The following is a 57,267-nucleotide window of genomic DNA, read 5'->3' on the forward strand; positions in this document are numbered from 1 at the left end:
TCAACTCGGGGGCCGGCATCGCGGTGGCAGTGACCGGCATCGCCGGTCCCGGCGGCGGCAGCCCTGGCAAGCCGGTCGGCAGCGTCTGGATCGGCTGGAAGCGGCGCGGCGGCTACGCCCGCGCCGAGCTGTTCCAGTTCGAGGGCGACCGCGAAGCCATCCGCCGGCAAACCGTGGCGGCGGCATTGCGCGGCATCGACGCCCAGCTGTGACATGCTGCTCCGGTAATCGTCCGGAGCACGCATGATGTGGGAAACGCTGGGCACGGTCCGTGACCTGGGCCGACTGCAGGAAATTGCGGTTGTCCTGATCCGCTATGGTTTCGGTGACGTGGTGCGGCGCATCGGCCTGGCCACCACGCTGGAGCGCGCTGGGCGCCTGCTGCACTGGAACGAGGATCGCCAGGAACTGCTGCGGATGACCGCGCCGGTGCGCGTACGCAGCGCGATGCAGGATCTCGGCCCGACCTTCGTCAAGCTCGGTCAGGTGCTGGCGACGCGCGTCGACCTGCTGCCGCCGGAATGGATCGCTGAACTGTCCGAGCTGCAGAACGCGGTACCCGCGCTGCCGTATGCCGATATCCGTGAGCAGCTGGAGGCCGACCTGGGCGCCTCGCCTGCAGACGTGTTCGCCTTCCTCGATGAAACCCCGATGGCCGCCGCCTCGCTGGCGCAGGCCCATCGCGCGCGCCTGCATGACGGCCGCGAGGTGGTGCTGAAGGTACGGCGCCCGGGTATCCGCGACGTGGTCGAGGCCGACCTGCGGTTGCTGGCGCGCCTGGCCGAAATCGTCGAGGCGCGGCTGCCGGACCTGCGCCGCTATCGTCCGGCCGAGGTCGTGCAGCAGTTCACCGTGTCGCTGCGACGCGAGCTGGATTTCGCCGCCGAATGCCGCAACGCCGAACGCATCGCACGCAACTTCAACGGTCGTGACGACATCCTGATCCCCAGCGTGCACTGGCAGTGGACCTGTGAAAGCCTGAATGTGCAGGACTTCGTCGACGGCATTCCCGGGCGTGACCTGGCCGGCGTCGATGCGGCGGGCCTGGACCGGCGCGAACTGGCTCGGCGCGGTGCCGGCATCGTGCTCAAGATGGTGCTGGAGGACGGCTGCTTCCACGCCGACCCGCACCCCGGCAACATCTTCTACCTGCGTGACGGCCGCATCGGCGTGATTGACTTCGGCATGGTCGGCGCGTTGTCCGAAGTGCGCCGCTTCCAGGTCGCGCAGCTGCTGCACGGGCTGGTCGAGCAGGACCCGCAGAGCGTGGCCGATGTGCTGCTGGACTGGGCCGGCGGCGTGGAAGTGGACGAGAACCGCCTGCAGCACGACATCAGCCAGTTCGTCGACCAGTATCGCGGCGTGCCGCTGAAGGACCTGCGCATTGGCCTGATGCTGGGCGATATCACCCAGCTGCTGCGCAGCTACAGCCTGACCCTGCCGGCCGATCTGGCGCTGATGATCAAGGCCTTCCTGACCCTGGAAGGCATGGGGCGCCAGCTGGACCCGGATTTCGACATGGCCAGTGCCGCGCGCCCGTTCCTGGAACGGGTGGTGCTGCAGCGCTATGCGCCCAAGGCGCTGCTCAAGCGTGGCCGACGCAGCCTGCTGGGCCTGGTCGACTTCGCCGGGGAACTGCCGCGCGACCTGCGCAAGCTGGTCCAGGCGGCACGCCGCGGCCGCCTCCAGCTGAAGGTGGAAACCACTGCGCTGCAGGGCTTTGGCGAACAGGTGAATCGGGCAGCGAACCGGCTGGTGATGGGTATCGTCACCGCCGCGCTGATCATCGGGTCCTCGATCGTGATGCACAGCGTTGGCGGGGTCTCCAGTCGCTGGCTGCTGGCACTTGGCGTGTGCGGTTTCATCGGCGCCGGCTTCTGCGGCGTGTGGATCCTGTTCTCCATATGGAGGAGCGGCAAGCACACATAGTGTGCTTGCCGCAGCGGTTCCCCATCGGAACCGTGGAATCGCTGCGCGATCCCTGTAGGGCCGACCGCTGGTCGGCTGCTCTTGCTTTTGCCTTTGCCGCCCGGCCATTGGCCCAACTGCCGAGCATGGCTCGGCACTACAGATCCCATCACCTGTTTGTCGTACCCGGCACTTGCAGTTGTGTGAGTTAGTAGTAATACTACTAACCATGGACCTGACCGACACCCAGCAGGCGATCCTGCAGTTGATCGCCGAGCGTATCGAGAGCGAAGGCGCACCGCCGTCGCAGACTGAAATCGCACGCGCGTTCGGCTTCAAGGGCGTGCGTGCGGCCCAGTACCACCTGGAAGCCCTGGAGCAGGCCGGTGCGATCCGTCGCATCCCGGGCCAGGCTCGCGGCATCCGCCTGGTGCAGGCACCGCCGGTCGGAAAGCTGGCCGAGCCGGGCCTTCCGGACAGCGTGCTGCGCTTGCCGGTGCTGGGCCGGGTCGCTGCCGGCCTGCCGATCGGTGCCGACATCGGCTCCGACGATTTCGTGGTGCTGGACCGGGTGTTCTTCTCGCCGGCGCCGGACTACCTGCTGAAAGTGCAGGGCGACTCGATGATCGATGAGGGCATCTTCGACGGTGACCTGATCGGCGTGCACCGCACCCGCGACGCCCGTTCCGGGCAGATCGTGGTGGCCCGCATCGATGACGAGATCACCGTCAAGCTGCTGAAGATCGCCAAGGACCGCATCCGCCTGCTGCCGCGCAATCCTGATTACAAGCCGATCGAGGTGCTGCCGGACCAGGATTTTGCGATCGAAGGCCTCTATTGCGGCCTGCTTCGGCCCAATCGTTGACCCGCTCCATGGTGCATTACCCCGCGGTCTTTTGTGGCGATTCTCTGGTTCCACTGAGGTTGGTACGGATGTCCGATAATTCTTTTCAGAGCGCCGGGCAGAATCTCAGCCTGTGCGATACGTCCGACTTAAAGTGAACCCATGGCAAAGAAGACCCCCAAAGACAGCACCCCCAACGACATGACCTCTGCAAGGACCAATACGATGGACGAGAACAAGAAGCGCGCCTTGGCTGCTGCTCTGGGCCAGATCGAGAAGCAGTTCGGCAAGGGCTCGGTGATGCGCATGGGCGACCGCGTGGTCGAGCCCGTCGAAGCCATCCCGACCGGTTCGCTGATGCTCGACATCGCACTGGGCATTGGCGGTCTGCCGAAGGGCCGTGTCGTTGAGATCTACGGGCCGGAATCCTCGGGCAAGACCACCCTGACTCTGCAGGCCATCGCCGAATGCCAGAAGATGGGCGGTACCGCGGCCTTCATCGATGCCGAGCACGCGCTTGACCCGATCTACGCCGCGAAGCTGGGCGTGAACGTGGACGACCTGCTGTTGTCGCAGCCGGACACCGGTGAGCAGGCGCTGGAAATCGCCGACATGCTGGTCCGTTCGGGCTCGGTTGACATCCTGGTGGTCGACTCGGTCGCCGCGCTGACCCCGAAGGCCGAAATCGAAGGCGAAATGGGTGACCAGCTGCCGGGTCTGCAGGCCCGCCTGATGAGCCAGGCGCTGCGCAAGCTGACCGGCAACATCAAGCGTTCGAACACCCTGGTGATCTTCATCAACCAGCTGCGCATGAAGATCGGCGTGATGATGCCGGGCCAGAGCCCGGAAACCACCACCGGCGGCAACGCGCTGAAGTTCTACGCCTCGGTCCGCCTGGACATCCGCCGTATCGGTGCGATCAAGAAGGGCGATGAGATCATCGGCAACCAGACCAAGATCAAGGTCGTCAAGAACAAGCTGGCGCCTCCGTTCAAGCAGGTCATCACCGAGATCCTGTACGGCGAAGGCATCAGCCGCGAGGGCGAACTGATCGACATGGGCGTGGATGCCAAGCTGGTCGAGAAGGCCGGCGCCTGGTACAGCTACGGTGAAGAGCGCATTGGCCAGGGCAAGGACAATGCCCGCGGCTACCTGCGCGACAACCCGACCGTCGCCGCCAAGCTCGAGGCCGAGCTGCGTGAGAAATTCCAGCCGGCCGAAGCGGCCCGCGAGGAAGGCGACGACGAAGGCGACGACGAGTAAGGCTTGCTGTGGGGCAGGGCGGCGCCGTCAGTGACGTCGCCCTGTCCCGCAGGTTCGAATCGCCCAGGGATGGGCAGGGCGCCAAGGACGGCGCCACCCTTGGAGCATCGATGTCCGACGCCGAAGACATTCCTACCGGCCGCAAGCGCCGGCAGCGTGAGCAGACTCCCGTACAACGGGCGCTGGGCCTGCTGGTCCGCCGCGAGCACTCGCGCAAGGAACTCACCCGCAAGCTGACCGCCCGTGGCATCGAAGACGAAGCCGCGCAGGCCGCTGTCGCCAAGCTGACCGAAGCGGGCTGGCAGGACGACACCCGTTTTGCCGAGAACCTGGTGCGGATGCGCGCCAATACGGGTTATGGCCCGATCCATGTCCGCGCCGAGCTGGGCACCCATGGCCTGGACAGTGCCGCGATTGCCGCGGCGATGGACAGTTACGATGGCGACTGGCAGGAAAATGCCCGTGATCTGGTCCGCCGGCGCTTTGGCGAGGCCGGTCCGCAGGACCTGACGCAGCGGCGCAAGGCCGCCGATCTGCTGGCCCGACGGGGCTTCGACGGCGACAGCATCCGCCGTGCGACCCGCTACGACCCGGATGACTGAGACTGGCGGCGCCGGGCCTGATACCCTTTAGGTTTTCGGCGCTCCCTCGCGACCCTGGCCAACACGGCCGGTGGTCCGGGTCCGCCGGCCCGCAGACTGCCAGCCCCCAATGAACGCATCCGCCAAATTCACGACATCCCAGATCCGCAGCGACTTCCTTGAATTCTTCAAGGGCAAAGGCCACACCATCGTGCCCTCGGCGCCGCTGGTGCCGGGCAATGATCCGACCCTGCTGTTCACCAACTCCGGCATGGTGCAGTTCAAGGACGTGTTCCTTGGCGCGGAGAAGCGTAGCTACGTGCGCGCGGCCGACGTGCAGCGCTGCCTGCGCGCGGGCGGCAAGCACAACGATCTCGACCAGGTCGGCTACACCGCACGCCACCACACCTTCTTCGAAATGCTGGGCAACTGGTCGTTCGGCGACTACTTCAAGAAGGACGCGATCGCCTGGGCCTGGGAACTGCTGACCCAGGTCTGGAAGCTGCCGGCTGAACGCCTGTTGGTCACCGTCTACCAGACCGATGACGAAGCCTACGAGCTGTGGCGCGACATGGTCGGCGTACCGGAAGAGCGCATCGTGCGCATCGGCGACAACAAGGGCGCACCGTTTGCCTCGGACAACTTCTGGCAGATGGCCGACACCGGCCCGTGCGGCCCGTGCACCGAGATCTTCTACGACCACGGTGACCATATCGCCGGTGGCCCCCCGGGTTCCCCGGATGAAGACGGCGACCGCTTCATCGAAATCTGGAACCTGGTGTTCATGCAGTTCGACCGCCAGCCCGACGGCACCCTGGTGCCACTGCCGGCGCCGTGCGTGGATACCGGCATGGGCCTGGAGCGCCTGGCGGCGATCCTGCAGCACGTGCACACCAACTATGAGATCGACCTGTTCCAGGCACTGATCCGCAAGGCCTCCGAGCTGACCGGCACCGCCGACCTGGAGAACAAGTCGCTGCGCGTGATTGCCGACCACATCCGCGCCTGCTCGTTCCTGATCGTCGACGGCGTGCTGCCGTCCAACGAAGGCCGGGGTTACGTGCTGCGCCGTATCATCCGCCGCGCCCTGCGCCACGGCTGGATGCTGGGCGTGCGCCAGCCGTTCTTCAGCAAGCTGGTGCCGACGCTGGTCGAGCAGATGGGCGAGGCCTATCCGGAACTGCCGGCTGCGGTGGACACTGTCACCCGTGCGCTGCAGGCCGAGGAAGAGCGTTTCGCCGAAACCCTCGATGCCGGCATGAAGATCTTCGAGGACGTGGCCGGCAAGGCCAGCAATGGCGTGATCCCGGGCGTTGACGCCTTCCGCCTGTATGACACCTATGGCTTCCCGCTCGACCTGACCCAGGACATCGCCCGCGAGCGCGACCTGACCGTCGACATCGCCGGCTTCGATGCCGCGATGGAGCAGCAGCGCGAGACCGCGCGCGCGGCCGGCAAGTTCGGTGGCGGCGTGACCCTGCCGGCCGAGCTGGTGGCGACCCTCAGCCCGACCCAGTTCCTGGGCTATGACCGCCTGCAGGCCGACGGCCTGAGCGTGCTGGCCCTGCTCAAGGACGGTCGTCCGGTGCAGTCGGCCGATGCGGGTGACGCAGTCATCGTCATCACCAACCAGACCCCGTTCTACGCCGAGTCCGGCGGCCAGGTCGGCGACACCGGCGTGCTGACCGGCAACGGCGTGCGCCTGGTGGTGGAAGACACCCAGAAGTTCGCCGGCCAGTTCCATGGCCATGTCGGCACCCTGTCCGAAGGCGGCCTGAAGGTCGGCGATGTGCTGTCCGGCCAGGTCGATGGCGAGCGCCGTGGTGCCACCATCCTCAACCACTCGGCCACCCACCTGCTGCACGCCGCGCTGCGCGAAGTGCTGGGCACCCACGTGCAGCAGAAGGGCTCGCTGGTCGCGCCGGACCGCCTGCGCTTCGACTTCTCGCACTTCCAGCCGATCAGTGCCGACGAACTGGCGGTGATCGAGCGCAAGGTCAACCAGCAGGTGCGTGCCAACAACGCCGCCGAAGTGCACACCATGGGCATGCAGGAAGCGCTGGACTTCGGCGCGATGGCCCTGTTCGGTGAGAAGTACGGTGAGCAGGTGCGCGTGCTGAAGATGGGTGACTACTCCACCGAGCTGTGCGGTGGCACCCACGTCAACCGTACCGGCGACATCGGCCTGTTCAAGATCACCTCCGAGGGTGGCGTCTCCGCGGGCGTGCGCCGCATCGAGGCCGTCACCGGCCAGGGCGCGCTGGACTACGTGGACGCCGAAGAGGCCCGCCTGGCCGAGGCCGCTGAGCTGCTCGGTGGCAGCGCTGCCGACGTGGTCGAGAAGATCCGTGCCCTCGGCCAGCGCCAGAAGCAGCTGGAGCGCGAACTGGAAGGCGTGAAGGCCAAGGTTGCTGCGGGTGCCACGGCCGACCTGTCCGGCCAGGCCGTCGAGGTTGCTGGCGTGAAGGTGCTGGCCGCCCGCCTGGAGGGCTTCGACGCCAAGGCCTTGCGTGACGCCATGGACCGCCTCAAGCAGCAGCTGGGCGACGCGGTGATCGTGCTGGCCGGCGCCCAGGACGGCAAGGCCGCCCTGGTCGCAGGCGTGAACGGCAGCGCAATGGGCAAGGTCAAGGCCGGGGAACTGTTGTCCCATATCGCCGGTCAGATCGGGGGCAAGGGCGGCGGACGCCCGGACCTCGCCCAGGGTGGTGGCGAGGACGGGCCCGCCCTTGCCACTGCGCTGGCTGCAGTCGTCGAATGGGTCAGCCCCCGCCTGTGATGAACCTGGCCGTCCCCCTCCTTGTAGGAGCGGGACGGCTGACGGTACCATTGCGAATCTTTTCCCTTTGTCGTGGTAGCGCTTCTTGACGGAGCGTCAAGCCGGTGGGGGATACCCTTCCACACGGTTCCATGGAGACTTACAAAAATGTTGATCCTGACTCGCCGCGTCGGCGAAACCCTGATGATCGGAGACTCGGTGAGCGTCACCGTGCTTGGCGTCAAGGGTAACCAGGTGCGTATCGGCATCACCGCGCCGAAGGACGTCGCTGTGCATCGCGAAGAGATCTATCAGCGCATCCAGCGTGGTGATGAAGCCGGTGGCACCGGTAGCGAAAATTCTGCCGAATAACGCTTTACCTTCGCACTCGATTAACGTTATGATTCACGCCCCGCTGAGGTGCAACGCACCAGACGCGGAGAAAACCCCGGAGTGATGCCCGAGTGGCCGAAGGGGCTCCCCTGCTAAGGGAGTATAGGGTCAAAAGCTCTATCGAGGGTTCGAATCCCTCTCACTCCGCCAGATACAAGGAAGCGCCTGCAGATCATCGATCTGCAGGCGTTTTTCTTTGCACGGATGCAGGTCCCGGCGTGCCATCCAGCGATCATTGATCGCTGGATGGTGGCCGAATCAGGCTCTCCTCAGAGCTTTAGCGTCACACCCACCTGGAAGCCCCGCCCCGGCAGTGGCGCGATGTATTTCAGTGGCGAGTTGTGTGGACGCGCTTCCTCATTGAGCAGGTTGCTGCCGTTGACAAACACTTCCATGCCGGCGATGTAGCTGCTGCGCACCGGCAGTTCGCGGCTGACCTGCAGGTCAACCAGGTTGAACGCATCCAGCGGGATCTCCTCGCTGACGTTGCGGCCGAGGTACTCCTGCGTGTCGTAGTAGGTGCTCGACAGCTGCGCCTTCCAGCCTTCGCGCTGCCATTGCAGGTTGGCGCCGTAGCGGTTGGTCGGCATGTTCGGCAGGTACTCGCCATCGTTGTGGGCGCGCAGCGGATCGGGGTGGTCGGCCTTGTTCTTCACCAGATCGGCGAAGGCAGAGATGTTCAACGTGCCATAGCGGCCCAGGTCAAGTGCCTGCGATGCGTCGATCTCGAAACCCTTCACCGTGGTGTCGGTCTGCTTCCAGTACTTGAGCGGCAGACGGTTGGCGGTCTGCAGGCCGGAATGGCCGAGGTAGAGATAGTTCTCGTACTTCATCCGGTAAGCAGTGGCCGACAGTTCGAAGCCGCCGATGTGGAACAGGCCGGTCAGCTCCAGGTTCTTCGCGCGCTCCGGCTTGAGGTTCTGGTTGCCTTCTTCCTGGGTCATCACCGAATAGTGTGCGTTGCTGGCATACAGCTCGTTGATCTCCGGTGCGCGCTGCGAGGATGCGTAGCGCACCTTGGCGGCGAACAGAGGACCGAGCTCGACACGGGAGCCCACGCTGTAGCTGTTGAGCCGGTAGGAACGGTCCTGCAGCTTGGTATTGGCGGCGTTGCGTGCGGTCCTGAAGCGGCTGGGCTGCAGCTCGTGGTCGATGCGCTCGTGGCGCACACCTGCATCGAAGGTGGCCCAGCCGACGTCCAGTGCCTCTTTCAGGAACACCGCGTTGCTGCGGGTGTCGACGTCGGGCAGGTAGCGCAGTGAACCGCCGCCGGTGACCTGTCGCGACTGGTGGCTGAAGCCGAGCAGGCCGCTGAGCGGCCCGAGCCGCAGGTGACTGAGCAGCAGTTCGACCTGGCTGCTTTCGAAGTCGTAGTCATTGGCCTTGGATGCACCGAGGCGCTCGCCCGACGTGTTGTCCAGCCTGGAAACTCGCAGCTCCGCGCGCTCGAACCACGGCAGCGGATCGCGCAGCAGGGCTTCCAGCGCGTAGCGTTCCTGCTTGATCACCACGCCCACCGGCAGGCCATCGGCATCGTTGGAACCGAACGACAGATTCTGCATCGAGAAGCCCGGCACGCCGTACTCGCTGTCTTTGGCATCGATGCTGACACCCGCGTAGCCACGGTCGAAAAACAGCGTCGACCCGAAGGCCACCTGCGAGTTGCGTGCGTAGCTGTTGCCCAGCCGGTGATGGTAGTCGGGCGTGACATCGTTGTTGATCTGCTTCTGCACGTACGACGGCGTGCCGGGCACGTAGGCCGGGTTGGCCGGATTGATGTAGGTGCGGCGCTGCCAGACCGAGGTCGGATGGTTGGTGTAGAACGAGAAGTCGCCATCGGCCCAGTCCGGATTTTCGCTCATGAACTGGTCGATGTAGGGCTGCGAGGCCTTGTTGTAGATCTGCTGGACGCGCGCCTCTTTCTGGCAGCTGTCGGCCAGCGCCGAGTTGACGCCGCCGGTCGGCGGGAACAGGCGGGTGTTGCAGACGGCGGCCTTGCTGTTGCCCGGGATGTCGTAGTGCGAGATGCGCTGACGCGAGACCTGCAGGTTGGTCGAGAGGTTGCGCTGGTTGTTGAAGTTCATGCGGAAGCCCTGCGCGTCGGCGGCATTGAAGCCCTTGCGCAGGATCAGTTCCATCGACTGCTCCTTGTCTCCCATGCGGCGCGGGATCAGGCCCGAATCGATCTCCACGCTGCCGCCGATCGCATTGCCGCCATAGCGCACGGCGTCCGAGGACTTGTTGACGGTGACGCTGCGCACGAACAGTGGATCGAACGGAATGTTGATGTCGCCGCTGATCGCGTTCATGCCGAGGATGGACTGGCCATCCTGCAGGATCTGCACGCGGTTGCCGCTGAGGCTGCGGATGACCGGGGCGCCCGCGTTCGGCCCGAAGGCGCTGTTCTGCACGCCGGAGACATGTTCGAGCACGCTTCCGAGGGTACGGTTCTGCGCCTGTGGATTATCGACGGTGACCCGGCTGTCGATGCGCGAGAGCGGGGAGGCCTGTACCTGGAGGGTGGGAAGGGTAGGCGCGTCCGCAGCGTGGGCGGTGTGGACGGCGAACAGGATGGCGGCAGCAAGCAGGTGGCAACGCATGGCAGGACTCGTGACATAGAAGTGAAATGTTATAACGTAACTATTTGTATCGACAAGGACGTGATGAGGCCTTGCCGCCAGACCTGAATCGCGGGAGGCGCGAACGAGGTTGCCGCGCGTTCAGCGCCCTGCCTTGTGCGGGGCCCCGATGCTGTGCACGATCCGAAGCGCTGCGCCCCACAACGCGTCACGCAGCACCTTCTTCACTGGAACGGAGCAACGTATGAAGCTGTTGTCCGCTGTGTTGTTGTGTGCGTGTTCGCTGCCGGCCGGGTCGGCGCTGGCCGTGGAAGCGTCCCCGTCGCCGCTGCTGGGGCGCTGGTCGCTGGACACCGCGACCTCGGCACTACCCGAGGCGCAGCGTCCGAAGCAGGTGGTGCTGGAGTTCAAGGACGCCGGCGGTGGCCGCTGGAGCTCACACGTGGATATCGTCCTGCACGACGGCAAGACCATGAAGTCCGACGGCACGTTGGCGCTGGATGGCACGCCGGGTGCCTTGTCCGGCACCTACGGCGCGGACAAGGCAAACCTGAAACTGCCGGCCCCGAATACGCTGGTGATGCAGTTGGTGGATCACGGGACGCCCGCCTCCACCCGCATCTACACCGTGGCGGATGACCGGGCGACGATGACCGAGACCAAGGCGTTCTACGGCCACGACGGCACGCCGATCCTGCAGACCAATCTGTTCAAGCGCATGCCGTAGCGATGCTGCGTTCACCAGGCTCGCACAACGGGCGTGGTGAACGCAGCCGCCTTACACCGCGGCCGGATCGTGCTTGCCAGTGTCGATGCCGTACTTGTCGACGGTGTCCTGCATCCAGCACGCAGCACCATCACCATCGCGTTCCAGCGGATCATCGCGTTCAGGCGGCGCTCGATGGCCAGGTCACCGGGATAGGGCGGCTGGCGTTCGGGCGGGATGGTATTGACGTAGGCCGTCCATGCGCGGGTATGCAGGTCGCCGTGCTGTTGCGCGTCCAGATCGCTCAGCCGGTCGATCAGGTAGTGCGCGCGTGGCCGGCCACCGGCCTGCATCACCGCCTCCAGCGATTCACACCACTCCCGCGTTTCCAGCGGGTCGGTATCGAAGGGGATCAGGGCTTGGTTCATGACTGTCTCCAGAGGGCGCCGTTTGGACGTCTGCCTGAGCGACAACACCATCAGGGCGCACAGCACTGGAGCGGGGTCGCAACGGCAATGCCGTGACGCGAAGGGCGACCGTGGCGGCCACCGAGAAGACAAGCGTAGGCCTGGCCCCGCGGCTTCGATAGGCGGGCCCGGCTTGGGTCTCTGGCAAGCAAGGGTTGGTGCCGGGCGCCGCATCATGTGCGGATGCACTGCGTACCACCGCAGATCAGGCCGGGTACAGTCCAGGCAGGAACATCGGGATGACCGCCACGCCGACGCACAGCAGGCACCAGGCGACGATGGGCAGCCAGCGCGCCAGACGCTGGGCCGGTTCTGGTACGCGACCGCCGCCGATCCACAGCAGCAGCGTGAGCACGCCCAGTGCATAGGCGAGGGCGACGATCACCGGATGCACATGGATGACCCGGCTGGGCGGCCACATCTGCTGCTGGTAGGCGGTGGTGTGGGCGACCAGCAGCAGGAACAGCAGGCTGCTGAAGGTGTGGATGGCGGTGCGTGCGTTCATTGCTGGGCACTCCTTGTGCCGGCTGCCGGGACATTGCAGGGGCGGCATTCTAGCGGCTGCCTGCCGGTCGTTGAAACGCCACTGTCATCGATGGCGGTCACCCTGCTGGGCTTTCCAGCCTCGGGGTGGTTGGCCGGCCGTGAACAGCGTGAGGATCTGGGAGAAGAGCTACGAACTGCGGCGCCGGCTGCTGCGTGGCTTCTTCCTGCGTCGCGGTTCGGCCAGCGAAGATGCCGAAGACCTGGCGCAGGAGGTCTATCTGCGGCTGCTGCGCAGCACCGGCGAGGATGCCGACGCGGTCGAGAACCCGGAAGCCTACCTGTTCACCGTGGCGGCCAACCTGGCGCGCGAGCACGCCCGCGTGCGGTCGTCGCTGCCGCCGCTGGAAGACATCGATCTGCTGGCCGAAGTGCTGAAAAGCGAAGAAGACATCGAGCGCGAATTCGAGCGTGCGCAGCGCTGGAACGATATCCGCAGCACCATCGCGCGGTTGCCGGCGACCACGCGCCGGGTGATGGAGCTGCACTACCGCGACGGGCTGGATTGCCCGGGAATCAGCCAGCAGCTGCAGGTGTCGGTGCACATGGTGCGCAAGCATATCGGCAAGGGGCTTGACGCCTGCAGGAAGGCGCTGGGCGCCAGGGAGCTCACATGAATCGGTATCCATCACGCAGGCCTGACGACGAGGTCGCACGTGAGGCGGCGCACTGGTTCCTGTGCAATCGCGAGGGGGTGCTGGACAAGGCCGGGCGTGTCGCGTTCCTGGACTGGATGAAGCGCTCGCCCGAGCATGTTCGCGCCTACATGCGCGCGCTCGCGTTGCACCGGCAGGTGGGCGAGGCGCTGCAATCGCCGTTGGCTGATGAGGCGCTGGTGCCACCGCGGCAGGTCGCCGCCAAGGTGGTGCCGCTGTTCGGTCGTGCGCACGCGCCGCCCCGCGCCGTGCTGCGTCGCGGTCGCGTGCGCTGGTGGATGGTCTCTGCCGCGGCCTGTGTTGCCCTGATCGGCGTGGGCCTGGTTCCGCAGGTGATGCCCACCCAGCAGCTCTACAGTGCCGGGCATGGTGAACTCCGCGACCTGGTGCTGCCCGACCAGACCCAGGTGCGGCTCAACGCGGACAGCCGACTGCGGGTACGCATGGGCTGGTTCAGCCGAAAGGTGGAGCTGCTGCAGGGGGAGGCCACGTTCGACATCGCCCGCGACCGTCGTCCGTTCGAGGTGGAAGTGAACGGCCTGGAGATCCGGGATATCGGCACGGTGTTCGATGTATCGCGACGGCTGCAGAGCACACGCATCGGCGTCGTCTCCGGCGAGGTCGAGGTCTGGAGCCAGGGCGCGGGTGCCCACCGCCTGGCCCAGCTGGAGCAGGGCCGGGTGGTGCAGGTCGATGCGCGAAGCCATGCCGTCGAGTCAGTGGACATGCCGCTGTCGATGCTGCTGGACTGGCAACAGCGCAAAGTGTCCTTCCTCGATGAGCGGCTCGATGAGGTGGCAGCTGCCTTCAACCGGCACAACCAGGTGCAGGTGCGCGTGCTGGACGAAGGCGCGGCATCGGCACGGTTGTCCGGCAGCCTCGATGCGCATCGCATCGGTGCGCTGCAGGCCTTCCTCGAACGCGACCCACGCTTCGTGGTGAGGCGCGAAGGCGACACAGTGCGGGTCGGCAGTCGCTGAGGCCCGCGCGGTGGTGGGCTGTCAGAAAAAATTCATCGAATCCGCGTTCTCCACTTCGGTGGATGCGGGCTCTTACTTGGAAGAAGCCGCTGCCGAGCCACGCAGCGGCGCCTGCTGCCTTCTCTCTTCCAAGGACCCGTGATGCGCAACACGCTCTACCTGTCGATCATCCTCGCCCTGTCTCCCTGCAGCGTGCCAATGGCGGCCGCGGCCGCGGCCGCTGCCGATGGCCTTGAAGCCCGCGTGTCGGCGCCGATCGCGGCGCAACCGCTGGCCCGTGCACTTGAGCAGTTGTCGCGCAGTTCCGGCGTGCAGTTCCTGTACTCGGGTAGCGGTGAAGCCCACATGGCCGGGGCTGTGCCACGTGGCGCCACCGTCAAGCAGGCGTTGGACGCACTGCTGGCGGGTACCGGCCTGGGCTACACCGTGGTGGATGGCAATGTCATCGCCATCGATCCGGCACCCGCACGCAACGCGCCGAAGCCAGCCGCGCCGATGCCGCGCGAGGCCGGAGCGGTGGTGGCGCCGACCCTGGACACGGTGAAGGTGATTGCCGCGCACGAGGTGATCGACCAGAAGAAGTCGTCGCCGGTGATCAAGGATTCGGTGGTCTACGACGAGATGGACAGCTACGGCGACGAGACCCTGGCCGAGAGCCTGATGGCCGCTCCAGGCCTGAGTGCGGTGGAGGATGCTGGTGAGCCACGTTACGTGACGGTACGCGGCGTGCAGGCCAACCTCAACTACACCACCATCGATGGCATCGCGATTGCCAGCGTGGGTGGCAGTGGCTCCGGGGAGCGCATGAACAACCTGCAGCTGATTCCCAGCGACATCGGCACCCGTACCGACATCTACAAGAGCTTCAGCGCGGAGCAGGCACCGGATGCGATCGGCGGTGTGATCGACATCATCAGCCGCAGTGCCTTCGACCGGTCGGGCAGGTACGTGTTTGCCGACGTGGCAGGCATCTATTCCACAGCCGAGACCAACGTCGAGCGCAGCGCTGGCGGCAACCACGAGACCCTGGGCCATTTCGGCAAGAGCGCCAAGATGGTGTTCTCCAACCAGTTCGGCGCCGACCAGGAGTTCGGCATCGTTGCGGTGGCACGCTATGAGCAGCGTTCACGCAACAGCGTCAAGCGCTGGGTGGAGTCGAACTACTACTACAACGACGCTGGAAAATACCTCACCGACGGCACCACGGGGCCGGACGAGGCCAAGGGCTGGAACGGCCTGCGTGCGCCTGGCAACTTCAGCACCGGCACCTATACCAACTTCATCACCAACTTCGGTGGCTCCGCCAAGCTTGAGTGGAAGCCCTCGGATGATCCGTTCTACGCATCGCTGCTGCTGTACTCGTACCGGTTCTACGAGAACTCAACGATGAACAAGACGGATCTGTACGGCAACGCCAAGTTTCCGATCCGCAACCAGACCGAGGACAGCGGCACCACGCAGATCAACAGCATCTACATCAAGAACCGCCACGACCGCTGGGACCGCAGCAACCGTGGCGCCATCGCCAGCTTCAACTGGGACGTCGGCGACCGTTCGCGCCTGACCCTGCGTGGTGGCCACACCGAAGAGACCTTCCACAACAACCAGGTCTACTGGGGTGTGCGCGCCTATCCAAGCAATCTGTTCGTCGACTACGAGAATGACAGTCACGGGTTCCCAAACGCGGTAGCGGTTTCTGATTCCAGCCTGTTGACCAGCTCCGCGTTCAAACTCAATCCGGCGCAGGCCTATGTCTCCCCGCGCGATGCCAAGGAGAGCATCGACAACCTGCGCGCGGACTTCAGCTACAACATCGACGCCGATGCGCGTGGCTTCGGCCTGGCCACCGGTGCCGAGTACCGCCACCTGAAGATCTGGCAGGACATCGACTTCGACTACTTCAGGAGCAGTGCCACGCTCAACGATTACCTGTATCCGGGTTCGACGCTGCTGGGCAGCGTGCCGGGCTTCCCGCTGATCGACAACCGCAAGTGGAACGAGGAACTGCTGCCGAAGCTGGGCAACAACAATGCGGCGTATCCGAATGCCAACTTCACCAGCGACTACAAGTACGTGGAGGACATCACCAATGCCTATGTGTCCGCTCACTACGCCTGGGACCGGCTGCTGCTGATCGGCGGCCTGCGTTACGACCACACCCGCTTCGATGCCTACAGCCCGTTCAGCGATGATGGCGGCAGTACGTATACCTCCGCCTTCCGCAACACGAGCGGTGGCTACAACAACCTGCTGCCTTCGTTGAATGCGACGTTCAAGCTGAGCGAGGACCAGCGCCTGCGCTTCTCCGCCAGCCGTACGCTGGGCCGGCCGACGCCGAGCAACATCGCCCAGGCCACCAGCACCAGCTGTGGCGATGACGAGGAGGGCAGGGGCTTCTGCACCATCAAGCAGGGCAATGCCAACCTGCAGCCGCGCCGTTCCACCAACGTCGACCTGGCGTGGGACCTGTATTTCAACGGCAACAATGGCCTGGTCTCGGTGGCGCTGTTCGACAAGGTGATCAAGGACGATATCTACACCCTGACCACGTTCGAGAACGTGGGGGACACCCGCTACCGGGTCACCCAGCCGATGAACACCGACGAGTCGAAGCTGCGTGGCGTTGAGTTCGCGGTGGCCAATCGCAATCTGCAGTGGGGCCGCCAGCGCTTCGACATGTACTTCAACGCGACGCGTCTGGAAGGCCAGACCAACTACCGCATCACCGATGGCACCGAGCGGCGCCTGGACCGCCTGCTGTACCAGCCGGACTGGTCGCTCAATGGGTCGGTGATCTGGCGCATGCCGTGGAAGAGCTCGCAACTGCGCCTGTCCGGAACCTACCGCAGCCGGATGCTGGTCGACTTCGGTGACACCGAATGGCTGGATTCGTACTACGACCCATACATGACGTTCAACATGGCTTTCAGCCACAAGGTCGGCAAGCACGTAACGCTGAAGTACGAGGCCAAGAACCTGTTCAACACGCAGCCAACCTACAGCACCGGTCCGAACGGGCGTTTCCGAACCGAGATCGACGACTACGGCCGCTTCTTCTATTTCCACATCATCTACAACTGAGGGGTCATCCGTGGAGACGATCAATCGCAGGCGATTCCTGGCCTTGGCCGGCCTGTCGGCCGCAGGGGCCTGGATGGGCACGGCGCGCGCACTGGCCGCGCAGACCGACGCCACTGCACTGAACCCACGCAACCTGCTGGCGTCGCCACGCTTTGCCAGCACGCCCTTCACCCTGGGCGTGGCCTCGGGTGATCCCTCGGCCGATGGCATGGTGCTGTGGACACGGCTGGCGACCGAGCCACTGGTGTTCGGTGGTGGCATGCCGGCCCGGCCGATGGTGGTCGAGTGGCAGCTGGCAGCAGACGAAGGCATGCGCAGGGTGGTACGCCAGGGCTCGGCAATGGCCCATCCCGAACTGGGCCATGCCGTCCACGTGGAGCTGGAAGGGTTGGCACCGGGCCGACCGTACTGGTATCGCTTCACCGTAGGCGGCCACGCCAGCGCAGTGGGTTGTACGCGCACGCTGCCGGCAGCCACGGCGGCGGTGGATCGCGTGCGCTTTGTGGTGGCTGGTTGCCAGCACTACGAAGAAGGCCACTACACCGCGTGGCGACGCATTGCCGAAGAACCGCTTGATTTCGTCTTCCACTATGGTGACTACATCTACGAAGGCGAAAGCCAGCCGGGTCTGCGGAAGATGAACGGCCAGCCGTTCACCAACCTGCGCAACCACGTCGGCCCGCAGATCTACACGCTGGATGATTACCGCCGCCGCTACGCCCAGTACAAGAGCGATGCCGACCTGCAGGCCGCTCATGCATCGGCTCCCTGGTTCGTCACCTTTGACGACCATGAAGTGGACAACAACTGGGCCGGCGCCGAAGACCAGGACGATACGCCCAGCGAAGTGTTCCTGCTGCGGCGTGCGCAGGCGTTCCAGGCCTACTACGAGAACATGCCGCTGCGCCGTTCGGCGTTCCCGCGCGACGGCCACATGCAGATGTACCGGCGCGCACGCTACGGCACGCTGATGGACCTGCACCTGCTCGACACCCGCCAGTACCGCAGCAAGCAGGTGAACATGACGCTGCGCGAGGAGGTGGAATCGCCGGAGCGCAGCATTGTGGGGGCGAAGCAGGAGCGCTGGCTGTTCGATGGCCTGTCCGATGCCGCGCCGCGCTGGCATACCATCGCCCACCAAGTGGCGCTGGGCAACTACATGCGCGAGAAGGACGGGGTAGTGCAGTCGTCCGATGACCAGTGGTCGGGCTACCTGGACAGCCGCCGGCGCCTGCTCGAGCACATCCAGAAGGTGGGCTTCGGCAACGTGGTGACCGCCTGCGGCGACGCGCATCGCCACTATGCCAGCGATCTGGTGCAGGACCACCGTGACTCGGGCGTGATCTCCAGCGAGTTCCTCGCCACGTCGATCACCTCTGGCGCCGATGGTCAGGGTGTGGATGCGTATGCCAGAAACCAATTAGCGCACAGCCCATATCTGAGGGCGACCACCGACAAGCGTGGCTACGTGCTGTGTGATGTCACCCGCGATGCGTGGATCGGCGACATGAAGACGCTGGATACCGTGATGCAGCCGAATGGCGTGCTGCAGAGCTGGAAACGCTATGCGGTGGAGCACGGCCGGCCGGGGCTGCAGGAGGCCTGAATCTGCCGATCTGCCGCGTAGAGCCGAGCCCATGCTCGGCTGCTTTGTCGGGGCAATGCGACCAGGGCGAGAAGCAGCCGAGCGTGGGCTCGGCTCTACAGAGGGCTCCTCAATCGTGCTCGAACCGCAAGGGCTCGCTGCCCATTGCCGGGTCACTGGTGCCGGGGCGCCCATCCTCGGCGCGGCCGGCCAGTCGCAGTGCACTGTCGCCCGCACCGATGCGCAGGTCGTACCACCCTGCGGTGGGCGCCGCGTCCCATGCCACCGTGGCCTCAGCATGCGCCGGCAGCGCCAGCGCCTGCTCAGGCATGTGCCCGGCATAGGCACCGGCCTGCACCCGCACATTCTGCGCGCTGTTGTGCAGATTGCGCAGGTGCAGCCGCAGCTGGCCGTCCGCGCGCTCGATCGAAGCCTGCACGGCAGGCGCCTTGAACGCACCTTGGAAGTGGCGGTGGAAGCCGTTCGGACCAAGCAGCCAAAGGTCATAGCGGCCCTGGGCGTCCAACGGCCAGCGCTCGCGCAGCGGCGTACCTGGCAGCAGCGTGTAGCGGCGTGGTACCGCATCCAGCCGCAGCCGATCGTAGACATGCAGCACTGCCGGCGCGCCTTCGCAGGACAGCGTCAGATCCACACCCAAGGCATCGACTGCGGCAATCGATGCCTGCGGTCGATAGGGTAGGGCGCGCGCGGGACGTACACCGCTTTCCTGTTTCGCTGGCTTCAGCCCCTCCGGCAGCGTGGGCACGGTGCGCCCCGGCAAGGCAGCTGCGCGTGCGGCAACCGCACTCACGTCGGGCAGGCCACGGACGAACGGGCGGGTATCGCGCTGGGCAAAGTCGAACGCAGTGCTGAGGTCGCCGCAGACCGCGCGGCGCCACGGCGAGATGTCCGCTGCGGCCACGCCAAAGCGGCGCTCGATCAGCCGTATGACCGAGGTGTGGTCGTACACCTGCGAATCGACCCAACCACCGCGACTCCACGGTGAGATCACGTACAGCGGCACGCGCGGTCCCAGACCGTACGGGCGCCCGCGCAGTTCGGCGAGATCGTACTTCTCGTCACCCGGGGCCGGGTGCCGGTGGTACTCGCCTTCGGTGCTGACCGAGGACACACCCGCCCAGCCACGGTCCACCGGCGAAGGCGGGGCAGGTGGCGGCATGTGGTCGAAGAAGCCATCGTTCTCGTCGAACATCAGCAGCAGGGCGGTGCGGCTCCACACGTCCGGATCGGCGGTCAGCGCATCCAGCACGCGTGCGGTATAGGCCGCGCCCTGTGCCGGGCTGGACGGGCCGGGATGTTCGCTGCCGGCCGCGTCGGCGATGATGAAGCTGACCTGCGGCAGGCGCCCGTCAATGACGTCCTGGCGCAGCTGCGTCAGGCCCCGCGTGCTGACCCCGCGCGCGCGCAGCTGCGGGTCATGCCCTGGCGCCGCGCGGTGGGCCTGACGAAAGGCCTCGAAACCCGCCAGCGGGTTGTCGGTGAAGTTGTCGGCCATGTCCTGGTAGATCTGCCAGGACACGCCGCCCCTCTGCAGGCGCTCGACATAGCTGGTCCAGCGGTACGACGCCGGGTACCCGCCCTGTTCGGGAAAGTTGTCGTGCGAATTGGCGATCACCGGGCCGCCGGCACGCGCATGCCCATCGTTGTGGCCGGTCCACAGGAACACCCGGTTCGGGTTGGTGCCGGCCTGCATTGCGCAGTGGTAGGCATCGCAGATCGTGAAGGCATCGGCCAGGGCGAACTGGAACGGCAGGTCGCTGCGCTGGAAGTAGCCCATCGAGTGGTTCTGCTTGGCCTTCGGCCATTGCCCCATGCGCCCGTGGTCCCACGCCCGATGGGCATCGGGCCAGGTATGCGGCGTGCCTTCCACGCGCATGTAGCCGAAGTGCGCGGCGGTATCCAGCGGGAACGGCGCGATCGCGCGCTCGCCGCTGGCATCGGGCTGCAGCCACAGGCTGCGGACGCGGCCACCTGCTTGCAGCGCGGCGGCAGGGGCGACGAACCGATCACCGAAGCCACGTACGCCCGGCAGCGTGCCGAAGTAGTGGTCGAACGAACGGTTCTCCTGCATGAACACCACGATGTGCTGCAGGTCTTCCAGGCTGCGCGTCTGCGCGGCGGGGGCGATCGCGGCGGCCCGGGCGATGCTGGGCAGCAGTGGAGAGAGGCCGGCGGCAACGCCGGCCTGCAACAACCGGCGTCGGCCGATATCGGTCACAGGCTCACTCACAGGTCCACGCGGAAAGAGATGCCGACGGTGCGCGGAGCGCCGATGAAGGCGTTGTCGCGCCCGTCCACCCCTGCAAGATACCGTTTATTGGTGAGGTTGCTCACCACCAGGTTGGCGCCCATGCCCTTCAGGCGCGGCGACAGGCCCTGCAGGTCGAAGCCGATGTTGGCGTTGAGCACGATCGCCGACGGCAGCTTGTTGACGTTGGCGGCGTCGAGATAGCGCGTGCCCAGGTAACGGCCGGACAGGCCGAAGTTCCAGTTCTCACCCTGCCAGTCCGCCGACAGGACGAGGGTCTGTTCGGGCTGGCCGATCACCTTGGCGCCGTCGACGATGCCCAGCTGGGTATCACGCGCGGCATCGCCACTGCCCAGGTATTTGGAGCGGTTGTAGGTATAGGCGGCGTTGAGGCGCCAGCCGTTGTCCCAGCCGTAGCCGAACGCGGCTTCCAGCCCGTTGCTCTCCACGCCGCCGAAGTTCTCGTAGACGCCGTCGGTCTCGCCGAGATAGTCGATGCCGCTGACGAAACCTGCCGGCAGGTAGACGATGCGATTGTCGAACTTGATGTTGTACAGGGTCACCGAGGCGGTCAGCGGCCAGCGGCTGATGCGCATGCCCACTTCAATGTTGTCGGCGGTCTCCGGCTCGACGTTGCGGAAGCGCTGCGGGTCGGTCTCGCCGAGCACGCCGGAAGGAATCGCGGCGAAGTTCTGCGAGAAGCCGGCGAACAGCTCCATGCCTTCCACGCCCGGTGCCCAGGTCAAGCCGGTGGACAGCAGCGGGTCGGACCTGGAATCGGATTTGACGTGTTCGCTGGCACCGATCACGCGGCGGCGCGACTGGTCGACGAAGAACTGCTTCACGCCCAGGCGTGCGCTGAACGGCCCGAAGCGCGCCACGTCCTCGATGTAGTACATCTGCTCGTCAACCTTGTACTTGTCCTCGAACTGTACCCAGTACGGCTGGTAGTCGAAGGCGATGTCCTGGCCGACGTTGAGCAGGCGATGCCAGTCGCGGCGCGCCGAACGGTCCAGCTTCTCCACCCACAGACCGCCACGGATCGTGTTGTCGACCGTGCCGAAGGTCTGCCGCCACTCGACGTCGGCGGTCACGCCCATGCGGTCGTTGTCGTAGTGCGTGTGGCGATACGACTGCGCGCCCAGCACGTTGCCGGCGTAGCAGTTCGGATCGTATTCGGCGGTGAAGCCCAGCTGCGGCGTGCAGTTGGCCAGGCGCTGCGCGGCGCTGCCGTCGGGATTGACGAAGAAGATCTGGCCACGGTTGCTGCCGCCGTACACGGTTTTTCCACCGATGTACTCCGACTCGGGGCGGCCCGCACCGTCATCGCTGACCTGCGCCAGATAGGGAGGCAGCCAGTCGCCACGACCTTGCATGCGGTGCCCGTAGGCGGCCACCGAGGCCTTGAAGCCGTTGCCACCGTCGAAGGCCGCGCGCAGGTAGCCGAAGGTGTTCTCGCGCAACGCACGCGAGCCGGAACGGTAGTTCTGGTCCAGGTAGGGAATGCCGGTGAGGATACCGACCAGGTTGTCGCGATCCGGATTGGTCGCGAAGCCCTTCGGTGAGACGCTGGTGTATTCCGGCTCGTCGGCATCGTTGTAGGACAGGTAGCCGGTCAGGGTCCAGCGATCCAGTTCGGTGATGAACTTGCCGGCGATGTGGTCGTTGCTGGTCTTGCCGCTGCCATCGATCCAGTCATGCACGCGCGCCGACGAGGCACTGACCCAGGCGCGGGTGTGGCCGCCGAGCAGGCCGGTGTCGTAGCGCACGTAGTACTTGCGCGCATCGTTGTCACCGGCGCCGACCACGAAGCGCAGGCGGCTGTCCTGCAGCGGGTCGCTGGTAAGGAAGTTGAGCGTGCCGCCCAGGGCCTCGTTCGAGCGCGAGGAGATATCGGCAGTGCCCTGGCTGACTTCCACCGTTTCCAGGTCGAGGGCGTCGATGTAGCGGTTGGCCAGCGAGCCGCCGCCGTAACCCGAACCGCCGTTGGGGAGGCCGTCGATGGTAGTGCCGATCTGCTGTGTGTCGCGGTTGGTGACAAAGCCACGCATGCTGATCTGCGTGCCCCACACCGATGAGCCGGTGGCATCGGCTTCGCTGACCACCACGCCGGGCACCTCGTTGAGTGCATCGTTAACGCTGCTCATCACGGTCTGCCGGTTCAGCGTTTCCGCGCGCACCGATGTCTTGGCGTAGCTGGTGGCCTGCCCGATCACCTGCACCTGATCGAGGGTGCGGGCATCGCTGCTGCGCGCTTCGGCCGCCTCGCCCTGCGGTGCTTCGGCCAGGGCGTCCAGTGCGGGGGCGATCAGCAGGGCCAGCAGCGAGACACGGGGAAAACGCGCAATCGTTCGCATCGAAACCGGACCTTCAGCAGAGGGAAGCCCCGGAGTGTCGGCAGCGCCAATGACATCGGCATGACGCGAAGATGCAGGAACCGTGTTGTGTGACGGCCCGCAGCTGCTGCCTGCATCAGTACCGCGCGTCCTTGGGTTTCGGGTCGCGCGGCCAGTCCTTGGCCTTGTTGGCGAAGTCCGGCCGCGGCTGGTTGATGAAATAGCTGGCGATGTCCACCGCATCCTGGTCGGGCATCACCTGCTGCCCCAGTGGGGGCTCGCGGCTCACCGCCGGCGGCATGTTGTGCTTGACGAAGCCGGCGGCCTTGTACAGGCGCGCCATGCCGGCGCCGATGTTGAAACTGTGGTCGCCCCACAGCGGCGGGAAGGCGATGTCACCGCTGGCGTCGCGCCGTCCTCCGCCGTTGTCGCCATGGCACGCGGCGCACTGCACGGCGTACAGTGCCTGGCCACGGATCGGGTCCGGGGCCAGCGTGCTGTCGATGGGCCCCTCACTGGGGGCGGACACCTTTGCACCCTCTGGCACAGGACTGCTCAACCACGCCATGTAATCGAGCATCGCGCGCATCTGCGGCGAGTCCTTCGGCAGAGGCTTGCCGTTCATCGAACGCTGCAGGCATCCGTTGATGCGCTCGGTCAGCCCGATCACCTTGCCCGGGCGCGGCATGTAACGCGGATAGGCGCCGCCGCCGGTGTTGAAGTAGTGATTGCCGAAAGGCCGCTTGCCTTCGGCCATGTGGCACGAATTGCAGTTCAGATCGTTGCCGACATTGTCCGGCAGCAGCCGTGCAGTCTCGTTGAGGAGGCGGCGGCCGAGCATCACCGATTCGGCATTGCCGAGACCGGCGATCTCCTCGGCACTCGGCGCATGGTAGTGGCCGACCACTTTGCCCTGCGCATCGAGGATCTCGATCGTGCTGGCGACGGCGGCATCCAGGTCCGGGTACAGATGACGGTAGGCCAGGGTACCGGCGCCGGTCAGCACCATGAGGGTGATCGCACTGCCGAGCAGCAGGCGGGGACGCGTGCGCGAACGCTTCATTGTGCGGCCTCCTGCGGAACGTAGTGCACCGGCTTGTCGCGCACCACCCGACGCATGCGCGCCACGTCGACCTCGCTCACTGCGCTGGCCTGATTGCCCCAGCTGCTGCGGATGAAGGTCAGGATCTGTGCCAGCTGCGCGTTCGGCAGCTGCTCGAAGCCTGGCATGCTGAAGGCCATGCGGTCGTGCCGGGTATGTGGTGTGCGGCCGCCGATCAGGGTCACCTGCACCAGCGAGCTGGGGTCATCGGCGAACACGATCGAGTTGCCCGCCAGCGCCGGATAGACGCGGGCCATGCCGCGGCCGTCGGCGCGGTGGCAGGCCTGGCAGTGCTCGGCATAGGCCAGCGAACCGGCCACGCGATAGTCGCCGCTGCGCAGTGCGGCGGTGGTGGTGTCGGTACCGGGGGACCACTGCGAACTGCGGCCCTCACGCGCCGGCAGCTGTTTCAGGTAGCGGGCCATGGCCAGCAGGTCGGCGTCGGACAGGTACTGCGTGCTGTGCTCGACCACGTCGGCCATGCCACCGAAGGCCGCCGATCGATCAGTGCGCCCGGTGCGCAGGAAGTCCACGATCTCACCCTCGCGCCAGCTGGCCAGGCCGGTCGATTCGCTGCGCAGGTTCTTCGCGTACCAGCCTTCCAGCACCGAACCGGACAGGAACTGGCGGCTGCCATCATCGGCCATCGCCTTTTCCTGGAACGCCAGCCCGCGTGGCGTGTGGCAGGCACCGCAATGCGCCAGGCCTTCCACCAGTTCGGCACCACGCTGCTGGCCGGCGTCCAGCGACGGATCCGGGCTGAAGCTGCGTGGGCGTGCGAACAGCAGTTGCCACCATGCCAGAGGCCAGCGCATGTTGGCGGGCCATGGAATCGTGCTGTCGGCGTTGTCCTGCTGCACCGGCTGCACCGAGCCCATGAAATAGGCGTACAGCGCCTTGATCTCGGCGTCGCGGGCAATCACGTACGAGGCGTACGGCATTGCCGGATACAACGGCTGGCCATCGTGACGGATGCCGCGACGTACCGCGCGTTCAAAGTCGGCGTAGTCGTAGGCACCGATGCCGGTCTGCGGATCGGGCGTGATGTTGGTCGAGTAGATCGTGCCCATCGGCGTCTGCATGCCGAGGCCACCGGCGAACGGCTTGCCGCCCGGCGCGGTGTGGCAGGCCGCACAGTCGGCGGCGCGCGACAGGTACTGCCCCTGTGCGATCAGCGCCGGGTCGTGGATGTCGACCTGCGCGGCCTGCCGAGGTGCGAACCAGTAGGGCGTGCTGCGGGCGATGCCATAGGCGGCGGCCAGCGTGGCGGCCAGGGCAATGGCGAGCTTGAACGAGGTGCGCATGGGGGCACTGTGGGCAAGCATGCCGGCGTATTCATTGATCCGGATCAATGCCGAGGTCGATCGCGCCATTGTGACAACCTGAATCGATCCCGCATTGTCATCAAGCCGTCATCCACGCGCGATAGATGGCCTACGCCCGCGTCGTTAACCTGCCACGCTGTCGCATCCTTTCCCGATTGCCCATGAAGCGCCTGCTGCTGTTGCTGCTGGCGTGCGCCGGCCTGTGGCTGGCTGCATGCTCATCCTCGATCAACGCCTCGTCTACCTCGCTTGCCGACCGGCTGATCGCGCCAGGCGGCGTGTCGACCCTGCTCGATCGCCCGCGCATCGCCGCGGCCATTGCCGGGCTGCCCAACCGCCATGGCTTCGCAGCGGGTCGCGATGGCGTGCCGATCTTCTGGCGCGTGTTCGACCCCGGCGACTACGGCGCGCGGTACCACTACCTTCCGCAGCGTCATGAGAACGGCCTGCCTCTTGATACCGGCCTGAGTCTGGCCGTGCCACAGCCGTTCCGCGCGCAGGCGCCACGCGGCACCGTGGTGCTGCTGCATGGGTGGATGATGAATGGTGATTCGATGCTGCCATGGTCGCTGCAGCTGGCCGAGTCCGGCTACCGCGTGGTCACGCTCGATCTGCGCAACCATGGCCAGTCCGGTGCAGGTCCGTCCGGCTATGGCACCTATGAATCGGATGACGTCGTCGATGTCATCGGCGAGCTGCGCGCGCGCGGCGAAGTGACCGGCCCGCTGTACCTGTTCGGTGTGTCCTATGGTGCGGCCACGGCGGTGTTCACCGCCGACAAGCTGGGTGACCAGGTGGCCGGCGTGGTGGCGATGGAATCGTTCGCCAATGCCGGTGCGGCGATCCGCACGATGATCCCGCACCTGATGGGACTGCAGCCGGAGGGCCTGAAGGCGCAGGCGGTGGCGTCGTACGCACGCTGGCGCTATGGGGGCCAGGACATCAACCAGGTGATCGCCGCCGCCAGCCGCCGTATCGATGTCGATCTGGACCGCGTCGACGTCGCGCGTGCGCTGGCCGATACCCGCGCCTGTGTGCTGTTGCTGCACGGGCAGGGTGACCAGCACATTCCGGTCAGCCAGGGCCGGCAGCTTGCGCAGGCCAACCCGCGCGCGCACTACATCGAAATGCGTGGAGAGGACCACATCACCCTGCCGCTGCGGCTGGACCTGCTGGCCGGCGTAGTGGATGACTGGATGGCGCGCGACGAGCACCACCCGCAGAGCGCGTGCCCAGCCCCACAGCTGCCGGCCCAGGCCGAATGGCTGGCACACGGCTGAAAAAAGGGGACGGAGGGGATTAAGTCGTTTGCAGCACACTCGGGGCAGATGCGACTTAATCCCCTCCGTCCCCTTTTTCTGTCAGGCCACGCGTCGGGCCAGTGAGCGGGCGGAGGCGGCTACGCCCAGCAGCAGTAGGGCGACGCACAGGAAGGCAAAGCCGAGGCTGGTGGCATGTGCCACTGCGCCGATCGCCGCCGGACCAGCGAGGATGCCGGCGTAACCCAGTGTGGTCACGGCAGTGATGGCGATGCTTTCCGGCATCACCCGCTGCTGGCCTGCCATCGAGAACAGCGCCGGCACGATGTTGGCGCAGCCCAGCCCAACCAGCACGTAGCCGGCCAGCGCCACCGGAAACGAGGGCACCAGCGTGGCCAGGGTGAAGCCTGCCGCGGCCGTGATACCGCCGAAGACCAGGGTGCGGGTGCGGCCGAGGTGCTCGACGATGCCGTCACCGAACAGGCGCATTGCCGTCATCGCCAGGGTGAACAACGCAAAGCCGGCCCCGGCCTGGTCACGCGGCACCTGCAGCACTTCGGCCAGGAACACGGCGCTCCAGTCCAGCATTGAGCCCTCGGCGAGGAACACCACGAAGGCCAGTACGCCGATGAACAGCACCACGCCATGCGGCAGTGCCAGCAAGGGGCCTTCGTGCAGGATCCGTTGCGGACGCCAATGCGGCGCCGACAGCATCGCAACCAGCAGCAGCGCCACCACCGAAACCAGCGCGGCCAGCCACAGCGGCGTGCCGAGGATCAGCAGCCCGGTCATGCAGCCAGCACCGACGAATCCACCGATGCTGTAGAAGGCGTGGAAGCCGGACATCATCGCGCGCCCGGCATCGCGCTCGACCGCCACCGCCTGCATGTTCATCGCACAATCCAGTGCACCGACGCCGGCACCGAACACAAACAGTGCCGCGCCCAGCGACACCGGCGAGGGTGCCAGCACCAGCAAGGGCAGGGCGCACAGCATCATCGCGCAGGTGATCACCATCACCCGGCGGCAACCCAATCGCCCGGTCAGTGCACCTGCCAGTGGCATCGCCAGCAACGAACCCAGCCCAAGACACAGCAGCACGGCGCCGAGGCTGGCGTCGGACAGCCCGGCCTTGGCCTTGGCATAGGGCACCATCGGCGCCCACGCGGCGGTGGCGAATCCGGGAATGAAGAAGGCGGCACGGGTAGCGTGCTGTTGGGCACGTGGGGATGAAGGCGTCATGCGCGATGCGAGATCCGGGGGGCTTCATGAAATCGTTTTCAGGGCGGATCGGCAAGTGCCATGCATGACATTGAACGACGCATACGATTGCAGTGATTCGATTGCGTCACCAGCGATTAACGCCGCACACGGACAGTGGCTGCACGGCCCGCATCCCGCCGGCCGCTCCCGGAGACCCGTACATGAGCACGACACCCACCATCCTCCTCGTCCATGGATTCTGGGGCGGGGCCGCACATTGGGCCAAGGTGATCCTGGAACTGCATCGCAACGGCCACGACCGTGTGCAGGCGGTGGAACTGCCGCTCACCTAGCTGGCCGACGACGCAGGACGCACCCAGAAAATGATCCGGCAGATCGACGGGCCGGTGCTGCTGGTCGGCCACTCCTACGGCGGCGCGGTGATCAGCCAGGCCGGTAACGAGCCCAACGTGAAGGGCCTGGTCTACATCGCTGCCTTCGCGCCTGATGCAGGCGAGAGCGCCGGTGGCATCACCCAGCAGCACCTGCCGGAGGCGGCGCCGAACCTGGCACCGGACAGCGATGGCTACCTGTGGCTGCGTGCGGACAAGTTCCATGAGAGCTTCTGCCAGGACCTGAGCGACGACGAAGGCCGGGTGATGGCGGTGACCCAGAAGGCGCCGCTGGCCAGCACATTCGGCGACACGGTCAGCGACCCGGCGTGGAAACACCAGCCGAGCTGGTACCAGCTGTCCCGCCATGACCGCATGATCGCGCCGGACAACCAGAAGGCCATGGCCACGCGCATGCAGCCCAAGCGCCTGCTGGAGCTGGATGCCAGCCATGCCTCGCTGGCCTCGCAGCCGAAGGAAGTGACCGCGCTGATCCTGGAGGCCTGCGCCGCCATCGGCGGCTGAGACCGCCGCAGCACACCGCACGACAGCCGGGGCGCAGGGGAGTACACTCCTGCGCCTGCGGCCATCCGGCCGCTCCCCTCTCTTCCCTCAAGCCGCCGCCAGAGGATCCCACCCTATCGTGGAGGTCCCGCCGTGCTGTCTGTGCCTGTCCGTTTTCCGCTCTTGTTCCCGCGTCGCCTGCCGCTGCCGCATGCACTGGCCCAAGGCCTGCTACTGCTTGCACTGGGCAGCGGCACCGCCGCTGCCCAGTCCACCCAGGACGAGGACAAGGCCAAACCGGCACCCGCCTCGCAGACCCTGCAGACCGTGCAGGTCACTGCCAACCTGCTCGGCACCATCACCGAGGGCAGCGGCGCCTACACGCCCGGCACCATTGCCACCGCCACCCGCCTGGTGCTGACGCCGCGGCAGACGCCGCAGACCATCAGCGTGATCACCCGCGCCGAGATGGATGACTTCGGCCTGCACGGCATCGATGATGTGATGCGGGTGACCCCTGGCATCAGCATCGTCACCTATGACAGCGAACGCACCGAGTACTACGCACGCGGGTTTGCCGTGCAGAACTTCCAGTACGACGGCATTCCCATGTCGCGCGACTCGGCCTATTCGGCCGGCAACACGCTCAGCGACACCGCCATCTACGACCGCATCGAAGTGCTCAAGGGCGCCACCGGCCTGCTGACCGGCATGGGCGATCCCGGTGCGACCATCAACCTGGTGCGCAAGAAGCCGGGCAAGGACTTCGCTGGCAGCGCGACGCTGGGTGTGGGGCGCTGGGATGATTACCGCGCCGAGATCGATGTCGGCGGCCCGCTGGCAGCCGATGGGCGCGTGCGGGGCCGTGCGGTGGGCGCCTGGCAGGACAAGCATTCCAATCTCGATTACTACCAGCGCACCAGCAAGGTCGGCTACGCAGTACTGGAAGCCGATCTGGGTGAACGTACGCTGCTGACCGTAGGCGGCGATGCGATGGACAGCGACCCGAAGGGCTCGACCTGGGGCGGTATTCCGCTGCTGGACAGTGCCGGCAACTTCAACGACATGCCGCGTTCGTTCAACAACGGCACCCGCTGGAGCGGGTGGCGCCAGTATGTGCGTACCGGCTTTGCCACGCTGGAGCACACCTTCGACAACGACTGGGTGGCCAAGCTGCAGGTCAACCACCAGGTCAACGGCTATGACGCCGCATTGGCGGGAGCCGCCGGTGGCAATCCCGATCCGGTTACCGGCGAAGGCGTGTCATTGTGGCTGGGAAAGTACGTCGGCAAGACCGTCAGCAATGCGGTCGACTTCTATCTGAGCGGTCATTTCGGCCTGTTTGGCCGCGAGCATGAACTGGTGGTGGGCGGCAGTGCTTCGCGCAAGCGCTGGACCAATACCGGCTACGCGCCGCAGTCCGGCTATCCGACCGAGGTGCCCGATTACCGCGCATGGCAGGGCGACATTCTCGAGCCGCAATGGCAGCGCAGCTACGACAACAATGAAGTGACCCGCGAGAATGGCCTGTACGTGGTCGGTCGCTTCGACGTCGCCGATCCACTGAAGGTGATCGTCGGTAGCCGCCTGGCCAGCTATCGTTCGCCGGGCACGCACGAGACCGGCGTGTTCGTACCGTATGCCGGCGTGGTCCATGACCTCGGCGAGCACTATTCGGTGTACGCCAGCTACAGCACCATCTTCAAGCCGCAGGGGCAGCGCGACGAGCAGGGCAAGGCGTTGGATCCGCTGGAGGGTCGCAGCTACGAGATGGGCCTGAAGGCCGAGTTCCTCGATGGCCGCTTCAACGCCAGTGCAGCGCTGTTCCAGCTCGACCAGGACAACTTCGCCCAGCCCACCGGTGGCAAGACGCCGGACGGGCAGGATGCGTATCGCGCCCTGATGGGCGTGCGGACCAAGGGCTACGAGCTTGAGATGTCGGGCCAGCTGGCAGAAGGCTGGCAGGTGCAGGGTGGGTTCTCGCACAAGATCGCCCGCCAGGCCGGTGCCAAGGTCACCACGCTGGAACCGGAAAACCAGTTCAGCCTCCACAGCAGCTATCGCCTGCGTGGTGACTGGAAAGGGCTGACGCTGGGCGGTGGCGCGCGCTGGCAGGATTCCACCTTTGGCGAGATCAGCAACCCGGCCGCCGGCGCGCAGGTCGTGCATCGCACCCAGCCGTACTGGCTGCTTGATGCGATGGCACGCTATGAATTCAATGATCGGCTGTCGGCCACGCTCAACGTCAACAATCTGCTGGACAAGCGCTACTACACGATCTTCAGCTGGTACAGCACCTACACCTGGGGCGAGCCGCGCAATGTACGGTTGAGCTTGAATTACAGGTTCTGACGCGGGTCGTGTAGAGCCGAGCCTACGCTCGGCTGGCTGTCAATCCGCAGCCGAGCGTGGGCTCGGCTCTACACATACGCCCGCGATGCTCTGCAGCATCGCGGGCGTTGTCGTTACAGCGGCAGGTCGAACACCAGCACTTCGGCGTCGTTGCCGTTTTCCAGGGTCAGCTGGGCTTCGTCACTGACCTGCAGCGCATCACCGGCTTCCAGGGTGATGCCGTTGACCTGCAGCTGGCCACGCGCCACCTGCACATAGGCGCCACGACCGTTGCCGAGGGCGTGATGCAGCTTCTGGCCGCCATCAAGAATGGTGGCGAAGATGCGGGCATCCTGGTGGATGCGCAGCGAACCCTCGGCACCGTCCGGCGAAGCGATCAGGCGCAGCTGGCCGCGCTTGCTGTCCGGCGTGAAGTGGGTCTCCTCGTAGGACGGCGCGATGTTCTCGGTGTCCGGGAAGATCCAGATCTGCAGGAAGTGCACGGTCTCGTCGGCCGAGTGGTTGAACTCGCTGTGGGTGACGCCGCTCCCGGCGCTCATGCGCTGCACGTCGCCGTAGCGCAGCACCGAACCGGTGCCCATCGAGTCCTTGTGTTCCAGTGCACCGCCCAGCACGTAGGAGATGATTTCCATGTTGCTGTGGCCGTGGGTTCCGAAGCCCTGGCCGCCGATCACCTTGTCTTCGTTGATCACCCGCAACGGGCCGAAGCTGACGTAACGGGGGTCGTAGTAGTTGGCGAAGGAGAAGGTATGGCGCGAGGACAGCCAGCCATGCTCGGCCAGGCCACGGGTAGCGCTCTTGCGGATCTGCAGCATGAGGGAATCTCCTTGTTCGATGGTTTCGATGGGGCGGGGTGGGCCAGTGACCGCTGTGTTTCCCCGTTGGAGAGAAGTATCCGCTTGCGCCCGGGGTTTGAAAAACGGATAGTTTTGACGACCATCATCGAAAAATTCGAATGCTCAAGCTCAGCCTCGATGCCCTGCAGATCCTGGATGCCATCGACCGCCGTGGCTCCTTTGCCGCCGCCGGCAAGGCCCTGCACAAGGTGCCCTCGACCATCTCCTATACCGTGGCCAAGCTGGAGGAGGATCTGGGCGTGCAGCTGTTCGACCGGGTCGGCCCACGTGCAGAGCTGACCGAGGCCGGGCGCGCGCTGCTGGACGAAGGCCGACACCTGCTGCGCGCGGCCCGCGAGCTGGAGCTGCGGGTGCGCCGGGTGGCGTCGGGTTGGGAGACCGAACTGACCCTGGCGGTGGATTCGGTGTTCCCGACCTGGCTGCTTGGGCCGGATATCGCCGCATTCCGTGAGGCCGAGGCACCGACCCGGTTGCGGTTGATCGGCGAGGCCCTGTCCGGCACCTGGGAGGCCCTGCTCGACCGCCGTGCGGACCTGTTGGTCGGCGCGCCGGGCGAAGGACCCAGTGGTGGCGGCTATGTGGTCGAGCCGCTGGGCACGGTGGAGTTCGTGTTCGCGGTCGCACCCGAACATCCGTTGGCCAACGTGTCGGGCGTCCTGGGTCGCGAGCAGCTGGTCGAGCATTGCGCGATCGCCGTTTCCGATTCGGCGCGCAGGCTGCTGCCGCGCACGGTGGGCCTGTTGATGGGGCAGGAGATGCTGACGGTGCCGGACATGGCCAGTAAATTGAAGCTGCAGTGCGAAGGCGTGGGCTTCGGCTTCCTGCCCGAGCCGTGCGCGCGCGCTGCAGTGGCGCGCGGCCAGCTGGTGATCCGTGAGGTGGAGGAGCACAAGCCGGAAGAGACCTTCTGGCTGGCCTGGCGCACCGGTGAGGATGGCGCGGCATTGCGCTGGTGGCGCGAGCGCCTGCGCAGGCCGGAGCTGCTGTCGCAGTGGTGGGAGGCAATGGCCAGGGGGTAGGGCTTTGGCAGGGCTGCGCCCTGCACCCGCCGAGGCCAAAGCAACAGCAACAGCGTGCATTCCGTGAGATGGCGGGGTGGGTCCGGTTGCGGGGGACGCCGTGAATCCGTCCATGGAGGCTCGGTCGCCGCATCCATGCGGCTCACGCCCCCGCAACCGGACCCACCCCGCCTTTGACAGTTCTACCGTGCCCGTCTCATGGAGGGGCCAGGCCCCTCCGTCAACACAGTTGCTACATGGACGTACTTGCGGCGTCCCCGCACTCCGACACCGCCCCGCCATCCCACGGAATGCGCGCTGTTGCTGTTGCTCCGGCTCTGGCCTCTGAAGGTGCAGGGCACAGCCCTGCCGAAAAACACGCATAAAAAAACAGCAGGCCGAGGCCTGCTGTTTCGGTGTAATGGTGCGCCCGGAGAGATTCGAACTCCCGACCGCCTGGTTCGTAGCCAGGTACTCTATCCAACTGAGCTACGGGCGCCCGGTACACAATCAACTTACTGCCTAATTTTACTGCATTTTCAGCGGCGGATGCTGAAAACCTGTCGAGTGGTGCGCCCGGAGAGATTCGAACTCCCGACCGCCTGGTTCGTAGCCAGGTACTCTATCCAACTGAGCTACGGGCGCGCGGTACACAATCAACTTACTGCCTAATTTTACTGCATTTTCAGCGGCGGATGCTGAAAACCTGTCGAGTGGTGCGCCCGGAGAGATTCGAACTCCCGACCGCCTGGTTCGTAGCCAGGTACTCTATCCAACTGAGCTACGGGCGCCCTGCGACAGGAGCGGAATTATGCGGATGTCGGCGCACACCGTCAACAGTTTTGTGAAAATTTTCATCCAACTGAATGAAAAAGCTGTCCGCCACGGCATCCGGTGCCTTGAGCCAGGCGAAGTGATCGGCGCGCGTGCCCAGTTCCTGCGCGGACAGCACGCGCAGCTTCGCGTCCACATTCGGCAGCTTTGCCAGCAACGCCTGCATCGACCCGGTCGGGGCCAACCAGTCGTGTTCCATCAGCACGGCCTGAGCGCTGCCGTGCACGCGCGCCATCTGTGCGTCGAGGTCTTCACCCATGCCCGCGGCGGCGTAGTGGTTGTTCAGGCCGACGCGCGCCCAGTCGGCGATCAGTCCGCGTGCTTCGGTGCCACCGAATCCGAGACGACGGCCATGCAGCACGCCCTGGCGCTGCGCGATCCACGGCAGGAAACGGTAAACCAGTGGCAGCAGCCAGCCGCGCGGTGGCGGGAATCCACGCCAGAACGGTGAGCCGCTGGCCGCCAACCACAAGTGGTGGAAATGCAGAGGGTTGCGGCCGGCATGCACGCAGGCCAGCTGCCCGCCCAGGCTGTGGCCACCGATGATCCAGGGCAGGGGGCCTGCTTCCTCGTCGGCGGCCGCCATGACCGCTTGGCTGGCCGGCAGATCCTGCTCGAGTACCTCGCGATAGCCCCAGTCGTGCGCGCGCGACGGGCGTAGTGAGCTGCTGCCGTTGCCGCGCCACTCATGCAGGTAGACCGCAACGCCCTTCGCTGCCAGCGCCTGTGCCAGCGGCAGGTAGTGGCGCGCGGCCACACCCAGCGCTGGCAGCCACAACAAGCGGGCGATGGCCTGTGCGGGCATGCAGGCCATCACTTCGTAGCGATGCCCGTCGTTGCACTGCACTGGAAGGAGGGCCGGCGTCAGGTTCATGCGTGCGGTGCAGCGCCGAAGTGGTCGAGCACCAGCACCTCGCTGCGGCCGGGGGCATAGCCCTGCTGCAGGCCGCGCGCAACGTAGTCGATGCTGGCTTCGCAGGCGTTGGCCAGGCTCAGGCCGTTGCACAGCTGCGCGGCGATGGCCGAGGCCAGCGTGCAGCCAGTGCCGTGCGCATCCAGCGGCAGGCGGGCGTGGATGAATTCTTCGCTGCTCACGCCGTCGAAGTAGCGGTCGATCACGCGGTTGCCTTCCTGCAGGTGGCCACCTTTCAGCAGCACCGCACCGGCACCCAGTTCGAGCAGGGCGGAGGCCACCTGTTCGGCGTCATCGCCGTTGCCGATCTTCTGTCCGGCCAGCAGCTCCGCTTCCGGCGTGTTCGGGGTGATCAGCGTGGCCAGCGGGATCAGCCGCTCACGCATTGCCTGCAGAGCGTTGTCTTCCAGCAGGCGCGCGCCGCTGGTGGCGACCATCACGGGGTCCAGCACTACGTGTGGCGGGCGATGGCGCTCCAACGCATCGGCGACGGCATTGATCACCTCGGTGTTGGCCAGCATGCCCAGCTTCACCGCATGGATGTCGAAGTCATCGAAGCAGGCATCCAGTTGTGCACGCAGGAAATCGATCGGCGGCACGTGCACGGCGATGACGCCACGGGTGTTCTGTGCGGTCAGTGCGGCGATCGCGGAGAGTCCGTGCACGCGATGTGCTGCAAAGGCCTTCAGGTCGGCCTGGATGCCTGCGCCACCGCCGGAGTCGGAGCCGGCGATGGTGAGGGCAGATACGGGAGTGGTCGGGCTCATCCAGCGATTGTGCCGTGGTCCGGCAGGGGAAGGTAGATCCACGCCATGCGTGGATGCCTTTGATCCGTCAGGCGGGGTCAGGTCCCTTTTCCGCAGGAAAAGGGATCTGACCCCCAGAGTGCGGCCCTCAATGCCGCCAGCGCGCCCACTGCTGGTACAGCACATAACCCAGGCCGGTCAGGCCGGTGAGCAGGGCGGGAGCAAGCAGGGCGTCGTACTGCCAGCGCGCGAACAGCCAGGCGCCGATCACGCCGCCGGCAAGGAAGCCACTGATGATCAGGCCGCTGAGGGTCAGTCGTCGCACCTGCAACGGCAGCCCGCGCAGCAGGTGGCCCAGGCCGATGCCGAGATCGGTGAACATGCCGCTGAGATGGGTGGTGCGCACCACCGCGCCGCTGAAGGTGGTAGCCATTGCATTCTGCAGGCCGCAGGCCATGGCGGCGGCCAGTGCACCCCAGATCTGGTGCTCTTCAAACAGCGGAATGGCCACCAGCAAAAGAGCCGATTCCAGCGCCAGTGCCACGCCGTAGCGCCGGCCCAGCTGCAGCGTGCTGTCCTGGATCAGCAGGCCGCTGAGCATCGCGCCCAGCGAGAACGCGATCAGCAGGCCCCACAGGTGGCCGACCGCGCGCCAGTCACCCTGGGCCAGTGCCATGCCGAGCTGGCTGGTACTGCCGGTCATGTGGCTGACCGCCTGGTGCTCGAAACCGAGGAAGCCGACCACGTTGACCATGCCGGCCACGCACGAGAGTGCGACCGCGCCGATCCAGACCCAGGTGGGCAGGCGTATTCCCATCGGCGAGGCCCCTCAGGGCCCGCCGAAGCCGCCGTTGAACTGCAGCTCGCTGAAGGTGTTGCTGGCTGGGTCGAACACGGCGCCCCAGAACTGTGCGCCGCCATCGCAGACGCGGATCGCTTCACGGGCCGGATTGACGCCGCTGTCGTCAGGCAGGTGGAAGGCGTTGATGTAGATCAGCCGCTTGCCGGCGCTTTCGATGCCGACGTACTGGCGGTCGAAGTCCAGCACCTTCGGGACCTGCGCTTCCAGCGACGACAGCTTCGCCTCCAGCTGGTCGACCTGCTGCCGGCTGGGCGCCCAGTAACCCGACACCCGCCCGGCCTCGCGGCCGGGGCTGGGGCGCGAGCAGGTGTCGAGCACCTGCGCGGCGATGATCGGGCGGGTGACCACCCAGGACTGGCCGGTGCGCTCGGCGGTGGGCACGCTGGCCGGGCCGCGCGTGGTCGTACAGGCACCGAGCACGGCGGCGAGGGTGATCGCAGCCGTGGGCAGCAACAGGCGCGTGCAGCGGTTCACAACACCTCCGAAGCGTAATCGGCCAGGCGCGAACGCTCGCCACGGCGCAGGGTGATGTGCGCACTATGCGGCCAGTTCTTGAAGCGGTCCACCGCGTAGGTCAGGCCCGAAGTGGTCTCGGTCAGGTACGGGGTGTCGATCTGCTCGACGTTGCCCAGGCAGACGATCTTGGTGCCGGGGCCAGCGCGGGTGATCAGCGTCTTCATCTGCTTGGGGGTGAGGTTCTGCGCCTCGTCCAGGATCAGGTAACGTGACAGGAAGGTGCGGCCGCGCATGAAGTTCATCGAGCGGATCTTGATGCGGCTGGCCAGCAGGTCGTTGGTGGCCTGGCGGCCCCAGGTGCCGCCTTCCTGGTTGTGCGTGAGCACTTCCAGGTTGTCGGTCAACGCGCCCATCCACGGCGTCATCTTCTCTTCCTCGGTACCGGGCAGGAAGCCGATGTCTTCGCCGACGCTGACCGTGGCGCGGGTCATGATGATCTCGCGGTAGCGCTGCTGGTCCATTGTCTGCGCCAGGCCGGCGGCCAGTGCCAGCAGGGTCTTGCCGGTGCCGGCGGTGCCCAGCAGCGTGACAAAGTCGATCTCCGGGTCCATCAGTGCGTTGAGGGCGAAGTTCTGCTCGCGGTTGCGTGCGCTGATGCCCCACACGGCGTGGCTGCCGTGGCGGAAATCATCGACCAGCGACAGCACCACCTTGCCATCGCCGACGACGCGGCTGACGCGCAGCTCGACTTCATCCTCGCCTGGCAGGTAGACGTACTGGTTCGGATACCACTCCTCGCCGTCCTGTGCCTGGATTTCGTAATGCGAGCGGCCCTTGTCGCTCCAGCTGCGCAGGTCGTCGCCGTGGCGTTTCCAGAAGTCTTCCGGCAGCTCGGTAGCGCCGGTGTAGAGCAGGCTGAAATCGTCCAGCGCGCGGTCGTTCTCGTAGTCCTCGGACACGATACCGGCGATGGCGGCCTTGATCCGCAGGTTGATGTCCTTGGAGACGAACACCACCGGCAGGTCGGGGGTTTCTTCCTTCAGGGCCAGGATCGCGCCGAGGATGGCGTTGTCCGGGATCACCTTGCCGAAGCTCTTGCCAGCATCGAAATGACTGGTCTGGAAGCGCAGCTTGCCGGCGCTCTGCTTGCCGCGCAGCTGCAGGCCATTGGGCCGCTGCAGCGGAATGCCGTCGGCCAGGTTGTCCAGGCCCGATTCCTGCACCAGCTCGTTGAGGAAGCGGCTCACCTGGCGGGCGTTGCGGCTCGCTTCGGAGGTGCCCTTCTTGCCGTTGTCCAGCTCCTCGATCACCTGCATGGGCAGGTAGATGTCGTGCTCCTCGAATTTGAACAGCGCGGTCGGATCGTGCATCAGCACGTTGGTATCCAGCACGTAGATGCGCTTGCCTCGGGTCATCGTCGATTCCTGGTTACGGACAGGGAAAAACCACCACGGCCTGCTGCGGGGCAGGGTGATGGCAGACACAGTAGGCAGTGGGACTCACTTGGACTGGGAGGCCTTCAGTTCGGCGAGAACGGCATCGGCATGGCCGGCAACCTTGACCTTGCGCCAGGACTGCACGATGCGGCTGTCGGGGGAAATCAGGAAGGTGCTGCGTTCGATGCCGCGTACCTGCTTGCCGTACATGTTCTTCATCCTGATCACGTCGAAGGCGGTGCACAGCGCTTCGTCGCCGTCGCTGACCAGCGGGAAATTGAAGCCCTGCTTGGCACAGAAGTTGTCGTGCGACTTCACCGAGTCGCGCGAGACGCCCAGCACGACGGCGCCGGCTTTCCTGAACTTCGGCAGCAGCGCGTTGAAGTCGATGCCTTCGGTGGTGCAACCCGGGGTGCTGTCCTTGGGATAGAAATACAGCACCAGCCATTGGCCTGCGTAGTCGCCGAGGGTGGCCTGGTCGCCGCCGGACAGTGCCAGTGGCAGGGAGAGGGTGGTGCTGTCCAGGGTGTCGCCGTTGTTCATGAGGTCCTTCTGTCGAGCCTGGGTTCTTGCCATTACAGCTACATGAAACGCCACGCGCCCGTGAGAGACGCGCGAAGAATCAGAACTTCATCGGATCCATGATCGCGTCCAGGTTCAGGTGGTCGCAGAACTCGAGGAAATCGTCGCGCAGCGCGGCGATGTGCATGTTGGCCGGCACGCCGATGGTGACCTGTGCGCTGAACATTTCCGCACCGGTCTGCATGGCGCGGTAGCGCGTGCTCTGCAGGTTCTCGATGGTGATGCCCTGGCGGTCGAAGAAGTCGGCCAGCTGGAACAGGATGCCCGGCTTGTCGGCGGCGATCACTTCGACGATGTACGGCAGCAGGTTGGACTGCGCCTGCTTGGCGGCGGTGCGGTACCAGACCAGCTTCAGGCCTTCCTCGCGCTCCAGCCGGGTCAGCATCGCCTCAAGCTTGGCCACCGAGTCCCAGGAGCCGGTGGCCAGGGCGGTAACCGAGACATCGCGGCCGACCGTGGCCAGGCGTGCATCCACCAGATTGCAGCCGCTGTCGGCGATGCGGCGGGTGACGGACAGCAGGGGGGACTCCGGATGCGTCGTATAGGCGTTGATCAGGAGGTGGTTTTCGCTCGGCGCGGGGCGCGGGGTGGTGTCGGTCAAGGCGATTCCGGGTAATGCATGCGTTAGTCTGAATGCCCGCCAGAGGCGGGGATCCACCGGTGTCCAGCATACTTGCCCGTGCTTTCGCGCCGCAAGTAACATTCAAGTCGCCCCCGGCCTTTCGTGGCGGGCGTTTTCCCTTCCCAGCCAAGAGCAGCACGTCCTTGTCCCTTTCCGGCCTCATCACCGCGCTGGCGACCCCGTTCCGGGCCGACGGCGCCCTCGATCCCGACGGTTGGCAGCGCCTGCTGCACCTGCAACTGGAAGGTGGCGTCCATGGCGTTGTCGTAGCCGGCTCTACCGGCGAAGCGGCAACGCTCACCGACGCCGAGTACGACCTGCTGCTGGCCAGCGCGGTCGAGCGCATCGGCGGCCGCATTCCGGTCCTGGCCGGTACCGGCCTTTCGGGCACTGCCAAGACCATCGAACAGACCCGTCGTGCCGCCGCCCTCGGCGCCAGCCACGCGCTGGTGGTCACGCCGCCGTACGTGCGCCCCACCCAGGCCGGTCTGATCGCGCACTACCGTGCGGTGGCCGACCAGGGCGGGCTGCCGGTCGTGCTGTACAACGTGCCCGGCCGTACCGGTTGCGACATGCAGCCTGAGACCGTGGCCGAGCTGGCCAGCCACCCCAACATCGTCGGCATCAAGGAGGCGGTGGGTGACACCGGCCGGGTGCAGGCGCTGCTCGCCCTGCGCAGCCCACAGTTCGCCGTGCTCAGCGGTGACGACGGTACGGCCGCGCGTTCGATCCAGGCCGGTATCGACGGCCTGATCTCAGTGGGTTCCAACGTGCTTCCCGGTGCCTACCGCCGGATGTGCGAGCTGGCCGCCGCACACGACCACGAAGCCACCGCGTCGTGGGATGCGCGCCTGCATCCCTTCCATGATTTCTGCGGCGTCGAACCGAACCCGATCCCGGTCAAGGCGCTGCTGCGCCGCATCGGCATCGGTCACGACCTGCGCCTGCCACTGCTGCCGTTGTCGGCAGCGCATCATCCGGCTGCCGACCATCTTGCCGGCGACATCGCCGCCCTCGAAGCCCTTTCCAGCCACTGACCTTCCGTCTTGGTCTGACCCAGGAGATTCACATGCGTCAATCCGTTTCCACCGTCCGCGTGCTGTCCTATGCCCTGCTTGCCGTGGCGGTCGCTGCCGGCACCACCGGCTGCTTCAAGCGCGGCGCCAAGGGCGACTACGCCCTGGCCCCGGAAATGCGTCCGCTGGAAGTGCCGCCGGACCTGAACCTGCCCAATGCCACCACCGACAACAAGGTGCCGACGTTGGCCTCGGCCACCAAGCCGGCGGCGCCGGTTGCTGCGGCTCCGGCAGCCGGCAGCACCGGTTTCACCATTGCCGGTGGCAAGGATGAAGCCTTCGCCAAGGTCGGTACCGCACTGGAAGGCGTGGAGGGCGTGACCATCGCCAGCCGCGCGCAGTTGCTGGGTTCGTACGACGTGGCCTACGAGGGCAGCAACTTCCTGGTCCGCGTAGTGGCCGTCGATGCCGGCGCCTACATCTCCGCGGTTGACCCGCGTGGCCTGCCGGCCACCGCCGAAGCGCCGGTGAAGCTGATCGCCGCGCTGAAGGCGAAGCTCGCCCAGTAAGGGCTGGTCGGATGGCTGCGGGCCTTGGTCCGCACCCGCTCTGGTAGCGGCCGACCTTGGTCGGCGCTTTTGTGCCAACCAAGGTTGGCACCTACCAGGTTGCGCGGTTGGCACCTGCCGGAGCGCACGGTTGGGGTCTGCCGAAGAACAGAAAAGGGCGCCCATGGGCGCCCTTTTCGTTACCGCCGTGGGCGCTTCTCAGCGCTCCAGCAGCTTCAGCTTGTCCGGCTTGCCATCCCATTCGCCGGCGTCGGCGGGCGGGTCCTTGCGCACGGTCAGCACCGGCCATTCCTTCGCCAGCTCGGCGTTGAGGGCAACGAAGCCTTCCTGTCCGGCAGGAACATCGTCCTCCGGGAAGATCGCATTGACCGGGCACTCCGGCTCGCAAAGGGTGCAGTCGATGCACTCATCCGGGTCGATCACCAGGAAGTTCGGGCCTTCGTGGAAGCAATCCACGGGGCACACTTCCACGCAATCGGTGTGTTTGCACTTGATGCAGTTTTCGGTGACGACAAAGGGCATGGGCTTGGGGGTGGATCGATTCCTGAACCTGCCAATTCTAGAACAGGTTGGCCCCCGGTGTCGGCGCGGGGCGGAGAACGGGCGTCTGGCAGGCGCGACCGTGGGAGTCATTGGCGGCACGGCGGGGGCTGTGCGACGCTGCGGGGCACTCGGTCGCCCACCGTGGCCGGACTCCCTTCCCAGCAGGATCGTCCATGTCCCAAACCCAGCCCAGCACCGCGCCCCATGGCGGTGAGAACACTGCATTCATCGTCCTGATCAGCTGCGTGGCCACCCTTGGTGGATTCCTGTTCGGTTTCGACAGTGGTGTCATCAATGGCACGGTCGACGGCCTCCGCCAGGCCTTCAACTCCAGTGAGGCGGCGCTCGGTTTCGAAGTCGCCTCGATGCTGCTGGGCTGCGCGATCGGCGCCTTCCTGGCCGGGTGGCTGGGTGATCGCCTGGGACGCCGCGGTGTCCTGATCGTGTCAGCGCTGATGTTCCTTGTCTCGGCGCTCGGTGCCGGCGCGGCCCACGCGTCCTGGCTGTTCATCGCCGCCCGCGTGCTGGGCGGTTTCGCGGTGGGCGCGGCCAGCGTGATGTCACCGGCCTACATCGCCGAAGTCGCCTCGGCGCGTTACCGCGGCCGGCTGGCCACGGTGCAGCAGATGGCGATCATCTGCGGCTTGTTTGCGGCCTTCCTCAGCAATTACCTGCTGGCGCGTGCCGCCGGCGCCTCGACCGAGCCCCTGTGGCTGGGCCATGAGGCCTGGCGCTGGATGTTCTGGATGCAGGTGCTGCCCTCGGGGCTGTTCCTCCTGTTGTTGCTGGTGATCCCGGAAAGCCCCCGTTTCCTGGTGTTGAAGGGGCGCCAGGGGCAGGCGAGGGCGGTGCTGGCGCGGCTGTACGGCGAGGCCGCGGCCACGGCCAAGCAGGCCGAGATCGAGGCGAGCCTGGCCCAGGACCAGCACAAGCCTCGCTTCGGCGACCTGCGCAACAAGGCCACCGGCAAGCTGCGCCCGATCCTCTGGGTGGGTATCGGCCTGGCCATGTTCCAGCAGCTGGTCGGCATCAACGTGGTGTTCTACTACGGCGCGGTGCTGTGGCAGGCGGTGGGTTTCTCGGAAAGCGACGCGCTGCTGATCAACGTGTTGTCCGGCGCGCTGAGCATCGGTGCCTGCCTGCTGACGGTGCTGTTGATCGACCGCATCGGGCGCAAGCCGCTGCTGTGGATCGGTTCGGTCGGCATGTCGGTGGCGCTGGTGCTGATGGTGGTTGCCTTCGCCAGTGGCAGCCTGGCCGACGGTCGCCTGCAGTTGTCCGACGGCATAGGCCGATTGGCGCTGGTGGCAGCCAATGTCTACGTGGTGTTCTTCAACATGTCCTGGGGCCCGGTGATGTGGGTGATGCTGGGCGAGATGTTCCCCAATCAGATCCGTGGTCCGGCGCTGGCGGTGGCCGGCGCCGCGCAATGGACCTCGAACTTCGCGATCACCGTGACCTTCCCGATGCTGCTGGCCGGCATCGGCCTGGCCGGCGCCTACGGCATCTATACGGTGGCGGCCATCCTCTCGATCGTCTTCGTGGTCCGCTACGTGCGCGAGACCAAGGGCAAGGAGCTGGAGCAGATGGAAGGCTGACGGCGACTGGCTTCGGTTGCATTCCGTTGGCGCCTGCCTGTCCAGAGTGTGAGGGGGCAGGCCGCCCTCTCCAGGACACGCAAAGGCCCATCCATGGTGCTCGATGGCGCCATCCATGGCGCCAACGGTCCTGGAGAGGGCGGCCCGCCCCCTCCTGACAGTTTCATGGTGCGTGCGGATGCGGCGAAGTGCTGGTCGGTTGTTGCCGCAGCTCGCGGGAAACCGTCCAGAGTCGGTGGGGTCACCCAGGGCAGGACCGTTGGCGCCAAGGATGGCGCCATCGAGCCCCCATGGATGGGTTCACGGCGTGTCCTGCCCTGGGTGACCCCACCGGCTCAAGCCGATTGCAGGCAGGCGCCAAAGCGACCAAGCCGATCGATGCCATTGCAAACCCCGGAAAACAGAAAAGCCCGCACAAGGCGGGCTTTTTCGGTTCCTGCTGCGGCGACTGGCGCTCCCTAGGGGACTCGAACCCCTGTTTTAGCCTTGAGAGGGCCACGTCCTAACCACTAGACGAAGGGAGCGTAACTGTGTCGCTGCCGAGGCAGGAGCGCTAGTATATGCACCTCGATGCCATTGGGCAATCCCGAAACTTCAACCGGAAGCGCCAACATCATTTCCCCTGCTACATCACCGTTCAGCCTGCGCGTCATCCCGCGCGACCAGCACACGATCTCCCGCAAGGACATCAGCCCGAACGCCCTGCGCGTGCTTTATCGCCTGCGCGATGCCGGCTTCGGCGCCTACCTTGTCGGCGGCGCGGTGCGCGACCTGCTGGTCAATGGCCAACCCAAGGATTTCGACGTGGCCACCGATGCCACGCCCGAACAGGTCAAGCAGCTGTTCCGCAACTGCCGCCTGATCGGTCGTCGGTTCCGCCTCGCCCACGTTGTGTTCGGCCGCGAAATCATCGAAGTCGCCACCTTCCGTGCCAACAGCGATGACGGCAGCGGCGACCGCGAGATGGAAAACGGCATGCTCGTGCGCGACAACGTGTACGGCACCATCGAAGACGACGCGGTCCGCCGAGACTTCACCTGCAACGCCCTGTACTACGCCATCGAGGACTTCTCGGTGCGCGACTACACCGGCGGCTTCGAAGACGTCCAGGCGCGCCTGATGAAACTGATCGGCGATCCCGAGCAGCGTTATCGGGAAGACCCGGTGCGCATGCTGCGTGCGGTGCGCCTGGCGGCCAAGCTCGGCTTCCAAATCGAAGAGGGTACCGCCGCGCCCATCCCGCACCTGGCCGGCCTGCTCAACGAAGCCGCGCCGGCGCGCCTGTTCGAGGAAGTGCTCAAGCTGTTCCTGTCCGGGCACGGCGTGGCCAGCTTCGAAGGCCTTGAGCGTTACGGCCTGCTCGACGTGCTGTTCCCGGAGAGCGCCAGGGCGCTGAAGTCCAACCGCACCGGCGCGCTGCGCCGCATGCTGGTCGAGGGCCTAGCCAACACCGATGCTCGCGTGGCCAACGACGAGCCGGTCTCGCCGGCGTTCCTGTTCGCATTGCTGCTGTGGCCGGCGTTCTGCCGCGCACAGGCGACCCTGCTCAAGCAGGGAGTGGCACCGGAAGAGGCGCAGCGCCGCGCCGCCGACCGGGTCACCGTGCAGCAGCTCAGCACCATCGCGCTGCCGCGCCGCTTCTCGCTGCCGATGCAGGAGATCTGGCTGCTGCAGTCGCGCTTCAGCTCGCGCCAGCGCAAGCGCGTATTCCGTACCCTGACCCACCCGCGCTTCCGCGCCGCGTTCGATTTCCTCAGCCTGCGCCAGGTCGCTTCGTCCGAGCATGCAGTGGATGTCGAGTTCTGGCGCGAAGTACAGGCGCAGTCCGGTCGCGAGCTGGAGTCGTCGCTGGATGCGATGCACAGTGAAGACGGCGATGACGAGAGCGGGGCACCGCGCAAGCGCCGCCGTCGCCGTCGACGTCCCGGTGCTGCTGCGGCGGGCGAGTAAGCGATGACCCTCGCCTGGATCGGCCTCGGCGCCAACCTTGGCGACGCGGCCGCGACCGTGGGCGCGGCGATTGCCGCGCTGGACGGCCTGCCGGGAACGCGCCTGCGACAGGCCTCGCGGCTCTATGCAACCCCGGCCTGGGGCAATGAAGACCAGCCGCCGTTCGTCAATGCCGTGGCCGCGGTCGAAACCACCTTGGCGGCCGATGAGTTGCTGCAGGCCATGCTGGCACTGGAGCGGGGCTTTGGACGCGTGCGCGATCCGGCGGTGCACTGGGGGCCGCGCGCGCTGGACCTGGACCTGCTGCTGTATGGCACGCAGGTGATCGACCTGCCCGGCCTGCAGGTACCTCATCCCTACCTGCACGAGCGTGCCTTCGTGTTGGTGCCACTGGCCGAAATCGCGCCTGATCTGGCCATTCCCGGTCATGGCAGCGTGCGGGATGCAGTGGTGCGGGTGGATGCCTGCGGGATTGCGCCGATAGGGTGATAATGACCGGGTTATCTCCCCCGGTTATCAGCACATGAGCACCCACGCAGACAGCAAGCCCTGGACCGTTCCCGCCCTGGCCGAGGCCAAGCGCAATGGCCAGAAGCTGGTCATGTTGACCGCCTACGACGCCGGCTTCGCCCGCACCTTCGATGCCAACGGCGTCGATCTGATCCTGATCGGCGATTCGCTGGGCATGGTCGTGCAGGGTCATGATTCGACCCTGCCGGTGACCGTGGCCGACATGGTCTACCACACCCGCGCCGTGGCCCGCGTGCTGCAGCGTGCGCTGCTGGTGGCCGACCTGCCGTTCGGTGCCGATGCCACCCCGGAACGCGCGCTGGATGCCTCGCTGCAGCTGCTGCAGGCCGGTGCCGAGATGGTCAAGATCGAAGGTGCCGGCTTCAAGGTCGACATCATCCGCTACCTGGTCGAGCGCGAGATTCCGGTCTGCGCGCACCTGGGCCTGACCCCGCAGTCGGTGCTGCGCCTGGGCGGCTTCAAGATCCAGGGCCGCGGCGATGCTGCGCGCCAGCTGGTGGAGGATGCCAAGGCCGTGGCCGCCGCAGGCGCCAGCATCATGGTGCTTGAATGCGTGCCGACCCCCGTCGCGGCCGAAGTGACCGCTGCGGTGGATGTGCCGACCATCGGTATCGGTGCTGGCCCGCAGTGCGATGGCCAGGTGCTGGTGCTGCACGATTTCCTCGGCCTGGACAGTGGCCATCGCCGTCCCAAGTTCGTCAAGGATTTCCTTGCCGAAGGCGGCTCGGTGGCCGGTGCCACCCGCGCGTTTGCCGACGCCGTGCGCGACGGCAGCTTCCCCGACGAACAGCACGCGTACGCCCAATGATCCAGACCTTCAACGAGCTCGGCGCGCTGCGCGGGCAGATCGCCCAGTGGAAGCGCGAGGGCCTGCGCGTGGCGCTGGTGCCGACCATGGGCAACCTGCATGGGGGCCACCACTCGCTGGTGGCCCTGGCCCGCCAGTATGCCGACAAGGTGGTGGCGAGCATCTTCGTCAACCCGACCCAGTTCGGGCCGAACGAGGACTTCAGCCGCTACCCGCGCACGCCCGAGGCCGACGTTGCCGGGCTGGAACAGGTCGGCTGCGATGCCGTGTGGCTGCCCAGCGTGGAGGCGATGTATCCGCTGGGCGTGGACAGGACCACGCGCATGCACGCGCCGGGTGTCAGTGAAGTGCTGGAAGGCGCCAGCCGCCCGGGCCACTTCGATGGCGTGTGCACGGTGGTGGCGCGCCTGTTCCTGCAGGTGCAGCCGGACGTGGCCGTGTTCGGCCGCAAGGACTACCAGCAGCTTGCCGTGATCAGGCAGATGGTGGCCGAGCTGTCGTTCCCGATCCAGATTGTTGGTGCGGAGATCGTGCGCGACGAGGATGGCCTGGCCAAGAGCTCGCGCAACCAGTACCTGAGCGCCGAACAGCGTCCGGTCGCGACCACCATCCACCGCACCCTGCTGGGGATGCGCGAGGGCTACGTGGCCGGGCAGGCACGTGATCGCATCGAGGCCGAGGCCACTGCCGCATTGCAGGCGGCCGGTTTCCAGGTTGACTACGCGGTGCTGCGCACTCCGGAGCTGGCCGAGCCGACCTTCGACGGCGGCGGCCGGGTGGCGCTGATCGCCGCACGGCTGGGTACCACCCGGCTGATCGACAACCTGGAGTTCTGAACTCCGGCGGCGCCGCGCGATGCATGGGGTCAGATCCCTTTCCCAGGGGAAAAGGGATCCGCCCCTGGTTTCACCGCCTACCTGAACAGGTTGCCGGCCGTAATGCCCGGCGCTGTGCGGGTGCTAGAATCCGCTCTTTCCTTTGCCGTTGCAGCGCCCCCATGCACCTGTCCCTGCTCAAGACCAAGATCCACCGCGCCACCGTCACCCATTCCGAGCTGAACTACGAAGGCTCGATCGCCATCGATGACAACCTGCTGGCTGCCACTGGCATCCGCGAGTTCGAACAGGTGCACATCTGGGACGTGACCAACGGTGCGCGCTTCTCGACCTATGCCATCCGCGCCGAAGCCGGCAGCGGCGTTGTCTCGCTCAACGGTGGCGCCGCGCGCCACGTGCAGGTCGGTGACATCATCATCATCGCCGCGTTCGCCAGCATGACCGAGCAGGAAGCTGACAGCTTCAAGCCGAAGCTGGTGTACGTTGATGGCAAGAACCAGATCACCCACACCAACGACACGATCCCGACCCAGGCCGCATGACAACGAACAACGGATTCGACTCGCTGCACTCCCACGCCCAGCGCCTGAAGGGCGCAAGCATTCCCAGTCTGCTCGCCGCCGAACCCGGCCGCGTGCAGGACCTGGCGCTGCGGGTCGGTCCGTTGTACGTCAACTTCGCCCGGCAGAAATACGATGCCGCGGCGCTGCAGGCGTTGCTGGCGCTGGCTGCCGAGCGTGATGTCGGTGGTGCCATCACCCGCCTGTTCCGCGGCGAGCAGGTCAATCTGACCGAAGGTCGCGCCGCGCTGCACACCGCGCTGCGTGGCGATGTGGTCGATGCGCCGGTGGCAGCCGAGGCCTATGCCACCGCGCGTGGCATCCGCCAGCGCATGGGCGTGCTGGTGCGCGCGCTGGAAGACAGCGGCGTGACCGATGTGGTCAGTGTCGGCATCGGGGGTTCCGACCTCGGCCCGCGCCTGGTCGCCGATGCGCTGCGCCCGGTCACCGGTGCGCGCCTGCGCGTGCATTTCGTGTCGAACGTGGACGGCGCCGCCATGCAGCGCACGCTGGCCACGCTGGATCCGGCGAAGACCGCCGGCATCCTCATCTCCAAGACCTTCGGCACGCAGGAAACGCTGCTCAACGGCCAGATCCTGCACGACTGGTTGGGTGGCAGCGAGCGCCTGTATGCGGTCAGCGCCAATCCGGAGCGCGCCGCCAAGGCCTTCGCGATCGCCGCCGATCGCGTGCTGCCGATGTGGGACTGGGTCGGTGGCCGTTATTCGCTGTGGTCGGCGGTCGGTTTCCCGATTGCGCTGGCAATCGGCTTCGAACGTTTTGAACAGTTGCTGGAAGGCGCGGCGCAGATGGATGCGCATGCGCTGGATGCACCGCTGGAGCGCAACCTGCCGGTGCTGCACGGCCTCACCGACATCTGGAACCGCAACCTGCTGGGCCATGCTACGCACGCGGTGATGACCTACGACCAGCGCCTGGCGCTGCTGCCGGCTTACCTTCAGCAGCTGGTGATGGAAAGCCTGGGCAAGCGCGTGCAGCGCGACGGCCAGCCGGTCACCGTCGACACCGTGCCGGTGTGGTGGGGTGGGGCGGGCACCGATGTGCAGCACAGCTTCTTCCAGGCGTTGCACCAGGGCACCAGCGTCGTTCCGGCCGACTTCATCGGCTGTGTGCACAACGATGATCCCTATACGATCAATCACCAGGCCTTGCTGGCCAACCTGCTGGCGCAGACCGAAGCGCTGGCCAATGGCCAGGGCAGCGAAGATCCGCACCGCGACTACCCGGGGGGCCGGCCGAGCACGCTGATCCTGCTCGACGCGCTGACCCCGCAGGCGCTGGGTGCACTGATCGCCATGTACGAGCACGCTGTGTACGTGCAGTCGGTGATCTGGAACATCAACGCCTTCGACCAGTTCGGTGTCGAACTGGGCAAGCAGCTGGCCAGTGGCCTGCTGCCGGCGCTGCAGGGCGAGGATGTGGCGGTTGCCGACCCGATGACCCGCGAGATCCTGGCGCAGCTGAAGGGCTGATGCCCGGGTAGTGCCGGCCGCTGGCCGGCATTCCGGTGACGTGCCCAGCGTTCATGAGGTTGCCGGCCAGCGGCCGGTACTACCGCGTCACCGGCTCGGATCGCGTTCCGGGCTGGGCCGCTTGGCCAGCTTGCGCTGCAGTGAGCGCCGGTGCATGCCGAGCAGGCGTGCGGCCGCTGACACGTTGCCGCCGGTCTCGTGCATCGCCTGCTGGATGTGTTCCCACTGCAGGCGGCTGATCGGCGTCATCGCATCGGGCACTTCCATTTCGCCATCGTCGGCCGGGCCGTCGTCCTCTTCACCGAGGGCGCGCAGGATCATCGGCACCGTGGCCGGCTTCGGCAGGTAATCATCCGCGCCCAGCTTGATCGCCTCCACTGCGGTGGCGATGCTGGCATAGCCGGTCACCAGCAGGATGCGCATGTCCGCGCGCAGTGCGCGCAGCGGCTGGATCAGCGCCAGGCCGGAATCGCTGCCCAGCTTCAGGTCGATCAGCGCGAACGCCGGCGGATGCTGGCGGGCCAGTGCCAGGGCACTGGCGGCATCCTGTGCGGTCTGTGTTTCCAGGCCCTTGCGGGCCAGGCTGCGCTGCAGGGTGCGCAGGTACAGCTCGTCGTCGTCGACCAGCAGACCAAGGGTTGAGGCGCTCATGGGGTTTCCTCGCGTGGGGCCAGCGGCAGGCGGAAGCCGACGCGGCTGCCGGCCCCCTGGGCCGGGCGCATCCACATCTCGCCGTCGAGGCGTTCGATGGTGGCATGGGACAGGGCCAGGCCGACGCCCATGCCCTCGCTCTTGCTGCTGCCGAACAGCTTGCCCGGCAGCACGGCGGCACGGGCGTCGAAACCATGGCCGTAGTCGCGTACTTCGCCGATCAGGTCGTCGCCCTCGATGCGCAGGTCCAGGTCCACACGCGGCCGGCCGGCCTTCTCGCCGGCATCGGCGGCATTGTTGAGCAGGACCATCAACAGATGGCCTACGCCCGGGTCGAGCGGCAGCCGCAGCGGCGCATCGTCATTGCGGTGCAGGTCGATGGTCGGCCGCACCAGGCGCCATTGTTCAAGTACCTGCTGGGCGCTGGAATGGCTGCGGCCCGGCGCGTCGGCCGAGGCTGGTGCGGCCAGCGCCAGCACACGTTCCCGGCACTGCACCAGCAGCTCGCGCAGGGTTTCCATGTCTTCGCGCACTTCAGGCTCTTCGCTGCGCTCGGCGACATCGTCGGCGAGCAGGGTCATGGTCGCCAGCGGTGTGTTCAGCTCATGCGCGACCGAGGCGGCATGGGTGGCCAGGGCGACGATGCCCTCGTTGCGGGCGAAGCGCTCACGCAGCGCCGACAGTTCCAGTTCGCGCTCCCGCAGGGCCAGTGCCAGGCGGGTGGAGAAGGCCAGCACCACTGTGGCGGAAATCAGGAAGTTTGCGACCACGCCCCAGCGATTGAGGTCCTGAGAGCGGAAGTAGCCGTCCGGCAGCGCCTGCCCGAAAATGCCGCTGGCGGCGTAGCCGAGCAGGCAGGCCAGCGCGACCGCCAATGCCCAGCGCAGGGGCAGGGCGAAGGCGGCCAGCGCGATCAGGATCAGGAACAGTGAACTGAACGGGTTGGCCATGCCGCCGCTCCAGCCCACCATCCAGGTCAGGATGATCACGTCCACCAGGATATGGCCGAATGCGGTCAGCGGCGCAGTGTCGGCCGCTTCCGGGCGCAGCTGGGTATAGACGTTGAACAGGGCCAGCACCGCCACGCCGGCCCACAACGGCAGCTGCGGCAACGGCAGGCCCAGCACCCAGGTCGCGACCAGGATGGTGGCGGCCTGGCCGCCTACGGCAAGCCAGCGCAGGCTGCACAGGGTACGGAGAAACGGGGCGTCGGGACCGGTCATTCACGCTCATCGTATGCGTTCATGCGTGTACATGCCTGCGACAATCGGCCGCAGCCGTGCCGTAGGCTGAATGCGAGTCACCCCGAATGCGGGAGTGGGCGGTAGAATGCGCCCATGCATGACGCCGTCACCCGCCCGACTCCCCCCTCCGATGCCACCGCCTGGCCCCGCCGCCAGACCCATGCCGTCCAGATCGGCGGGGTCACCGTAGGCGGAGGCAAGCCGGTGGTGGTGCAGTCGATGACCAACACCGAGACCTCCGACGTGGCCTCCAGCGTGAAGCAGGTGGCCGAGTTGTGGCGTGCAGGTTCGGAGATGGTGCGGTTGACCGTCAACACCGTGGAAGCCGCTGCGGCCATTCCGCGCATCGTCGACAAGCTGGCGATGATGGGTATCGATGTACCGCTGATCGGTGACTTCCACTACAACGGCCACCAGCTGCTCACTGCCGAACCGGCATGTGCGGAAGCGTTGGCCAAGTACCGCATCAACCCGGGCAATGTCGGCTTCGGCAAGAAGAAGGACCTGCAGTTCGCCCAGTTGATCGAGTTCGCGATCCGCTACAACAAGCCGGTGCGCATCGGTGCCAACTGGGGCTCGCTGGACCAGGCCCTGGCGGCCAGGCTGATGGACGAGAACAACCTGCGCGAGCAGCCCTGGGACGCCGGCCGCGTGCTGCGTGAGGCGCTGATCCGTTCGGCGCTGGATTCGGCCGAGCAGGCCGTGGAACTGGGCCTGCCGCGCGATCGGATCGTGCTGTCGGCCAAGGTCAGTGGCGTGCAGGAACTGATCGCGGTGTACCGCGACCTGGCGCAGCGCTCGGACTTCGCCCTGCACCTGGGCCTGACCGAAGCCGGTATCGGCAGCAAGGGCATCGTCGCCTCGTCGGCAGCGCTGAGCGTGCTGCTGCAGGAAGGCATCGGTGACACTATCCGCATCTCGCTGACCCCGGAACCGGGCCAGTCGCGCACGCAGGAAGTGATCGTCGCCCAGGAACTGCTGCAGACCACCGGCCAGCGCGCCTTCACGCCGCTGGTCACGGCCTGCCCGGGCTGCGGCCGCACCACCTCCGAGTTCTTCCAGGAACTGGCCAAAGTGGTGCAGAACCATGTGCGCGAGAAGATGCCGCTGTGGAAGATCCACCACCCGGGTGCGGAGAACATGACCCTGGCGGTGATGGGCTGCATCGTCAATGGGCCGGGTGAGTCGCGCCATGCCAACATCGGCATCTCCCTGCCGGGCACGGGCGAGACGCCGGCAGCACCGGTATTCGTCGATGGCGAGAAGAAGGTGACCCTGCGTGGCGACAACATCGCCCAGGAGTTCGTCGCCCTGATCGACGATTACGTCGAACACAAATATGTCCGAAGCGCCGGATAAGCCTGCGATCCTCGCCGCTCCGGAGTCGGCCTCCGGTTTCCGCCACTGGATGGCGCGCAACGCCTGGCGCCTGGTCCTGCTGTTCGGTGGCGTACTGCTGCCGTTGGCGGGCTTCGTCGCCCTGGCTGACGAAGTGCACGAATTTGAATCGTTCCATTTCGATGCGCCGCTGCTGTGGCAGATGCATGGCCTGCATTCGCCATGGCTGGACCGCTTCTTCGTGCTCATCTCGAAACTGGGCTACGAGTGGTTCCTGATCCCTGCTGACGTGCTGATCATCGGTGCGCTGCTGGGCTACCGGCGCTGGCGCGAGGCGACCTTTGTCGCGGTCAGTTTCGTGGGATCGGCGTTGCTGAACATGGGCAGCAAGCACTTCTTCCAGCGCCAGCGCCCCAGCCTGTGGGAGTCGATTGCGCCGGAATCGACGTTCAGCTTCCCCAGCGGGCACGCCATGGGCTCGATGACCCTTGCCGCGACCCTGGTGCTGCTGGCCTGGAATACCCGCTGGCGCTGGCCGGTACTGCTGCTGGCGCCCCCGTTCAGCCTGCTGGTGAGCGTCTCACGGGTCTATCTGGGCGTGCATTATCCCTCGGACATCCTGGCCGGATGGTGTGCCGCGCTGGTTTGGGTGGTAGGGTGCTATCTGGTCATGTTCAGTCGCCGGCATCCTTGGCGACATCGGGATTCGCCGCCAGCGACGGCCAGCGAAGCATCATCACAGGGGGGTGACGTGGATGACCCTTCCGGGGCGTCTACGTAATAGATCAGTTGTTTCGTTGCAGCAGGTTCTGCAAGACAGGGGGCAAGCACAACGCGCGTTACTGTGATGCGCAAGGCAGAACGCCTGGATCGCGTCCCGGACGCGCTTGCAGGGGTATCGGCGCCCTGCCTAGCTTGACCTGCAATGGCCGCATTCGAAGAGGTACGTGAATGACGATTCGAGTCTACCTGGTGGATGACCATGCGCTGGTCCGCACCGGGATGAAGATGATCCTGTCGGGGGAGACCGACATCGAGGTGGTGGGCGAAGCCGAGACGGGTGAAGACGCACTGCGCGACGTCCGCCAGCTGTTGCCGGACGTGGTGCTGTGCGACCTGCACCTGCCCGGTGTGAGTGGCATGGAAGTGACCGAGCGCATCGTCCGCAGCCACCGCAACACCCGCGTGGTGATCGTATCGGTGCTGGAAGACGGGCCGCTGCCGAAGCGCTTGCTGGAGGCGGGGGCCGCGGGCTACATCGGCAAGGGTTGCGATGCACAGGAGCTGCTGCGCGCGGTGCGCGATGTGGCCATGGGCCGTCGCTACCTGGGCACCAGCATCGCGCAGAACCTGGCCCTGTCGACGGTGGAGGGCAATGGATCGCCGTTCGACAGCCTGTCGCCGCGCGAACTGGAAGTAGCCTTGCTGCTGACCCAGGGCCTGCGCCAAGAAGACATCGCGCGGCGCCTGAGCCTGAGTGCGAAGACGGTGAACACGCACAAGGCGCGGTTGTTCGAGAAGATGGGGATCCACGACAACATCGCGCTGGCGCGCATGGCCAGCCAGTACGGGCTGGTGGATCCGGCGCGGCCGTTGTAAGGGTTTCGGCCAACGGCTGAGCCCCTCGCGGTGGTGCGGTTGGATTTCTGGGGTTGGCCCTGCGGAGGGACCGCGCAGGGGACGCCGTGAATCCATCCCTGAAGGCTCGGCGCGCCATCCATGGCGCTTACGCCCCTGCGCAATCCCTCCGCAGGGCTACCGACAGTTTCCGTGCGCCGCCACCGCGGAATGAAGATTGAAGAGCAGGAGCGGGTCGCGCGCTGTGCGCGCTCGCAGCCTGGGGTCGGATCCCTTTCCCGGCGGGAAAGGGCTCTGACCCCGATCTTCATGTCAGTGGCCGCGCACGCGCTTGATGATCTTCGCGGCGTCGGCGGCGCTGGCGCGCACCTTGTCCCATTCGCCGTTGGCAATCCAGTTGCCCGGCACCATCCACGAACCACCGATGCAGACCACGTTCTTCTGCTCGAGGTACTCGGCGGCGGTATTCTCGGTGATGCCGCCGGTCGGGCACAGCTTGAGGTCGGCAACCGGGCCGGCCAGTCCCTTGATCATCGCCAGCCCGCCCACGGCTGTGGCCGGGAACAGCTTGCACACGCGGAAACCTCGGGCGTAGAGCGACAGCAGCTCGGTCGGCGTCGCCGCACCCGGCACCACCGGCAGCGGCGCAGCGGCAAGTGCATCAGCCAGCGCCGGCGGCGTCCCCGGGGTCACCAGGAAGTCAGCACCCGCATCGATCGACTGCTGCATCTGCTCCACGGTCAGCACCGTACCGGCACCCACCACCACGTCCGGCAGCTCGCGCTTGAGCATTGCCAGCGCTTCCATCGCCACCGGCGTGCGCAGCGTCAGCTCAATCGCCGGCAGACCACCTTCCAGCAGCGCCGCACTGACCGCTCGCGCCTGGTCCAGCGTATGAATCGTCACCACCGGCAGGATGCCCGCCGCATGCAACAGCTCCGCCGCCTTCACCTGATGTTGTTCGATACCCATGCTTTTGCCCTTGCCTTTGCTCTTCTTGATTCAGTGGCCGCAGCGCAAATGACGCGCCGGGAATTGTCCAAGGGCAGTAGAGCGCCCTGGCCGGGACTGTGAGCGGCATGAATGCCGCGATCGAGCCCCCATGGGTGAGGGCGCTTTGCTTGCGAAGCACCGCTTTGCAAGCGCCCGAACGCCCAACCGCCAGCGGTTGGGCCGGCCCCGTAGGGGGTTTACGGCGTGTCCCGGCCAGGGCGCTCTACTGCCCAAGCCGGGAAGCCTGTCGCGGCTTTTCGCGTCAGGCGTCTTTCGCCTCATGCGGCGCCGCCGCCGCTGCGGCATCGTGCCCCAGCTCATACTCCGCGTCGTACTCCCACGGCCCGCCATCGGCCGCCGCCGGCCCGCACGAAATCGAAATCGCGCCCTGGTCGGCCGGGCCCACCACGCGACGGTTGATCGCGAACAGGTTGCGGCCCAGGTCATGCGCGGCCGGCGCGGTGTTCGGCGCCAGCGGACGTGCTGCCCATTCCGCCGCGTCCACCAGCACTTCCAGCGTGCCGGCCTCGCCGTCGAGGCGGATCATGTCGCCCTCGCGGACCTTGGCCAGCGGGCCACCACGCGCCGCTTCCGGCGTCACATGGATGGCCGCCGGGATCTTGCCCGACGCACCGGACAGGCGGCCGTCGGTGACCAGCGCCACGCGCCGGCCCTGGTTCTGCAGCAGGCCCAGCAGCGGTGCCAGCGAATGCAGTTCGGGCATGCCGTTGGCACGCGGGCCCTGGTAGCGCACCACCGCCACGAAGTCCTGCGGCAGCAGGCCACCGGCGTGCAGCTTGTTCAATACCTGCGGTGCATCGACCACCACCGCAGGTGCTTCGATCGTCCGGTACTGCGGTTTCACCGCCGACAGCTTGATCAGCGACTTGCCGAGGTTGCCACGCAGCAGGCGCAGGCCACCCTGGTGCTCGAACGGATTGTCGACGCCACGAACCACTTCGTCATCGGCGCTGTGTTCCAGGCCCGGCAGGTAGACCAGCCGGCCGTCACGCAGTTGCGGCTCGCGCGCATAGTCGGACATGCCGCCACGCGCGACGCTGACCAGATCGCCGTGCATCAGGCCCGCCTTGATCAGCTCGCCGAACACGAAGGCCGGGCCGCCAGCGGCCGCGAAACGGTTCACGTCGGCCTCGCCGTTCGGGTAGACACGGGCCAGCAGCGGAATCAGCTGCGACAGTTCGTCGAAGTCGTCCCAGGTCAGCACGATGCCGGCCGCACGCGCCACCGCGATCCAGTGGATGGTGTGGTTGGTCGAACCGCCAGTGGCCATCAGCGCGATGACCGCGTTGATGATCGCGCGCTCGTCGATGATCCGGCCCAGCGGGCGGAAGTCGTCGCCCAGTGCGGTGATGTCCAGCGCGCGTTCGGTTGCCTCGCGGGTCAGGGCGTCGCGCAGCGGCGTGCCCGGATTGACGAACGATGCGCCCGGCAACTGCACGCCCATGGCTTCCAGCAGCACCTGGTTGGAGTTGGCCGTGCCGTAGAAGGTGCAGGTGCCCGCACCGTGGTACGACGCGGACTCGGCTTCCAGCAGCTCCTCGCGGGTGGCCTCACCGGCGGCGTAGCGCTCGCGCACTTCGGCCTTCTGCTTGTTCGGGATGCCCGGGGTCATCGGGCCGGCCGGTACGAACACCGCCGGCAGATGGCCGAAGGCCAGCGCACCGATCAGCAGGCCCGGCACGATCTTGTCGCACACGCCGAGGTAGACGGTGGTATCGAACATGTCATGGCTGAGGCCGATGGCCGTGGCCTGGGCAATGACATCGCGCGAGAACAGCGACAGCTCCATGCCACCACGGCCCTGGGTGACACCGTCGCACATCGCAGGGACGCCGCCGGCGACCTGTGCGGTGGCGCCCAGCTCGCGGGCGATGTCGCGGATCTGTTCGGGATAGGTCTCGAACGGCTGGTGGGCCGACAGCATGTCGTTGTAGGCGGTGATGATGCCCAGGTTCGGCGTCACGCCGCCGCGCAGGCGGCTCTTGTCGGTGCCGCCGCAGGCGGCGAACCCGTGGGCGAGGTTGCCGCAACTCAGGCGGCTGCGGAACGGGCCCTCACGCAGGGAGGCATCGATCGCGGCCAGATAGGCGGCGCGCGAGGCGGCGCTGCGGCGGATGACGCGCTCAGTGATGGCTTGCAGTTGAGG

The 57,267-nt window shown here is 66.3% G+C and carries 47 protein-coding genes, 5 tRNA genes and 2 pseudogenes (2 of these 54 cut by a window edge); 29 read left to right on the forward strand and 25 right to left on the reverse strand.

What is annotated here, in order from left to right:
- The 8 genes from PEM_RS05875 to PEM_RS05910 all read left to right on the forward strand — a co-directional run.
- On the forward strand, positions 1–212 hold the end of the coding sequence (locus PEM_RS05875; protein WP_005416043.1) for a nicotinamide-nucleotide amidohydrolase family protein. It extends 283 nt beyond the left edge of the window; the window shows 212 of its 495 coding nt (coding positions 284–495); the start codon falls outside the window, past its left edge; the stop codon is at positions 210–212.
- Positions 213–246: 34 nt separating this feature from the next.
- The gene (gene ubiB / locus PEM_RS05880) at positions 247–1,929 is read left to right on the forward strand and encodes a 2-polyprenylphenol 6-hydroxylase (protein ID WP_111128176.1); all 1,683 of its coding nucleotides are present in this window, start codon (positions 247–249) and stop codon (positions 1,927–1,929) included.
- Between the two features lie 208 nt (positions 1,930–2,137).
- Positions 2,138–2,773, forward strand: coding sequence for a transcriptional repressor LexA (gene lexA / locus PEM_RS05885; RefSeq protein ID WP_111128162.1), 636 nt, complete (start codon positions 2,138–2,140; stop codon positions 2,771–2,773).
- A gap of 204 nt (positions 2,774–2,977) precedes the next feature.
- On the forward strand, positions 2,978–4,015 hold the full coding sequence (recA, locus tag PEM_RS05890) for a recombinase RecA (protein ID WP_005416046.1): 1,038 nt from the start codon (positions 2,978–2,980) through the stop codon (positions 4,013–4,015).
- Positions 4,016–4,125: 110 nt separating this feature from the next.
- Entirely contained in the window at positions 4,126–4,617 is a 492-nt protein-coding gene (recX, locus tag PEM_RS05895) for a recombination regulator RecX (protein ID WP_005416047.1), read from the forward strand.
- Between the two features lie 109 nt (positions 4,618–4,726).
- The gene (alaS, locus tag PEM_RS05900) at positions 4,727–7,375 is read left to right on the forward strand and encodes an alanine--tRNA ligase (protein WP_111128164.1); all 2,649 of its coding nucleotides are present in this window, start codon (positions 4,727–4,729) and stop codon (positions 7,373–7,375) included.
- Positions 7,376–7,522: 147 nt separating this feature from the next.
- Positions 7,523–7,726, forward strand: coding sequence for a carbon storage regulator CsrA (gene csrA / locus PEM_RS05905; RefSeq protein WP_004152909.1), 204 nt, complete (start codon positions 7,523–7,525; stop codon positions 7,724–7,726).
- 78 nt (positions 7,727–7,804) lie between these two features.
- A tRNA-Ser gene (locus PEM_RS05910) sits at positions 7,805–7,897 on the forward strand.
- Positions 7,898–8,016: 119 nt separating this feature from the next.
- Here PEM_RS05910 and PEM_RS05915 read toward each other — a convergent pair.
- Positions 8,017–10,347: a TonB-dependent receptor gene (locus tag PEM_RS05915; protein WP_119706074.1), complete on the reverse strand. Its 2,331-nt coding sequence runs from the start codon at positions 10,345–10,347 to the stop codon at positions 8,017–8,019.
- Positions 10,348–10,570: 223 nt separating this feature from the next.
- Here PEM_RS05915 and PEM_RS05920 point away from each other — a divergent pair, with 223 nt between their 5' ends.
- Positions 10,571–11,053 (forward strand): hypothetical protein, encoded by a 483-nt coding sequence (locus PEM_RS05920; protein WP_005416092.1) that lies wholly within the window; start codon positions 10,571–10,573, stop codon positions 11,051–11,053.
- Between the two features lie 113 nt (positions 11,054–11,166).
- Here PEM_RS05920 and aceE read toward each other — a convergent pair.
- Together aceE and PEM_RS05930 are read right to left on the reverse strand one after the other, a co-directional pair.
- Positions 11,167–11,460 (reverse strand): annotated as a pseudogene (gene aceE, locus PEM_RS05925) (pyruvate dehydrogenase (acetyl-transferring), homodimeric type); the annotation flags it as partial.
- A gap of 244 nt (positions 11,461–11,704) precedes the next feature.
- A complete protein-coding gene (locus PEM_RS05930) occupies positions 11,705–12,004 on the reverse strand; it encodes a hypothetical protein (protein ID WP_065179451.1) in 300 nt (99 codons plus the stop codon).
- Between the two features lie 139 nt (positions 12,005–12,143).
- Here PEM_RS05930 and PEM_RS05935 point away from each other — a divergent pair, with 139 nt between their 5' ends.
- The 4 genes from PEM_RS05935 to PEM_RS05950 all read left to right on the forward strand — a co-directional run bounded on the left by PEM_RS05935 (position 12,144) and on the right by PEM_RS05950 (position 18,365).
- Positions 12,144–12,659: a sigma-70 family RNA polymerase sigma factor gene (locus PEM_RS05935; protein ID WP_005416095.1), complete on the forward strand. Its 516-nt coding sequence runs from the start codon at positions 12,144–12,146 to the stop codon at positions 12,657–12,659.
- Positions 12,656–13,678 carry a FecR domain-containing protein gene (locus PEM_RS05940; protein WP_111128167.1) on the forward strand — a complete coding sequence of 341 codons (1,023 nt, stop codon included), beginning with the start codon at positions 12,656–12,658 and terminating at the stop codon, positions 13,676–13,678. Before PEM_RS05935 ends, PEM_RS05940 begins: the two co-directional genes overlap by 4 nt.
- Before the next feature lie 141 nt (positions 13,679–13,819).
- The gene (locus PEM_RS05945) at positions 13,820–16,759 is read left to right on the forward strand and encodes a TonB-dependent receptor (protein ID WP_005416097.1); all 2,940 of its coding nucleotides are present in this window, start codon (positions 13,820–13,822) and stop codon (positions 16,757–16,759) included.
- 10 nt (positions 16,760–16,769) lie between these two features.
- On the forward strand, positions 16,770–18,365 hold the full coding sequence (locus PEM_RS05950; RefSeq protein WP_111128169.1) for an alkaline phosphatase D family protein: 1,596 nt from the start codon (positions 16,770–16,772) through the stop codon (positions 18,363–18,365).
- 109 nt (positions 18,366–18,474) lie between these two features.
- Here the strand turns inward: PEM_RS05950 and PEM_RS05955 are convergent, their stop codons facing one another.
- From PEM_RS05955 to PEM_RS05970, 4 genes are all read right to left on the reverse strand, one after another.
- Positions 18,475–20,583, reverse strand: coding sequence for a phospholipase C, phosphocholine-specific (locus PEM_RS05955; RefSeq protein ID WP_095377461.1), 2,109 nt, complete (start codon positions 20,581–20,583; stop codon positions 18,475–18,477).
- A gap of 8 nt (positions 20,584–20,591) precedes the next feature.
- Positions 20,592–22,970 (reverse strand): TonB-dependent receptor, encoded by a 2,379-nt coding sequence (locus PEM_RS05960; RefSeq protein ID WP_095377460.1) that lies wholly within the window; start codon positions 22,968–22,970, stop codon positions 20,592–20,594.
- A gap of 115 nt (positions 22,971–23,085) precedes the next feature.
- Positions 23,086–24,012 (reverse strand): c-type cytochrome, encoded by a 927-nt coding sequence (locus tag PEM_RS05965; RefSeq protein ID WP_111128170.1) that lies wholly within the window; start codon positions 24,010–24,012, stop codon positions 23,086–23,088.
- On the reverse strand, positions 24,009–25,355 hold the full coding sequence (locus PEM_RS05970; protein ID WP_111128178.1) for a cytochrome c: 1,347 nt from the start codon (positions 25,353–25,355) through the stop codon (positions 24,009–24,011). The genes PEM_RS05965 and PEM_RS05970 overlap by 4 nt, the downstream gene beginning before the upstream one ends.
- 182 nt (positions 25,356–25,537) lie before the next feature.
- Between PEM_RS05970 and PEM_RS05975 the strand changes: the two genes are divergently transcribed.
- A complete protein-coding gene (locus PEM_RS05975; RefSeq protein ID WP_005416104.1) occupies positions 25,538–26,656 on the forward strand; it encodes an alpha/beta fold hydrolase in 1,119 nt (372 codons plus the stop codon).
- Positions 26,657–26,737: 81 nt separating this feature from the next.
- Here PEM_RS05975 and PEM_RS05980 read toward each other — a convergent pair whose 3' ends face one another.
- The gene (locus PEM_RS05980; protein ID WP_111128172.1) at positions 26,738–27,877 is read right to left on the reverse strand and encodes an MFS transporter; all 1,140 of its coding nucleotides are present in this window, start codon (positions 27,875–27,877) and stop codon (positions 26,738–26,740) included.
- 182 nt (positions 27,878–28,059) lie between these two features.
- On the opposite strand from PEM_RS05980, the pseudogene PEM_RS05985 reads away from it, so the two are divergent.
- Both PEM_RS05985 and PEM_RS05990 read left to right on the forward strand, forming a co-directional pair.
- A pseudogene (locus PEM_RS05985) lies at positions 28,060–28,755 on the forward strand (alpha/beta hydrolase).
- Between the two features lie 132 nt (positions 28,756–28,887).
- On the forward strand, positions 28,888–31,086 hold the full coding sequence (locus PEM_RS05990; protein ID WP_111128173.1) for a TonB-dependent siderophore receptor: 2,199 nt from the start codon (positions 28,888–28,890) through the stop codon (positions 31,084–31,086).
- A gap of 113 nt (positions 31,087–31,199) precedes the next feature.
- Here the strand turns inward: PEM_RS05990 and PEM_RS05995 are convergent, their stop codons facing one another.
- Complete coding sequence (locus tag PEM_RS05995; RefSeq protein WP_005416106.1) at positions 31,200–31,901, reverse strand: pirin family protein; 702 nt, start codon at positions 31,899–31,901, stop codon at positions 31,200–31,202.
- A gap of 140 nt (positions 31,902–32,041) precedes the next feature.
- Between PEM_RS05995 and PEM_RS06000 the strand changes: the two genes are divergently transcribed.
- Positions 32,042–32,962 (forward strand): LysR family transcriptional regulator, encoded by a 921-nt coding sequence (locus PEM_RS06000; protein WP_111128175.1) that lies wholly within the window; start codon positions 32,042–32,044, stop codon positions 32,960–32,962.
- A gap of 401 nt (positions 32,963–33,363) precedes the next feature.
- Here PEM_RS06000 and PEM_RS06005 read toward each other — a convergent pair.
- The 10 genes from PEM_RS06005 to PEM_RS06050 all read right to left on the reverse strand — a co-directional run bounded on the left by PEM_RS06005 (position 33,364) and on the right by PEM_RS06050 (position 39,371).
- A tRNA-Arg gene (locus tag PEM_RS06005) sits at positions 33,364–33,440 on the reverse strand.
- Between the two features lie 69 nt (positions 33,441–33,509).
- A tRNA-Arg gene (locus tag PEM_RS06010) sits at positions 33,510–33,586 on the reverse strand.
- 69 nt (positions 33,587–33,655) lie between these two features.
- A tRNA-Arg gene (locus PEM_RS06015) sits at positions 33,656–33,732 on the reverse strand.
- Complete coding sequence (locus PEM_RS06020; RefSeq protein WP_053500057.1) at positions 33,723–34,649, reverse strand: alpha/beta fold hydrolase; 927 nt, start codon at positions 34,647–34,649, stop codon at positions 33,723–33,725. Before PEM_RS06020 ends, PEM_RS06015 begins: the two co-directional genes overlap by 10 nt.
- The gene (thiD, locus tag PEM_RS06025) at positions 34,646–35,455 is read right to left on the reverse strand and encodes a bifunctional hydroxymethylpyrimidine kinase/phosphomethylpyrimidine kinase (RefSeq protein WP_119706075.1); all 810 of its coding nucleotides are present in this window, start codon (positions 35,453–35,455) and stop codon (positions 34,646–34,648) included. Before thiD ends, PEM_RS06020 begins: the two co-directional genes overlap by 4 nt.
- Before the next feature lie 127 nt (positions 35,456–35,582).
- Positions 35,583–36,251, reverse strand: coding sequence for a YoaK family protein (locus PEM_RS06030; RefSeq protein ID WP_111129121.1), 669 nt, complete (start codon positions 36,249–36,251; stop codon positions 35,583–35,585).
- Between the two features lie 12 nt (positions 36,252–36,263).
- Positions 36,264–36,770 carry a hypothetical protein gene (locus tag PEM_RS06035; protein WP_005416111.1) on the reverse strand — a complete coding sequence of 169 codons (507 nt, stop codon included), beginning with the start codon at positions 36,768–36,770 and terminating at the stop codon, positions 36,264–36,266.
- A complete protein-coding gene (locus tag PEM_RS06040) occupies positions 36,767–38,167 on the reverse strand; it encodes a PhoH family protein (RefSeq protein ID WP_005409049.1) in 1,401 nt (466 codons plus the stop codon). Before PEM_RS06040 ends, PEM_RS06035 begins: the two co-directional genes overlap by 4 nt.
- Before the next feature lie 84 nt (positions 38,168–38,251).
- Positions 38,252–38,731, reverse strand: a complete 480-nt coding sequence (locus PEM_RS06045; RefSeq protein WP_005416113.1) for a peroxiredoxin — start codon at positions 38,729–38,731, stop codon at positions 38,252–38,254.
- A 79-nt stretch (positions 38,732–38,810) separates the two neighbouring features.
- On the reverse strand, positions 38,811–39,371 hold the full coding sequence (locus PEM_RS06050) for a glycine cleavage system protein R (RefSeq protein WP_005409051.1): 561 nt from the start codon (positions 39,369–39,371) through the stop codon (positions 38,811–38,813).
- 164 nt (positions 39,372–39,535) lie between these two features.
- On the opposite strand from PEM_RS06050, the gene dapA reads away from it, so the two are divergent.
- Both dapA and PEM_RS06060 read left to right on the forward strand, forming a co-directional pair.
- Positions 39,536–40,429, forward strand: coding sequence for a 4-hydroxy-tetrahydrodipicolinate synthase (gene dapA, locus PEM_RS06055; RefSeq protein ID WP_005416114.1), 894 nt, complete (start codon positions 39,536–39,538; stop codon positions 40,427–40,429).
- A gap of 32 nt (positions 40,430–40,461) precedes the next feature.
- Positions 40,462–40,977: a hypothetical protein gene (locus PEM_RS06060; protein ID WP_005416115.1), complete on the forward strand. Its 516-nt coding sequence runs from the start codon at positions 40,462–40,464 to the stop codon at positions 40,975–40,977.
- Between the two features lie 198 nt (positions 40,978–41,175).
- Here the strand turns inward: PEM_RS06060 and fdxA are convergent, their stop codons facing one another.
- A complete protein-coding gene (gene fdxA / locus PEM_RS06065) occupies positions 41,176–41,499 on the reverse strand; it encodes a ferredoxin FdxA (protein WP_005409054.1) in 324 nt (107 codons plus the stop codon).
- A 194-nt stretch (positions 41,500–41,693) separates the two neighbouring features.
- On the opposite strand from fdxA, the gene PEM_RS06070 reads away from it, so the two are divergent.
- Complete coding sequence (locus tag PEM_RS06070) at positions 41,694–43,118, forward strand: sugar porter family MFS transporter (RefSeq protein WP_111129119.1); 1,425 nt, start codon at positions 41,694–41,696, stop codon at positions 43,116–43,118.
- A 449-nt stretch (positions 43,119–43,567) separates the two neighbouring features.
- On the opposite strand, the gene PEM_RS06075 is transcribed toward PEM_RS06070, so the two are convergent.
- Positions 43,568–43,642: transfer RNA gene (locus PEM_RS06075), tRNA-Glu, on the reverse strand.
- A gap of 46 nt (positions 43,643–43,688) precedes the next feature.
- On the opposite strand from PEM_RS06075, the gene pcnB reads away from it, so the two are divergent.
- The 6 genes from pcnB (at position 43,689) to pgi (ending at position 49,296) form a co-directional block, all read left to right on the forward strand.
- Positions 43,689–45,068 (forward strand): polynucleotide adenylyltransferase PcnB, encoded by a 1,380-nt coding sequence (pcnB, locus tag PEM_RS06080; RefSeq protein WP_162911578.1) that lies wholly within the window; start codon positions 43,689–43,691, stop codon positions 45,066–45,068.
- 3 nt (positions 45,069–45,071) lie between these two features.
- A complete protein-coding gene (gene folK / locus PEM_RS06085; protein ID WP_005416118.1) occupies positions 45,072–45,557 on the forward strand; it encodes a 2-amino-4-hydroxy-6-hydroxymethyldihydropteridine diphosphokinase in 486 nt (161 codons plus the stop codon).
- Positions 45,558–45,591: 34 nt separating this feature from the next.
- Complete coding sequence (gene panB, locus PEM_RS06090) at positions 45,592–46,407, forward strand: 3-methyl-2-oxobutanoate hydroxymethyltransferase (RefSeq protein ID WP_049439732.1); 816 nt, start codon at positions 45,592–45,594, stop codon at positions 46,405–46,407.
- Positions 46,404–47,243 (forward strand): pantoate--beta-alanine ligase, encoded by an 840-nt coding sequence (panC, locus tag PEM_RS06095; protein ID WP_111129116.1) that lies wholly within the window; start codon positions 46,404–46,406, stop codon positions 47,241–47,243. Before panB ends, panC begins: the two co-directional genes overlap by 4 nt.
- A 161-nt stretch (positions 47,244–47,404) precedes the next feature.
- The gene (gene panD / locus PEM_RS06100; protein ID WP_005409061.1) at positions 47,405–47,785 is read left to right on the forward strand and encodes an aspartate 1-decarboxylase; all 381 of its coding nucleotides are present in this window, start codon (positions 47,405–47,407) and stop codon (positions 47,783–47,785) included.
- Positions 47,782–49,296 (forward strand): glucose-6-phosphate isomerase, encoded by a 1,515-nt coding sequence (gene pgi / locus PEM_RS06105; protein ID WP_111129115.1) that lies wholly within the window; start codon positions 47,782–47,784, stop codon positions 49,294–49,296. The genes panD and pgi overlap by 4 nt, the downstream gene beginning before the upstream one ends.
- 87 nt (positions 49,297–49,383) lie before the next feature.
- Here pgi and PEM_RS06110 read toward each other — a convergent pair whose 3' ends face one another.
- Together PEM_RS06110 and PEM_RS06115 are read right to left on the reverse strand one after the other, a co-directional pair.
- Entirely contained in the window at positions 49,384–49,947 is a 564-nt protein-coding gene (locus tag PEM_RS06110; protein WP_005409063.1) for a response regulator transcription factor, read from the reverse strand.
- On the reverse strand, positions 49,944–51,170 hold the full coding sequence (locus PEM_RS06115; protein WP_005416121.1) for an ATP-binding protein: 1,227 nt from the start codon (positions 51,168–51,170) through the stop codon (positions 49,944–49,946). Before PEM_RS06115 ends, PEM_RS06110 begins: the two co-directional genes overlap by 4 nt.
- Positions 51,171–51,284: 114 nt before the next feature.
- On the opposite strand from PEM_RS06115, the gene ispG reads away from it, so the two are divergent.
- From ispG to PEM_RS06130, 3 genes are all read left to right on the forward strand, one after another.
- Positions 51,285–52,550 (forward strand): flavodoxin-dependent (E)-4-hydroxy-3-methylbut-2-enyl-diphosphate synthase, encoded by a 1,266-nt coding sequence (gene ispG, locus PEM_RS06120; protein ID WP_005416122.1) that lies wholly within the window; start codon positions 51,285–51,287, stop codon positions 52,548–52,550.
- On the forward strand, positions 52,531–53,310 hold the full coding sequence (locus PEM_RS06125; protein ID WP_065185210.1) for a phosphatase PAP2 family protein: 780 nt from the start codon (positions 52,531–52,533) through the stop codon (positions 53,308–53,310). The genes ispG and PEM_RS06125 overlap by 20 nt, the downstream gene beginning before the upstream one ends.
- Before the next feature lie 170 nt (positions 53,311–53,480).
- Complete coding sequence (locus tag PEM_RS06130; RefSeq protein WP_005416124.1) at positions 53,481–54,128, forward strand: response regulator; 648 nt, start codon at positions 53,481–53,483, stop codon at positions 54,126–54,128.
- 291 nt (positions 54,129–54,419) lie between these two features.
- Here PEM_RS06130 and eda read toward each other — a convergent pair whose 3' ends face one another.
- Together eda and edd are read right to left on the reverse strand one after the other, a co-directional pair.
- Positions 54,420–55,079, reverse strand: a complete 660-nt coding sequence (eda, locus tag PEM_RS06135; protein ID WP_049400946.1) for a bifunctional 4-hydroxy-2-oxoglutarate aldolase/2-dehydro-3-deoxy-phosphogluconate aldolase — start codon at positions 55,077–55,079, stop codon at positions 54,420–54,422.
- Between the two features lie 283 nt (positions 55,080–55,362).
- Positions 55,363–57,267 carry the 3' portion of a phosphogluconate dehydratase gene (edd, locus tag PEM_RS06140; protein WP_005416126.1) on the reverse strand. Its footprint extends 12 nt past the window's final position, so only the last 1,905 of its 1,917 coding nucleotides appear in the window; the start codon falls outside the window, past its right edge — the gene reads right to left on this strand; its stop codon occupies positions 55,363–55,365.

Source organism: Stenotrophomonas sp. Pemsol, from assembly GCF_003586545.1.
Classification (GTDB): domain Bacteria; phylum Pseudomonadota; class Gammaproteobacteria; order Xanthomonadales; family Xanthomonadaceae; genus Stenotrophomonas; species Stenotrophomonas sepilia.

Bases quoted from the DNA above. Each gene is read 5' to 3' on its own strand.
- ubiB (WP_111128176.1), top strand. From the start codon at position 247: ATGTGGGAAACGCTGGGCACGGTCCGTGACCTGGGCCGACTGCAGGAA.
- lexA (WP_111128162.1), top strand. From the start codon at position 2,138: ATGGACCTGACCGACACCCAGCAGGCGATCCTGCAGTTGATCGCCGAG.
- recA (WP_005416046.1), top strand. From the start codon at position 2,978: ATGGACGAGAACAAGAAGCGCGCCTTGGCTGCTGCTCTGGGCCAGATC.
- recX (WP_005416047.1), top strand. From the start codon at position 4,126: ATGTCCGACGCCGAAGACATTCCTACCGGCCGCAAGCGCCGGCAGCGT.
- alaS (WP_111128164.1), top strand. From the start codon at position 4,727: ATGAACGCATCCGCCAAATTCACGACATCCCAGATCCGCAGCGACTTC.
- csrA (WP_004152909.1), top strand. From the start codon at position 7,523: ATGTTGATCCTGACTCGCCGCGTCGGCGAAACCCTGATGATCGGAGAC.
- PEM_RS05915 (WP_119706074.1), bottom strand. From the start codon at position 10,347: ATGCGTTGCCACCTGCTTGCTGCCGCCATCCTGTTCGCCGTCCACACC.
- PEM_RS05920 (WP_005416092.1), top strand. From the start codon at position 10,571: ATGAAGCTGTTGTCCGCTGTGTTGTTGTGTGCGTGTTCGCTGCCGGCC.
- PEM_RS05930 (WP_065179451.1), bottom strand. From the start codon at position 12,004: ATGAACGCACGCACCGCCATCCACACCTTCAGCAGCCTGCTGTTCCTG.
- PEM_RS05940 (WP_111128167.1), top strand. From the start codon at position 12,656: ATGAATCGGTATCCATCACGCAGGCCTGACGACGAGGTCGCACGTGAG.
- PEM_RS05945 (WP_005416097.1), top strand. From the start codon at position 13,820: ATGCGCAACACGCTCTACCTGTCGATCATCCTCGCCCTGTCTCCCTGC.
- PEM_RS05960 (WP_095377460.1), bottom strand. From the start codon at position 22,970: ATGCGAACGATTGCGCGTTTTCCCCGTGTCTCGCTGCTGGCCCTGCTG.
- PEM_RS05965 (WP_111128170.1), bottom strand. From the start codon at position 24,012: ATGAAGCGTTCGCGCACGCGTCCCCGCCTGCTGCTCGGCAGTGCGATC.
- PEM_RS05970 (WP_111128178.1), bottom strand. From the start codon at position 25,355: ATGCGCACCTCGTTCAAGCTCGCCATTGCCCTGGCCGCCACGCTGGCC.
- PEM_RS05975 (WP_005416104.1), top strand. From the start codon at position 25,538: ATGAAGCGCCTGCTGCTGTTGCTGCTGGCGTGCGCCGGCCTGTGGCTG.
- PEM_RS05980 (WP_111128172.1), bottom strand. From the start codon at position 27,877: ATGACGCCTTCATCCCCACGTGCCCAACAGCACGCTACCCGTGCCGCC.
- PEM_RS05995 (WP_005416106.1), bottom strand. From the start codon at position 31,901: ATGCTGCAGATCCGCAAGAGCGCTACCCGTGGCCTGGCCGAGCATGGC.
- PEM_RS06000 (WP_111128175.1), top strand. From the start codon at position 32,042: ATGCTCAAGCTCAGCCTCGATGCCCTGCAGATCCTGGATGCCATCGAC.
- PEM_RS06020 (WP_053500057.1), bottom strand. From the start codon at position 34,649: ATGAACCTGACGCCGGCCCTCCTTCCAGTGCAGTGCAACGACGGGCAT.
- thiD (WP_119706075.1), bottom strand. From the start codon at position 35,455: ATGAGCCCGACCACTCCCGTATCTGCCCTCACCATCGCCGGCTCCGAC.
- PEM_RS06030 (WP_111129121.1), bottom strand. From the start codon at position 36,251: ATGGGAATACGCCTGCCCACCTGGGTCTGGATCGGCGCGGTCGCACTC.
- PEM_RS06040 (WP_005409049.1), bottom strand. From the start codon at position 38,167: ATGACCCGAGGCAAGCGCATCTACGTGCTGGATACCAACGTGCTGATG.
- PEM_RS06045 (WP_005416113.1), bottom strand. From the start codon at position 38,731: ATGAACAACGGCGACACCCTGGACAGCACCACCCTCTCCCTGCCACTG.
- PEM_RS06060 (WP_005416115.1), top strand. From the start codon at position 40,462: ATGCGTCAATCCGTTTCCACCGTCCGCGTGCTGTCCTATGCCCTGCTT.
- fdxA (WP_005409054.1), bottom strand. From the start codon at position 41,499: ATGCCCTTTGTCGTCACCGAAAACTGCATCAAGTGCAAACACACCGAT.
- PEM_RS06070 (WP_111129119.1), top strand. From the start codon at position 41,694: ATGTCCCAAACCCAGCCCAGCACCGCGCCCCATGGCGGTGAGAACACT.
- pcnB (WP_162911578.1), top strand. From the start codon at position 43,689: ATGCCATTGGGCAATCCCGAAACTTCAACCGGAAGCGCCAACATCATT.
- folK (WP_005416118.1), top strand. From the start codon at position 45,072: ATGACCCTCGCCTGGATCGGCCTCGGCGCCAACCTTGGCGACGCGGCC.
- panB (WP_049439732.1), top strand. From the start codon at position 45,592: ATGAGCACCCACGCAGACAGCAAGCCCTGGACCGTTCCCGCCCTGGCC.
- panC (WP_111129116.1), top strand. From the start codon at position 46,404: ATGATCCAGACCTTCAACGAGCTCGGCGCGCTGCGCGGGCAGATCGCC.
- panD (WP_005409061.1), top strand. From the start codon at position 47,405: ATGCACCTGTCCCTGCTCAAGACCAAGATCCACCGCGCCACCGTCACC.
- pgi (WP_111129115.1), top strand. From the start codon at position 47,782: ATGACAACGAACAACGGATTCGACTCGCTGCACTCCCACGCCCAGCGC.
- PEM_RS06110 (WP_005409063.1), bottom strand. From the start codon at position 49,947: ATGAGCGCCTCAACCCTTGGTCTGCTGGTCGACGACGACGAGCTGTAC.
- PEM_RS06115 (WP_005416121.1), bottom strand. From the start codon at position 51,170: ATGACCGGTCCCGACGCCCCGTTTCTCCGTACCCTGTGCAGCCTGCGC.
- ispG (WP_005416122.1), top strand. From the start codon at position 51,285: ATGCATGACGCCGTCACCCGCCCGACTCCCCCCTCCGATGCCACCGCC.
- PEM_RS06125 (WP_065185210.1), top strand. From the start codon at position 52,531: ATGTCCGAAGCGCCGGATAAGCCTGCGATCCTCGCCGCTCCGGAGTCG.
- PEM_RS06130 (WP_005416124.1), top strand. From the start codon at position 53,481: ATGACGATTCGAGTCTACCTGGTGGATGACCATGCGCTGGTCCGCACC.
- eda (WP_049400946.1), bottom strand. From the start codon at position 55,079: ATGGGTATCGAACAACATCAGGTGAAGGCGGCGGAGCTGTTGCATGCG.